This is a genomic window from Caulobacter sp. DMC95, from assembly GCF_056313785.1.
The window spans coordinates 1-56,005 of sequence record NZ_JBQUZP010000006.1 but is presented as its reverse complement, the minus strand read 5'-3'; the positions used below and the strand labels follow the sequence as shown (position 1 = coordinate 56,005).

Annotated in this window: 52 protein-coding genes, 1 tRNA gene and 2 pseudogenes (1 of these 55 cut by a window edge); 23 read left to right on the top strand and 32 right to left on the bottom strand. The window is 64.9% G+C overall.

Features of this window, described 5'->3' with window-relative positions:
- Positions 1–216, top strand: the 3' portion of a protein-coding gene (lepB, locus tag ACT53N_RS14640) for a signal peptidase I (RefSeq protein ID WP_476064579.1). The gene continues 552 nt to the left of window position 1, outside the view; 216 of the gene's 768 nt are visible here — the last part of the coding sequence; its start codon lies beyond the left edge, outside the window; the stop codon is at positions 214–216.
- 6 nt (positions 217–222) lie between these two features.
- Here the strand turns inward: lepB and ACT53N_RS14635 are convergent, their stop codons facing one another.
- Entirely contained in the window at positions 223–558 is a 336-nt protein-coding gene (locus ACT53N_RS14635; RefSeq protein ID WP_476064774.1) for an EF-hand domain-containing protein, read from the bottom strand.
- Positions 559–739: 181 nt separating this feature from the next.
- Here ACT53N_RS14635 and ACT53N_RS14630 point away from each other — a divergent pair.
- The 4 genes and pseudogenes from ACT53N_RS14630 (at position 740) to ACT53N_RS14615 (ending at position 5,648) form a co-directional block, all read left to right on the top strand.
- Positions 740–2,097 (top strand): annotated as a pseudogene (locus ACT53N_RS14630) (SGNH/GDSL hydrolase family protein).
- Positions 2,098–2,100: 3 nt separating this feature from the next.
- Complete coding sequence (locus tag ACT53N_RS14625; protein WP_476064578.1) at positions 2,101–3,006, top strand: polysaccharide deacetylase family protein; 906 nt, start codon at positions 2,101–2,103, stop codon at positions 3,004–3,006.
- A 74-nt stretch (positions 3,007–3,080) separates the two neighbouring features.
- Positions 3,081–5,297, top strand: a complete 2,217-nt coding sequence (locus ACT53N_RS14620) for a S9 family peptidase (RefSeq protein WP_476064577.1) — start codon at positions 3,081–3,083, stop codon at positions 5,295–5,297.
- 144 nt (positions 5,298–5,441) lie between these two features.
- Positions 5,442–5,648, top strand: coding sequence for a hypothetical protein (locus ACT53N_RS14615; protein ID WP_476064576.1), 207 nt, complete (start codon positions 5,442–5,444; stop codon positions 5,646–5,648).
- Positions 5,649–5,668: 20 nt separating this feature from the next.
- Here ACT53N_RS14615 and ACT53N_RS14610 read toward each other — a convergent pair whose 3' ends face one another.
- The 4 genes from ACT53N_RS14610 to ACT53N_RS14595 all read right to left on the bottom strand — a co-directional run bounded on the left by ACT53N_RS14610 (position 5,669) and on the right by ACT53N_RS14595 (position 8,686).
- Positions 5,669–6,841: a GNAT family N-acetyltransferase gene (locus ACT53N_RS14610; protein WP_476064575.1), complete on the bottom strand. Its 1,173-nt coding sequence runs from the start codon at positions 6,839–6,841 to the stop codon at positions 5,669–5,671.
- Positions 6,838–7,611, bottom strand: coding sequence for a glycerophosphodiester phosphodiesterase (locus ACT53N_RS14605; RefSeq protein ID WP_476064574.1), 774 nt, complete (start codon positions 7,609–7,611; stop codon positions 6,838–6,840). Before ACT53N_RS14605 ends, ACT53N_RS14610 begins: the two co-directional genes overlap by 4 nt.
- Positions 7,611–8,072 (bottom strand): RidA family protein, encoded by a 462-nt coding sequence (locus tag ACT53N_RS14600; protein WP_476064573.1) that lies wholly within the window; start codon positions 8,070–8,072, stop codon positions 7,611–7,613. The genes ACT53N_RS14605 and ACT53N_RS14600 overlap by 1 nt, the downstream gene beginning before the upstream one ends.
- Positions 8,073–8,251: 179 nt before the next feature.
- Entirely contained in the window at positions 8,252–8,686 is a 435-nt protein-coding gene (locus ACT53N_RS14595) for a phasin family protein (protein ID WP_062095172.1), read from the bottom strand.
- Between the two features lie 295 nt (positions 8,687–8,981).
- On the opposite strand from ACT53N_RS14595, the gene ACT53N_RS14590 reads away from it, so the two are divergent.
- Entirely contained in the window at positions 8,982–10,289 is a 1,308-nt protein-coding gene (locus ACT53N_RS14590; protein ID WP_476064572.1) for a D-alanyl-D-alanine carboxypeptidase, read from the top strand.
- Between the two features lie 85 nt (positions 10,290–10,374).
- Here ACT53N_RS14590 and ACT53N_RS14585 read toward each other — a convergent pair whose 3' ends face one another.
- The 4 genes from ACT53N_RS14585 to mipZ form a co-directional block, all read right to left on the bottom strand.
- The gene (locus tag ACT53N_RS14585) at positions 10,375–11,622 is read right to left on the bottom strand and encodes an aminotransferase-like domain-containing protein (RefSeq protein WP_476064571.1); all 1,248 of its coding nucleotides are present in this window, start codon (positions 11,620–11,622) and stop codon (positions 10,375–10,377) included.
- A 78-nt stretch (positions 11,623–11,700) separates the two neighbouring features.
- A complete protein-coding gene (locus ACT53N_RS14580) occupies positions 11,701–11,760 on the bottom strand; it encodes a hypothetical protein (protein WP_024265769.1) in 60 nt (19 codons plus the stop codon).
- A 14-nt stretch (positions 11,761–11,774) separates the two neighbouring features.
- A complete protein-coding gene (locus ACT53N_RS14575) occupies positions 11,775–12,209 on the bottom strand; it encodes a J domain-containing protein (RefSeq protein ID WP_476064570.1) in 435 nt (144 codons plus the stop codon).
- Positions 12,210–12,282: 73 nt separating this feature from the next.
- On the bottom strand, positions 12,283–13,119 hold the full coding sequence (gene mipZ, locus ACT53N_RS14570; RefSeq protein WP_476064569.1) for a division plane-positioning ATPase MipZ: 837 nt from the start codon (positions 13,117–13,119) through the stop codon (positions 12,283–12,285).
- A gap of 198 nt (positions 13,120–13,317) precedes the next feature.
- On the opposite strand from mipZ, the gene panC reads away from it, so the two are divergent.
- Positions 13,318–14,175, top strand: a complete 858-nt coding sequence (panC, locus tag ACT53N_RS14565; protein WP_476064568.1) for a pantoate--beta-alanine ligase — start codon at positions 13,318–13,320, stop codon at positions 14,173–14,175.
- A 1-nt stretch (position 14,176) separates the two neighbouring features.
- Here the strand turns inward: panC and ACT53N_RS14560 are convergent, their stop codons facing one another.
- The 3 genes from ACT53N_RS14560 to ACT53N_RS14550 all read right to left on the bottom strand — a co-directional run bounded on the left by ACT53N_RS14560 (position 14,177) and on the right by ACT53N_RS14550 (position 15,937).
- Positions 14,177–14,266 carry a hypothetical protein gene (locus ACT53N_RS14560; RefSeq protein WP_024265770.1) on the bottom strand — a complete coding sequence of 30 codons (90 nt, stop codon included), beginning with the start codon at positions 14,264–14,266 and terminating at the stop codon, positions 14,177–14,179.
- A 74-nt stretch (positions 14,267–14,340) separates the two neighbouring features.
- Entirely contained in the window at positions 14,341–14,739 is a 399-nt protein-coding gene (locus ACT53N_RS14555; protein WP_476064567.1) for a DUF1489 family protein, read from the bottom strand.
- Between the two features lie 220 nt (positions 14,740–14,959).
- The gene (locus tag ACT53N_RS14550) at positions 14,960–15,937 is read right to left on the bottom strand and encodes a hypothetical protein (protein ID WP_476064566.1); all 978 of its coding nucleotides are present in this window, start codon (positions 15,935–15,937) and stop codon (positions 14,960–14,962) included.
- A gap of 144 nt (positions 15,938–16,081) precedes the next feature.
- Here ACT53N_RS14550 and ACT53N_RS14545 point away from each other — a divergent pair, with 144 nt between their 5' ends.
- Complete coding sequence (locus ACT53N_RS14545; RefSeq protein WP_476064565.1) at positions 16,082–16,870, top strand: thioesterase family protein; 789 nt, start codon at positions 16,082–16,084, stop codon at positions 16,868–16,870.
- Positions 16,871–16,882: 12 nt separating this feature from the next.
- Complete coding sequence (locus ACT53N_RS14540) at positions 16,883–18,469, top strand: amidase (RefSeq protein WP_476064564.1); 1,587 nt, start codon at positions 16,883–16,885, stop codon at positions 18,467–18,469.
- A gap of 4 nt (positions 18,470–18,473) precedes the next feature.
- On the opposite strand, the gene ACT53N_RS14535 is transcribed toward ACT53N_RS14540, so the two are convergent.
- From ACT53N_RS14535 to ACT53N_RS14505, 7 genes are all read right to left on the bottom strand, one after another.
- The gene (locus ACT53N_RS14535) at positions 18,474–18,911 is read right to left on the bottom strand and encodes an SgcJ/EcaC family oxidoreductase (protein WP_476064563.1); all 438 of its coding nucleotides are present in this window, start codon (positions 18,909–18,911) and stop codon (positions 18,474–18,476) included.
- Between the two features lie 31 nt (positions 18,912–18,942).
- On the bottom strand, positions 18,943–19,098 hold the full coding sequence (locus tag ACT53N_RS14530) for a hypothetical protein (RefSeq protein ID WP_476064562.1): 156 nt from the start codon (positions 19,096–19,098) through the stop codon (positions 18,943–18,945).
- Positions 19,092–19,730, bottom strand: coding sequence for a hypothetical protein (locus tag ACT53N_RS14525; protein WP_476064561.1), 639 nt, complete (start codon positions 19,728–19,730; stop codon positions 19,092–19,094). The genes ACT53N_RS14530 and ACT53N_RS14525 overlap by 7 nt, the downstream gene beginning before the upstream one ends.
- A complete protein-coding gene (locus ACT53N_RS14520) occupies positions 19,727–21,154 on the bottom strand; it encodes a right-handed parallel beta-helix repeat-containing protein (protein WP_476064560.1) in 1,428 nt (475 codons plus the stop codon). Before ACT53N_RS14520 ends, ACT53N_RS14525 begins: the two co-directional genes overlap by 4 nt.
- The gene (locus ACT53N_RS14515; protein ID WP_476064559.1) at positions 21,155–22,756 is read right to left on the bottom strand and encodes a tetratricopeptide repeat protein; all 1,602 of its coding nucleotides are present in this window, start codon (positions 22,754–22,756) and stop codon (positions 21,155–21,157) included.
- 261 nt (positions 22,757–23,017) lie between these two features.
- Positions 23,018–24,241 (bottom strand): acyl-CoA dehydrogenase family protein, encoded by a 1,224-nt coding sequence (locus tag ACT53N_RS14510; RefSeq protein WP_310209918.1) that lies wholly within the window; start codon positions 24,239–24,241, stop codon positions 23,018–23,020.
- Positions 24,242–24,254: 13 nt separating this feature from the next.
- Complete coding sequence (locus ACT53N_RS14505) at positions 24,255–25,370, bottom strand: acyl-CoA dehydrogenase family protein (RefSeq protein WP_476064558.1); 1,116 nt, start codon at positions 25,368–25,370, stop codon at positions 24,255–24,257.
- Positions 25,371–25,511: 141 nt separating this feature from the next.
- On the opposite strand from ACT53N_RS14505, the gene ACT53N_RS14500 reads away from it, so the two are divergent.
- The 3 genes from ACT53N_RS14500 to pleC all read left to right on the top strand — a co-directional run bounded on the left by ACT53N_RS14500 (position 25,512) and on the right by pleC (position 31,437).
- Positions 25,512–26,063 carry a hypothetical protein gene (locus ACT53N_RS14500; protein ID WP_476064557.1) on the top strand — a complete coding sequence of 184 codons (552 nt, stop codon included), beginning with the start codon at positions 25,512–25,514 and terminating at the stop codon, positions 26,061–26,063.
- A gap of 86 nt (positions 26,064–26,149) precedes the next feature.
- Positions 26,150–28,741 (top strand): aminopeptidase N, encoded by a 2,592-nt coding sequence (gene pepN / locus ACT53N_RS14495; RefSeq protein ID WP_476064556.1) that lies wholly within the window; start codon positions 26,150–26,152, stop codon positions 28,739–28,741.
- A gap of 167 nt (positions 28,742–28,908) precedes the next feature.
- Positions 28,909–31,437 carry a cell cycle histidine kinase PleC gene (gene pleC, locus ACT53N_RS14490; protein WP_476064555.1) on the top strand — a complete coding sequence of 843 codons (2,529 nt, stop codon included), beginning with the start codon at positions 28,909–28,911 and terminating at the stop codon, positions 31,435–31,437.
- Between the two features lie 60 nt (positions 31,438–31,497).
- On the opposite strand, the gene ACT53N_RS14485 is transcribed toward pleC, so the two are convergent.
- Entirely contained in the window at positions 31,498–31,809 is a 312-nt protein-coding gene (locus ACT53N_RS14485; RefSeq protein ID WP_310209901.1) for a hypothetical protein, read from the bottom strand.
- Positions 31,810–32,082: 273 nt separating this feature from the next.
- On the opposite strand from ACT53N_RS14485, the gene ACT53N_RS14480 reads away from it, so the two are divergent.
- Positions 32,083–32,433: a UrcA family protein gene (locus ACT53N_RS14480; protein ID WP_476064554.1), complete on the top strand. Its 351-nt coding sequence runs from the start codon at positions 32,083–32,085 to the stop codon at positions 32,431–32,433.
- Here the strand turns inward: ACT53N_RS14480 and ACT53N_RS14475 are convergent.
- From ACT53N_RS14475 to ACT53N_RS14465, 3 genes are read right to left on the bottom strand one after another with little or no spacing between them, the layout of a single operon-like run.
- Positions 32,430–32,876: an NUDIX domain-containing protein gene (locus ACT53N_RS14475; protein WP_476064553.1), complete on the bottom strand. Its 447-nt coding sequence runs from the start codon at positions 32,874–32,876 to the stop codon at positions 32,430–32,432. The genes ACT53N_RS14480 and ACT53N_RS14475 overlap by 4 nt on opposite strands.
- Positions 32,877–32,883: 7 nt before the next feature.
- Complete coding sequence (locus tag ACT53N_RS14470) at positions 32,884–33,912, bottom strand: phospholipase C/P1 nuclease family protein (protein WP_476064552.1); 1,029 nt, start codon at positions 33,910–33,912, stop codon at positions 32,884–32,886.
- 18 nt (positions 33,913–33,930) lie between these two features.
- Positions 33,931–34,518, bottom strand: coding sequence for a glutathione S-transferase family protein (locus ACT53N_RS14465; protein WP_476064551.1), 588 nt, complete (start codon positions 34,516–34,518; stop codon positions 33,931–33,933).
- Positions 34,519–34,712: 194 nt separating this feature from the next.
- On the opposite strand from ACT53N_RS14465, the gene ACT53N_RS14460 reads away from it, so the two are divergent.
- Positions 34,713–35,237 (top strand): 3D domain-containing protein, encoded by a 525-nt coding sequence (locus tag ACT53N_RS14460; RefSeq protein WP_476064550.1) that lies wholly within the window; start codon positions 34,713–34,715, stop codon positions 35,235–35,237.
- A 93-nt stretch (positions 35,238–35,330) separates the two neighbouring features.
- The gene (locus ACT53N_RS14455; protein ID WP_476064549.1) at positions 35,331–37,508 is read left to right on the top strand and encodes an acylase; all 2,178 of its coding nucleotides are present in this window, start codon (positions 35,331–35,333) and stop codon (positions 37,506–37,508) included.
- Positions 37,509–37,636: 128 nt separating this feature from the next.
- Here ACT53N_RS14455 and ACT53N_RS14450 read toward each other — a convergent pair whose 3' ends face one another.
- From ACT53N_RS14450 to cobA, 5 genes are read right to left on the bottom strand one after another with little or no spacing between them, the layout of a single operon-like run.
- Positions 37,637–38,371, bottom strand: a complete 735-nt coding sequence (locus tag ACT53N_RS14450) for a phosphoadenylyl-sulfate reductase (RefSeq protein ID WP_476064548.1) — start codon at positions 38,369–38,371, stop codon at positions 37,637–37,639.
- Entirely contained in the window at positions 38,371–38,877 is a 507-nt protein-coding gene (locus ACT53N_RS14445) for a DUF934 domain-containing protein (protein ID WP_476064547.1), read from the bottom strand. Before ACT53N_RS14445 ends, ACT53N_RS14450 begins: the two co-directional genes overlap by 1 nt.
- Positions 38,861–40,519, bottom strand: coding sequence for a nitrite/sulfite reductase (locus ACT53N_RS14440; RefSeq protein WP_476064546.1), 1,659 nt, complete (start codon positions 40,517–40,519; stop codon positions 38,861–38,863). Before ACT53N_RS14440 ends, ACT53N_RS14445 begins: the two co-directional genes overlap by 17 nt.
- A gap of 6 nt (positions 40,520–40,525) precedes the next feature.
- Positions 40,526–40,885, bottom strand: coding sequence for a DUF2849 domain-containing protein (locus ACT53N_RS14435; RefSeq protein ID WP_476064545.1), 360 nt, complete (start codon positions 40,883–40,885; stop codon positions 40,526–40,528).
- Positions 40,882–41,805 carry a uroporphyrinogen-III C-methyltransferase gene (gene cobA, locus ACT53N_RS14430; protein ID WP_476064544.1) on the bottom strand — a complete coding sequence of 308 codons (924 nt, stop codon included), beginning with the start codon at positions 41,803–41,805 and terminating at the stop codon, positions 40,882–40,884. The genes ACT53N_RS14435 and cobA overlap by 4 nt, the downstream gene beginning before the upstream one ends.
- Before the next feature lie 185 nt (positions 41,806–41,990).
- On the opposite strand from cobA, the gene gcvA reads away from it, so the two are divergent.
- Both gcvA and ACT53N_RS14420 read left to right on the top strand, forming a co-directional pair.
- Entirely contained in the window at positions 41,991–42,947 is a 957-nt protein-coding gene (gene gcvA, locus ACT53N_RS14425) for a transcriptional regulator GcvA (protein ID WP_476064543.1), read from the top strand.
- A gap of 59 nt (positions 42,948–43,006) precedes the next feature.
- Positions 43,007–43,339, top strand: coding sequence for a chorismate mutase (locus ACT53N_RS14420; RefSeq protein WP_476064542.1), 333 nt, complete (start codon positions 43,007–43,009; stop codon positions 43,337–43,339).
- Positions 43,340–43,455: 116 nt separating this feature from the next.
- On the opposite strand, the gene ACT53N_RS14415 is transcribed toward ACT53N_RS14420, so the two are convergent.
- The gene (locus ACT53N_RS14415) at positions 43,456–44,283 is read right to left on the bottom strand and encodes an AIM24 family protein (protein WP_310209863.1); all 828 of its coding nucleotides are present in this window, start codon (positions 44,281–44,283) and stop codon (positions 43,456–43,458) included.
- 395 nt (positions 44,284–44,678) lie between these two features.
- On the opposite strand from ACT53N_RS14415, the gene ACT53N_RS14410 reads away from it, so the two are divergent.
- Positions 44,679–47,768 (top strand): TonB-dependent receptor, encoded by a 3,090-nt coding sequence (locus ACT53N_RS14410; protein WP_476064541.1) that lies wholly within the window; start codon positions 44,679–44,681, stop codon positions 47,766–47,768.
- A 59-nt stretch (positions 47,769–47,827) separates the two neighbouring features.
- Here the strand turns inward: ACT53N_RS14410 and ACT53N_RS14405 are convergent, their stop codons facing one another.
- The gene (locus tag ACT53N_RS14405) at positions 47,828–48,166 is read right to left on the bottom strand and encodes an Hpt domain-containing protein (protein ID WP_476064540.1); all 339 of its coding nucleotides are present in this window, start codon (positions 48,164–48,166) and stop codon (positions 47,828–47,830) included.
- 84 nt (positions 48,167–48,250) lie between these two features.
- Between ACT53N_RS14405 and ACT53N_RS14400 the strand changes: the two genes are divergently transcribed.
- Positions 48,251–48,326, top strand: a tRNA-Lys gene (locus ACT53N_RS14400).
- A 58-nt stretch (positions 48,327–48,384) separates the two neighbouring features.
- On the opposite strand, the gene ACT53N_RS14395 is transcribed toward ACT53N_RS14400, so the two are convergent.
- The gene (locus ACT53N_RS14395) at positions 48,385–49,443 is read right to left on the bottom strand and encodes a tyrosine-type recombinase/integrase (RefSeq protein WP_476064539.1); all 1,059 of its coding nucleotides are present in this window, start codon (positions 49,441–49,443) and stop codon (positions 48,385–48,387) included.
- A 670-nt stretch (positions 49,444–50,113) separates the two neighbouring features.
- Between ACT53N_RS14395 and ACT53N_RS14390 the strand changes: the two genes are divergently transcribed.
- Positions 50,114–50,605 (top strand): hypothetical protein, encoded by a 492-nt coding sequence (locus ACT53N_RS14390; RefSeq protein ID WP_476064538.1) that lies wholly within the window; start codon positions 50,114–50,116, stop codon positions 50,603–50,605.
- Between the two features lie 468 nt (positions 50,606–51,073).
- Here ACT53N_RS14390 and ACT53N_RS14385 read toward each other — a convergent pair whose 3' ends face one another.
- Complete coding sequence (locus ACT53N_RS14385) at positions 51,074–51,820, bottom strand: hypothetical protein (RefSeq protein WP_476064537.1); 747 nt, start codon at positions 51,818–51,820, stop codon at positions 51,074–51,076.
- A gap of 546 nt (positions 51,821–52,366) precedes the next feature.
- On the opposite strand from ACT53N_RS14385, the gene ACT53N_RS14380 reads away from it, so the two are divergent.
- From ACT53N_RS14380 to ACT53N_RS14370, 3 genes and pseudogenes are all read left to right on the top strand, one after another.
- On the top strand, positions 52,367–52,948 hold the full coding sequence (locus tag ACT53N_RS14380; RefSeq protein WP_476064536.1) for a recombinase family protein: 582 nt from the start codon (positions 52,367–52,369) through the stop codon (positions 52,946–52,948).
- 166 nt (positions 52,949–53,114) lie between these two features.
- Positions 53,115–54,512, top strand: a complete 1,398-nt coding sequence (locus ACT53N_RS14375; RefSeq protein WP_476064535.1) for a hypothetical protein — start codon at positions 53,115–53,117, stop codon at positions 54,510–54,512.
- A gap of 373 nt (positions 54,513–54,885) precedes the next feature.
- A pseudogene (locus tag ACT53N_RS14370) lies at positions 54,886–55,643 on the top strand (IS5 family transposase).
- Positions 55,644–56,005: the final 362 nt, after the last annotated feature.

Below are 56,005 nucleotides of genomic sequence, written 5' to 3'. Positions count from 1 at the left end.
GTGCCGGCGGGCCAGTACTTCATGATGGGCGACAATCGCGACAATTCGCTCGACAGCCGCTGGCCGGGCGAGGTGGGCGTGGGCTTCCTGCCGGCCGACAACATCATGGGAAAGGCCAGCTTTGTGCTGGCGTCATGGAAGCCCGGCGCGGCCCTCTACAAGCCCTGGACGTGGCTCAATCTTCAGTGGGACCGGTTCGCCCGGCCAATCCGCTGATACGCCTCAGCGAGCGCGGAACTCCCCGACGCTCAGAACGCCATCGTGATTGACGTCCAGGCGTTCGAAGGCCGCATCCGAGGTCGCCGTGCGCGCGAGCGACGGCGCAGCGACTGCGCCCACCGCGAGGCCCGCAACGGCCGCCGCCAAAGCATGCCAAGTCAAACTCCGACGGCGCGGCGCTGACCTCGGCGCGGCGAGGTCTTGCTCAATAAAACCGCGAAGCGTCTCACTGGCGGTCCGGCGCGAGACCTGGCAACGCGCCATGAACGCCGCCTTGGTCTCCGGCGGCAGGCGGATTTCCAGGGTTTCGGTCTTCTTGGACAGCTTGCCGGTAGGCATGGCGGGGCTCCAAACGTGCCAGTCCATTTTAAGCCTCGGATCGCCCGATACGCAAAAAGAAAGCCCGGTCATGAAGACCGGGCTGAAAAGTCATAGGGAGGAAACGCCCAGGAAGGGCAGAGGCGCTCGGCGCCTCACGCACATCTGATAGCGCTAACATTCAGCCAGTTGCAAGCGATTCTTGAGAAATGCGACCAGCGGTCGCAGTCGGCCGTCGCCTTGGGCCGTCGGATCGACGCTTTACGGGCCAGAACGGACACCTTACGAATGTTACCGCTACCGACGAGAGATGCGGCGGGGCGGGAGAAAGCGCATATGAAGATGTTCAAGCGTTCAGCCTGGGTCGCCGCAGGCCTGGCCTTTGCCCTGGCGCTGCCGGCGCAGGCCGAGGCCCAACGCTGGGTCGGGGCCTGGTCCAGCGCGCAACTGGCGCCCGACGCCAAGAACAGTCTCCCGTCCGAGGACTATCCCAACGCCACCCTGCGCCAGATCGTGCGCGTGTCGATCGGCGGCGATACGCTGCGGGTCAAGCTTTCCAACCTCTTCGGAACCCAGCCGCTGACCATCGACACGGCGCGCATAGCGGTCTCGGCGGCCCCAGCCACGGCCCGCATCGACCCCGCGACGGACCGGCCGCTCACTTTCTCGGCGAGCGCTCGGGTGACGATCCCCGCCGGCGGCGAGACTTGGTCGGATCCGGTCAAATTGACCGTCGAGCCCCTCGCCCATCTGGCCATCAGCCTGCACTATCCCGCCGCCCCCAGCGTCCAGACGGGCCATCCAGGCTCGCGGGCGACGTCCTATGTTCTGGCCGGCGATCACACCTCAGCCCCTGACTTGCCGGGCGCCAAGACCGCCGATCGATGGTTCCAGATCGCAGGCGTCGATGTTGGCTCAAAGAAGGCTTCCGCCATCGTCGCGTTCGGCGACAGCATCACCGATGGCTACGGCGTTCAGCCGAACACCAACCTCCGCTGGACCGACCGCCTGATCGAACGGCTCACGGGCAAGAATATCGCCGTCCTGAACCTCGGCATCGGCGGCAATCGGGTGCTTGCTGACGGTCTGGGGCCAAGCGGCGTATCGCGTTTTGATCGCGACGTCCTCTCGCAGTCGGGCGTCACGCACTTCATCATCCTGGAGGGCGTCAACGACTTGGGCGTACTGAACCGCGATCAGAGCCAGGATGCCGCCGCCAACGCCCGCATGGCGCAAGACCTGATCCAGGCTTACGCCAGCATGATCACCAAGGCTCGCGCCAAAGGCGTCAAGGCCATCGGCGCTACGATCCTTCCCTACGCCGGCTCGGCCTACTACCATCCTCCCGCCGAGGCCGAGGCGGCGCGTCAGACGGTCAACGCCTGGATCCGCGCGCCGGGCAATTTCGACGCGGTGATCGACTGGGACGCCGCGCTGCGTGACCCCGAGCGCCCGACCCATCTGCTCCCGGCCTATGACAATGACGGCCTGCACCCCAACATGGCGGGCTACAAGGCGATGGCCGACGCCATTCCGCTGAGCCTGTTCGAAAGCCGCTAGCCCATGCGCATCCTGCTTTCCACCGTCCTGGCCCTGACACTTGCGAGCGCGGCCCAGGCCGCTGACAAGCCCGTCATCGCCTTGACCTGGGACGACCTGCCCGCCCACAGCACCCTCCCGCCCGGCGTCACCCGCGTTCAAGTCGCCGCCGATCTGCTGAAGGCTTCCGCCGAGGCGAAGGCTCCGGCCTTTGGCTTCATCAACGCCGTGCAGAACGAGCGCGAACCTGACTCAGCGCCGGTCCTGGCGATGTGGCGCGATGCGGGGCAGCCGCTGGGCAACCACACCTGGTCGCACCAGAACCTCGCCAGCCTGACGCCCGAAGCGTTCATCGCTGAGATCGAACGCAACGAGCCGGCGCTGAAGGCCCTGATGGGCCAGGAAGACTGGCGCTGGCTGCGCTATCCCTTCCTCTCCGAAGGCGATACGGCGGAAAAGCGACTAGCAGTCCGGTCCTGGCTGGCCGCCAACCACTACAAGATCGCCAGCGTCACCCTGGGCTTTGGCGACTACGCCTATAACGAACCCTACGCCCGCTGCATGGCCAAGGGCGACCAAGCCGCCATCGCCGAGTTGGAGCAGCGCTTCCTTGCCGGCGCGGCCGCCGACGCAGACCGTGCGCGCGCCATGAGCCACGCGCTTTATGGCAAGGACATTCCCTATGTCCTGCTGATGCACGGCGGGGCTTTCGACGCCCGCATGGCCCCTCGCCTGTTCAAGCTCTACCAGGACAAGGGCTTTGGGTTCACGAGCTTGGCGGAGGCCCAGAAACATCCGTTCTACCGAACGGACACCAACCCTGGCCTGCCGCCTGAGCCCACCACGCTGGACGCCGCGCTGCGCGCCAAGGGCCTGCCGGTTCCGGCTAATCCTGTGGACCTGTCGCCGCTCGATGCGATGTGCCGCTGAGCGCGGACTGCGTTGCAAGCCGGAAACAACTTCACTGCTGACAAGCGCGGCGCGCCCGCATAGCGTCCCGCGCCATGAAAAAGCCCTCGCTCACGGCGCTCGCGGCCGTTCTCGCCCTTTCCACGCCGGCTCTGGCGGAGAAACTCACCCCGGAACGCATCTTCGCCGACCCCAGTCTGAGCGGCCCCACCGCGCGGGGCGTGGCCCTGTCGCCGGACGGCAAGCGCGTCACCTATTTGAAGGGCAAGCCCGAAGCGGCCAATATCCAGGACCTTTGGGCGGCCGACGTGAAGGGCGGCGAGCCCTATCGCCTGATCGACAGCGCCGCGCTGTCCTCGGGCGACAAGGAGCTGTCGGAAGCCGAGAAGGCCCGCCGCGAACGCGCCCGTGTCTCGGCCCGCGGCATTGTCGAGTACAGCTGGGACCGCCAGGGCCGTTTCATCCTGGTCCCGCTGGATGGCGACCTCTATCTGGATACCGTCGCTGACGGAAAGATCACGCGCCTGACAGAGACGCCTGGCGACGAGGTCGATGCCAAGGTTTCGCCCAAGGGCGGCTACGTCTCTTACGTCCGCGACCAGAACCTGTACATCAAGCCGGTCGCCGGCGGCGCAGAGACGGCGCTGACGACCGAAGGCAAGGACGCCCTGTCGTTCGGCGTGGCGGAATTCATCGTCCAGGAAGAACTCGATCGCTTCACCGGCTACTGGTGGAGCCCGGACGAGAGCCGCATCGTCTACACCCGCGTAGACGAGAGCGGCGTCGATATCGTGCCGCGCGCCGACATCGGTCCGGGTGGGGCCACCGTCGTCAACCAGCGCTATCCGCGCGCCGGCCGCCCCAACGCCGTGGTGGACCTGTTCGTCCGCGACCTGGCGTCGGGGAAGATCACAGCGCTGGATCTCGGCGCCAACAAGGACATCTATGTCGCGCGCGTCGCCTGGTCGGCCGACGGCAAGACGGTCTATGTTCAACGCCTGTCGCGCGACCAGAAGACGCTGGACCTGCTGGCCTTCGACGCCGCCACCGGCGCGGGCAAGACGATCCTCACCGACACCGATCCGCACTTCATCGAGGTCAGCAACGACTTCCGCCCCCTGCAGGACGGCACCTTCCTCTGGGGTTCGGAGAAGGACGGCAATCAGCACCTCTATCGCTACGCCGCCGACGGCAAGCTGATCGCCCAGGTCACCAAGGGCGAATGGCCGGTCATCGGCCTAGAAGGCGTGGACGAGGCGCGCAAGGTCGCGATCTTCTCGGCCTCTATCGATACGCCGATCGAGCGTCGTCTCTATGAGGTGAGCTACGCCAAGCCGGGCAAGCCCAAGGCCCTGACTTCGGCCGGCGGCTGGTGGGCCGCAAAAGTGGCCGACGCCGGCGGCGCGTTCGCAGGCACCTACAGCGACCCCAAGACCCCGCCGCAAACCGCGCTCTATTCGGCCGACGGCAAGCGCGTGCGCTGGATCGAAGAGAACAAGCTGGCCGAAGGACACCCCTACTGGCCCTACGCCGCTAACCTGCCGCAGCCAGAGTTCGGCTCGCTTAAGGCGTCGGACGGCGAAACGCTGCACTATGAAATTCTCAAGCCGATCGGCTTCGACCCAGCCAAGAAGTACCCGGCGATCGTCTCGGTCTACGGCGGCCCTCACGCCCAGCGCGTCATGAAGAGCTGGCACAGCCCCTCGGAGCGCACCTATCTTGAGGCCGGTTATGTGATCTTCAAGCTGGACAACCGCGGCAGCGGCAACCGTTCAGCCAAGTTCATGCGCGCCTTGGACCGCAAGCTCGGCACCGTCGAGGTCGATGACCAACTGCTGGGCGCCAAGTTCCTGGCCAGCCAGCCCTATGTCGACGCCGATAAGCTCGGCGTGATGGGCTGGTCGTACGGCGGCTTCATGACCCTGATGCTCCTGACCGCTGAGAACACCCCGTTCAAGGCCGGCGCGGCGGGCGCCCCTCCGACCGAGTGGAGCCTGTACGATACGGCCTACACCGAGCGCTACATGGGCAAGCCCGACGAGAATAAGGCCGGCTACGCCTATTCGGATATCAACAACCGGATCGACAAGCTGGCGCCGGGCAGCCTGCTGCTGCTGCATGGTATGGCCGACGACAACGTCATCTTCGAGAACAGCACGCGCCTGATGGCGGCGCTGCAGCGCAAGGCGATCCTGTTCGAGATGGCCATGTATCCCGGCGAGCGTCACAGCGCGCCTGGCAGCAAGGCCAAGGGCCTCAGCGTGCTGAAGACGCACCTGGACTTCTTCGATCGCAAGCTGAAGGGTCGGTAGAACACAAGCGGCCCGCGCCATGTGTGAGCGCGCGGGCCGCCCTCCCCCTGCGACATCACGCCCACTCGCCCCGACCTTATGTCGCAGGGTTTCCAGCGCGCGAGCAGCGTAGAGTTAACGGCGCTCGTTCAGGAAACACGCGTCATGACCAAGTCCAACCACGCCGCTGTCGACTGGCTGATCGACACCGTCAAGGAAGCGCTCGACGATGGCCGCGCCACGGTCGAGGAGCTCGAAGAGTGGCTGCTGGCGGCCATCCTGCTGGAGGAATTGCACCTCGAGGAAGAGCAGGACAGCGTGGAAGCCCGTGCGTTGGATACCTGGTTCAGCGCGTCAAAAACGCTTCACTAGCCCAGAAAGCGGGTCGCTCCCTACCGCTCTTCCCGAAAGGGCGAATACTCTTCGGCCAGCATTTCCATGTCGCTCTCCACCGCTGCGCGCTCGCGCTCCAGATAGCGCGCTACGGGCTCGCGCAGCATCCGGTCTGCGATCCAATGGGCAGAATAGACCGGGCTTGGCAGGTAGCCCCGCGCGATCTTGTGCTGCCCTTGCGCGCCGGCTTCGACGCGCGGCAGCCCCAGCCGGATCGCGTGCTCGATGGCCTGATAGTAGCAAAGCTCGAAATGCAGGAACGGCACGTCCTCGACGCAGCCCCAGTGGCGGCCGTATAGGCAGTCGCGCCCGAGCAGGTTGAGCGCCCCAGCGATCCAAGGACCGCCCGGCCGGCGCGCCAGGATCAGCAGCACCTTGTCGGCCATGCGCTGGCCCAGCAGCGAAAAGAACGGACGGTTAAGGTACGGCCGCCCCCATTTGCGCCCCCCGGTGTCCATGTAGAAGGCGAAGAACGCGTCCCAGTGGTCCTCGGTCAGGTCCGCGCCCGTCAGCGCGACGATCTCGAGCCCTTCCTGGGCGTCGCGCCGCTCCCGGCGGATGGTCTTGCGACGATTGGCCGATAGCGCGGCCAGGAAGTCGTCGAAGGTCGCGTAGCCCCGGTTCTCCCAGTGATACTGCTGGTCCTGGCGTAGCAGCATCCCCCGCTCGCCCATCCAGCGCCACTGGTCCTCGACCGGGAAGGTCACGTGCAGCGATGACGCGCCCATCCGATCGCACAGCGTCAGGGCGCCGCCCAGCAGCGCCGAGCGCCCCTCGTCACTGTCGATGTCCGGCCGCACGATCAGCCGCGAACCTGTCACCGGAGAGAACGGCGACGAGCACTGTAGCTTGGGATAGTAGCGCCCGCCCGCCCGCTCATAGGCGTCGGCCCAAGAGTGGTCGAAAACGTACTCGCCCTGGCTGTGGGACTTTAAGTACAGCGGCATGACGGCGGCGACCTGATCGGCCTCATCCAGCACCGACAGATGCTGCGGCGCCCAGCCTGTGCGGGCGGCGACGCAGCCGGCCTCCTCCAGGATCGACAGAAAATCGTAGGAGATAAACGGGTCACCGGTTGGTGCGGCGCAAGCGTCCCAGGCGTCCTGGCCGATCTCGCTGACCGCCCGATGGACACGGACCGACGCCTGAACCGCCACGGGACGCGATGTCACGCGTGGAAGCCCTCGAAAATCAGGTTGTCGCAGTGATCCCTCACCGCGTCCCACTGCGCGGGCGTTCGCACCGTCCAGGCGATCACGGGCATGCCCTTGGCGCGATAGAGGTCGGCCTTCGGACTGGGCAGCATGTCCAGACCCAAGGCGAGAAAATCGGGGCGCGCGATCTCGACATGCTCAAGGGCGGCCATCGCCCTGCGGATCTCGGGCGCGACGTGGCGCGCGCCTTCATCGTTCCAGCCATAGCTATCGAGACCACGCAGGATCTGCGGATGATGGTCGGCGAACCAGGCGTGCGAATAGGGATTGAAGCCGATGATGGCCGTTGGGCCGTTGTGGTCGAGCAGAACTTCGGAGACCCGCTTTTCCAGCGCGCCGACTTCGCCAAACGGTGTCTTGAGCTCAATGTGGACCATGGCGCGGTGCCCAATCATGGTCAGGGCTTCCGCCAGGGTCGGAATAGTCTCGTCCGTGCCCTTCAGCGCCAGAGCGCCCAGCTCGGTAGCGGTGTGATCCCGCACGCGCCCCTCAACGCCCGTCATGCGTTCAAGTCGGTCGTCATGAAACACCACTGCGTCGCCGTCAGCGGTCAACTGGACGTCCAGCTCGATGCCGTAGTCATGGGCGCAGGCGGCCTGGAAGGCGCCCAGAGAGTTCTCCGGCGCGCCATCTCGAGTCCAAAGGCCGCGATGCGCGATCGGCCGATCAAAGAGCGCGTCCCACGCCGCTCCGAAGGTCTCGATCGGAGGACGTCCGCGCCGGGGCATCAGGCGATCTCCACCACCGCGTCGACTTCAACCGCGAAGCCGAGAGGCAGCTTGTAGACGCCCACCGCCGAGCGGGCGTGACGGCCCTTGTCACCCAGAGCCTCGACCATCAGGTCCGAGCAGCCGTTGATGACCTTGGGAATATCGATGAAGTCAGGTCCCGCCTGGACAAAGCCGCCCAGCTTGACCACTCGGACGACGCGCTCAAGGTCGCCGTCGCAGGCGGCCTTCATCTGGGCCAGCAGGTTGATCCCGCACAGACGCGCCGCCTTCTGGGCCGTTTCCAGGTCAACGTCCATGCCGACCGTGCCCTTGATCCCGCCATCGGCGGCGATCGAGATCTGGCCCGAGATATGAACGAGGCTCCCGGCGCGCACGAACGGCACATAGTTGGCCACCGGGGCCACTGGCTGCGGCAGCTCCACGCCCATGGCCTTCAGGCGGTCCTCGACGGTCGACATGCACGCGCTCCACTCAGGTTTCGGGAGGCATGCTTAACGCGGCGATCGTCGACGCAAAAGAGCTAAGGCGCGAAGGGCCCCGCAGCATGGGCGCGCCCAAGAAAAAAGGCCCGGATCTCGCGATCCGAGCCTTCGTCTTCAACGCGGGAAGGTGCCGAGGGACACCTTCAAAACAGGCCTTAACGGGCGGCCTGGAACTTCTCGACGGCGGCGCTGACGCGTTCGTTGAGCGGCTTCACCGAGTCCTTGATCGAAGCCGAGACGATCTCCGAAGCCTTGCTGACTTGGGCGATGTAGGCTTCCAGGGCCGACTTGGCCCAAGCGGTTTGCAGTTCGACGGCTTCCTGCACGCTCTTGGCGGCGGCCAGCGACTTGGCGGCGGCGACTTGGTCTTCCGCAGCCTTCTTTGAGTAAGCGAAGGTCTGGGCGCCCAGGGCTTCCGCGCCCTTGGTGGCGGCGGTCACCGAGGCGACGACAGCTTCCAGGTTCTTCTTCGAATGGGTGTTGGCTTCGGCCAGCGCGGCCAGCGACTTCTCGACGCCGTCCTTGAACGCTTGGTTCGACGCGGTGGTGAACTGCTCGACGGTGGTCTTCATGGTTTCGGCGGCGGCCATGGGAGTCTCCTGGGGAGGAAAGGAGGCGGGGCGGAAGGTCGAGCTGCAACTCGCCCCTCTGCGCTTGGAACAACGCTGGTTTGCCATGCTGCAGTGCAGCAGTCAAGAATTTTGTGCAGCGCACCATAACCTTAGGGTAAGCCGCGCCATTGGCGCCGCCCGCCTCATTTTTCCGCGTCTGCGGCAAGATCGCTCACCAGTTGTTTACTTTGGCGAAACACCGCATCCATCATGGTAGGCTCTACGCGTGTGGCGGTGCGGAACCGCTTCCAGTTCAAATGACGGACGTCGCTCCATGTTCGCCAGGCTTACCTCCGCCCGCTCCTTGCTCACCGTCGCTGGTTTGGCCCTGACGTGCCTGGCTAGCGTGGTCGCGCCGTCGACCGCTTCGGCCGCGGTCCCCTATCTGCAATTGAACGCCTCGGAACCGAAGTACGCAGCCATCGTCATCGACGCTAATTCGGGCGAGGTGCTCTATGACAAGCGCGGCGACAGCCCGCGCTATCCGGCGTCGGTCACTAAGGTCATGACGCTGTACCTCACCTTTGAGGCCCTGAGTGAAGGCCGCCTGAAGCTGACCGACCGGATCACCATGTCGCCCCGAGCGGCGGCCCAGGCGCCGACCAAGATCGGCCTGCCCGCCGGCGACAGCATGACCGTGGACGAAGCCATCAAGGCCATGACGGTCAAGTCGGCGAACGACGTCGCCACTGCGGTCGCCGAACGCCTGGCGGGCAGCGAGTCGCGCTTCGCAGCGCTGATGACCCTGCGCGGCCAAGAGCTGGGGATGCGCAACACGCGTTTCGTCAACGCATCCGGCCTGCCCGACAGCCGCCAGATCTCAACCGCTCGCGACCTGGCTATCCTGTCGCGCGCCACGATGCGCGACTTCCCGCAGTACTACAGCTACTTCTCGGTGAAGGGCTTCTATTTCCGGGGCAACTATATCAAGGGGCACAACCGCCTGCTGGACAGCATGGAGGGGTTCGACGGCCTGAAGACCGGCTACACCAACGCCTCGGGCTTCAATCTCGCCGGCTCGGCGGTGCGCGACGGCCGCCGCCTGATCGCGGTGGTGCTGGGCGGTCCCTCCACCGCCTGGCGCGACAACAACATGGAAGACCTGCTGCTCACTGGCTTTGACGTCATCAAGCGCCGGTCGCGCGGCGAGCGAACCACCATCGCCGCCAACATCTATGAGGACGAGCCGTCGGGCCCGATCGAGCGCCCGTCGGCAGAGCAGGGCGACGGCGACCAGGCAGGCCTCCGCATCGTCCTGACCGAGACCCCGCGTTCCGCGCCTGTAAAAGTCTCCCCCACCCTGCGCGGCGCCCAGGCGGCGGCTCCGGCCAAGGTCGCCAAGAAGTCCAAGGGCGAATGGGCTGTGCAGGTCGGCGCCTTCCGCTCCAAGTCGCTCGCAAACGAACAGCTCAAGCTCGTCCGCGGGCGGATCACCAAGCTCGTCAGCGACGCCGAGGGCGCCGTAGACGGCGCGGGCGGCATGTTCCGGGCGCAGTTCCAGGGCATGACCAGCGAGGCCGCCCGCGAGGCCTGCTCGGCCCTGAAGGCAAAGCGCATGCCTTGCATGGTTTTGAAGCCTTAGGCCGAGCCAGACTAGGCTTTCGAAAACAAAAGGGGCGCTGAGTGGTCAAACTCAACGCCCTTTTTTCAGGCCCGTGGAGCCAGCCTCAATCGCCCGCGATCGCCTTGCCGATCAGCCGCGCCAAGCGCTGGACGCCCTCCTCGATCTGCTCATCGGTCGGCAACGAGTAGCTGAGGCGGATGGCGTTCGGGGTCTGCTTCTCGGCGAAGAACGGCGCGCCGGGCACGAAGGCCACGCGCTCATCCTCGATGGCCCGTTCCAGCAGCGCAGCGCCGTCGATCCCTTCGGGCAAGTCTATCCAGACGAACATGCCGCCTTCCGGGTGCGACCAGGTCACACCCTTGGGCATGGTGCGCTCCAGCGCCGCCAGCATCACCCGGGCCTTGGCGCCATACGCGCCGCGTAGGCGATGCAGGTGCTGATCGTAGCCCTCGGTCACCGCGCGATGGGCGACCATCTGGTTGATGGTCGAGACATGCAGGTCCGCGCCCTGCTTGAGCAGCACCAGCTTCTCGATCACAGGCTTGGGCCCGCAGACCCAGCCGATCCGCAGCGCCGGCGAGAGAGTTTTGGACAAGGTGCCCAGGAACAGCGTCCGCGCGTTATCGATCCCGCCCGAGCGGGCGATGTCCAGGCCCAACACCGTCGGCGTAGCCTCGCCGGCGAAGCGCAGCTCGCGATAGGCCGCGTCTTCGACCAGGGTCATGTCCAGGTTGTCGGCCAGGACCAGCAGCGCCTCGCGCTCGGCCAGGGTCAGGCTGACGCCGGTGGGATTGGCGAAGTCGGGCACGAAGTAACCGAGAGGCTGCGGCGCACGGCCCGCCATCAGGGCCGCCTCGTCAACGCCCTGGCTCAGCGCCGTTTCCGGCAGGTCCAGATAGGCCGGCTCATAGCCGTTAAAGGCCTGTAGCGCCCCCAGATAGGTGGGACGCGCGACCATCACCGTGTCGCCCTTGGTCAGGAACAGCTTGCCGATCAGGTCCAGCGCCTGCTGCGACCCGGCTGTGAGCATGATGTTATCGGGATCGCAGGGCATGCCGTCGCGGGTCATGCGCTCGGCGATCCATTGGCGCAGCGGCAAGTAGCCCTCGCTCACCGAGTACTGCAGCGCCTGCCGTGACAGCACAGGATCGGCCAGAACGGCGTCGTAGCTCTTCTGGATCTCCTCCGCCGGAAACAGGCCCGGGTCAGGGATGCCGCCGGCGAAGGAAAGAATATCGGGCTGGTCGAGCAGTTTGAGCAGCTCGCGAATCTCGCTGGCGCGAACGCGGCTCATGCGCTCGCTGAAGCGGCCGGCCCAGTCTTGGGCGCGCTCTGGGGTCTGGGTCGTCATGGGAGTGATCAAAGTCCGAACTGAAGAATGACATCGGGAGCCAGGCGTGATGGCTCGTCCTGAACCGGGTTCAGGGCGTCATACCGAGCAGGTTTGGCCCGACGAGCGGCGGCGCCAGAAGCGTTCGCGATTGATCATGTTTCTACCCTAGCTTAGCCGCGCGGCTTGATCAAACGATCCCGCGCCGCGTTCAGCTGGGCCGCGAGCCCCTCGGTGCCGCCCTTGTCCGGATGCGCCATCTGGATCAGGCGGGTGTAGGCCGCCTTGACCTCCGCCAGACTGGCCTCCGGCCCGACACCAAGGATCGCGCGCGCCTCGGCGAGGCTGAGTTCGGGCTTGGGCGGGTGGACCACCTCGCGACGCACGATTGGCCGCCGCCGCGCCTCGGTGACGCTCCACAGGCCGATCACGCCAAGGACTATGCCCGTGCCCCACGCGCCGCGGATCGTGGCGTAGGCGGCGACCGCGAAGGCGGCGATGGCCGCCGCCCCGGCCCCCACGCGCCAGCCATCGCCCTTCAGCAGCGTCCGGCCGCGTGGCCAGAGCAGGAAGGTGATAATCACCGCGCCCAGCAGCAGATAGATCATCGACGCTCCAGAAACGAAAACGGGCGGCGAGGTCGCCCCGGCCGCCCGCTCACTCGGATTTGTAGCTGGGCGCTTACTGCGCCGCCAGCATCGTCTCGCCGGAATAGGCCGACAGACCCAGGCTGTGCATCAGGGCGCGCAGCTCCTGGCGTGCCGCCAGATGTTGCAGCGACACCGGCACCGGACGCACCTGCGGCGACAGATCGGCGATGGTCAGGCCGAACGGAAACAGTTCGCGATAGATCACCCGGTCGCGCAGGCCTGGTCCGATCCGGAAGCCGACGCGCTTGGCCAGGGCGTTAAGGCGGTCCTCAAGACGTTTGCGGTTCCGGGCTTCGGTGGTGGCCAGACGGTTGCGCAGCACCACCCAGTCCATCGCCTGACGCTGGCCAGAAAGGGCGCGCTGTTTGCGGCCCTCCCAGACGGTCAGCGAGTAGAGGCTGGGCTTGGTCAGCTCCAGGCTCACCGGGTCCACCGTGCCCAGCATGTCGAAGTCGACGAAGCTGTCGTTCATCGGCGTCACCACCAGGTCCGCGCGCCCATGGGCCATGCGGGTGATGGCGCTGTCGCCGCCGGGAGTGTCGATCAGGATGAAGTCGCATTCAGCCTTGGCCTTGGCGAAAGCGGCCTCGAAACCGGCCACCTGCTCTTCTTCCGGCCTTTCGGCCAGGGCGACGTCGTTGTCGCTGAGATTCAGGGCCAGCGGCTCGGGCAGCTCGATCTTCTTGTTGTCCAGCCAGGCGCGGCGGTTCTCGAAGAACCGCGCAGAGGTGCGCTGGCGCAGGTCCAGGTCGATGACAGCGACCTTGGCGCCGCCGTAGAGCAACGCGGTGACGAGGTGCACGGCGATGGTCGACTTGCCAGCGCCGCCCTTCTCGTTGCCGACGACGATAACGCGCGTTTCGGCCATGGCTTGGGTCCTTCTGCGTCGCGACTCAGCGACTCTTAATCGAAGGTTAACACGATGTTTCCCGCCCCAGAGGGGGCTAAGGGCCTCAATCCACAGCCCTTATTGTCGCAGGCCTGTGGACGCGCTCCCGTTGGGGGATGGTGGACCTTCCCCCTCTCTAAGGCCATAAGCGCTCGCCAGTTCGCGTGGAGGCCCCTCATGACCAGCCCGATCATCGTTCGCACCGTCGCCGAAATGCGGCAGCATGTGCGCGCCTGGAAGGCCGCCGGCCAGCGCGTGGCGGTCGTTCCGACCATGGGCGCCCTGCACGAGGGTCACCTGTCTTTGGTGCGTCTGGCCCAGCAGCACGCAGAGCGCGTGATCGCCACGGTCTTCGTCAATCCCAAGCAATTCGCCCCGCATGAGGACTTTGACGCCTATCCGCGCGGCGAGGCCGCGGACGCCGAGAAACTGGCTTCGGTCGGTTGCGACCTGCTGTTCGCGCCGAACGCAGCTGAGATGTACGCGCCCGGCTTCTCGACCCTCGTCAGCGTGTCGGGCGTCTCCGAGCCGCTGGAAGGCGCGGCCCGCCCGCAGTTCTTCGGCGGCGTGGCCACCGTGGTCGCCAAGCTGTTCATCCAGTCCCAAGCCGACGTCGCGGTGTTCGGCGAGAAGGACTACCAGCAACTGCAGGTCGTGCGGCGGATGGCTCGTGATCTGGACATCCCCATCGAGATCATCGGCGCGCCGACCGCCCGAGCCGAGGACGGCCTCGCCCTCTCCTCACGCAACGCCTATCTGTCGGCGGAAGAACGCGCCGCCGCGGTGGCTCTGCCGACGGCGATGAAGGCCGCCGCTGCAGCGGTGGCGGACGGCGCCAGGATCGACGCCGCCGAAGAAGCCGCGGTCGCAGCCTTGCAGGCTGCGGGCTTTGGCCAGGTCGACTATGTGGAAGTACGCGAGGCGAGCGATCTATCGCGGCTGGGCCCCGGGCCCATCGGCGAGGCTTCCGGCCGGATCCTAGTCGCCGCGTGGCTGGGCAAGACTCGGCTGATCGACAACATGGCGGTCGGTTGACCTATCCGATCGGACGCAGCGCCAGTAGCAGACCGCCGACTAGTCCAACGAACAACATCCCCACGCCCAAGGCGGCATAGCCCGCTTTCATGGTGACCCCTCCTGTCCATCGCCGGAGAGGAAACACTCGCACCGGTTGCCATTCCCCTAACGCGCCCGCGCAGGTTACCAGGCGCCCAGTTCTCGCAACTGACGCGCCAGATCCGCCGGGAGATCCGCAGACTCGGCTTCTGTCAGATCGGGCGGCGCGTCTTCAGGTTTCAGATAGCGCCAGCCCTGAAACGCTCGCCGAGGCTGCGGCGCCACACGAATGATCGGCGGATGCACCGTCACCTCACAACGCGAGGCGGCGCCCGAGCCTATGGTGTCGATGGCCAGGATCTTCTGTCGGCACAGCACCTGTCCCTTGAACACGCGATACAGCGAGCCGCCGTCCAGCACCTCATCGATGCGCTTGGGCGTCATGCGCGTATGCATGACCCAAGGTTCGCCGGTCTTGTGCCAGGCCAAAAGGTCTTCGATCGTGTCGCACCCGACGACCAGTTTGATGATGTGCAGCGCCATGGGGCGTAGATAGCGCGCGATCGGGGCAAGGCAACATTTCGGTTCGCCCGACGGGAGAAACGTGTCGACGCCCGCATGACAGCGTTATCCCTTAGCCTCAATCGCGTTCATGTGGGGGCGCGGGAGGGTCCAGGAGACCCCATGCCGCCGTTACGGACGTCTTGTGGGAGACGTCCGCAGCGGCGGTCTCGTTTTTGGGCCCGCGCGCGGCGCTAGAGCCTCAATCCCGAACCTTGGCCTGTCGAGACAGGACGATCAGGTCTCCAACGGTTGCGCCTTGATCACTGAAAGCCAGGCTGGGCCAAGTCGGCATGAGACCATCCAGGGCCAACATCGCGCCAAGTCCAGCATCCTGGCTCCACCAGCGCCGTGCGCCGCGAATGAACGTCGTTGCATCCTCGCGAGCCATGGCTCCGCCGGCGGGGTCGGTGAGCCAGCTCCACGCCGCCCAATTCCCCGTTCCTTCGAAGGTCAGGAACACATCGTCGGCCTCGCGCCAGAGCGGCTTGTCCGCGAGATAGGTCGCGCGTCGGCCTTCCATGGCGACGGCGGCCTCATCCAGCTTCGCCCGCCGGCCCTCGTAGGTTTCAGCCCCGGCCGACGCGTACAAAAGATCACGCTCATGCTCGTACGCCTTCACGTACTCCGGAACAGCACTCCAGGTCTTCTGTAGGCTGTCATCGTCAGCGTTTTCAGGCAGGCCTCGACGGATCAGGTCGTCGATCCGACGCCCAAGACCCGCGCCCTGCTGGGTGTGCGCGAACTCGTGCATGAACACGACCATGGCCAGTCGCTCAGGATCGCGCGCCTCGGCCTTGTCCGCCCTCCACACGGCCGGCAGGCTCATGACGAAGAACATCCCTCCGCCATCCATAGGCGCGGCGAAGGAGAGCTTGCGGGCGGGAACCTGACCGCCTCCCGGCAGGGCGACCGCGCCAGAATGACTTTCCGCCTGCACCGAATAGGTTCGCTGACCAACCCGAAACGAGCCGGCCGTCGCGGGCGTGAACCTGTAGACGCAGGCCTCGTCGAACAGGATCAACGTCGGCGTTGCCGGCGCCCGCATGCGGATGCGGTCGTGATCAAGCCGGTCCCATGCCTGCAGCGCCTGTTGCGTCCAACGCAGAGGCTCGCCTTCGAAGGCGCAGTTGGACGGAACCGATGCTGTGAGCAGCATTGCTGAAAGCAGGGCGATCATGACTGCGATTCATGATCCGCCCGCCCTCGCGATGCAAATGAACTCGCGGTCAGCAAACCACGCACTCTGACCCTCACCCATCAGGGGAGGTTTTCCCCATCCCTCCCTTGACTTCCGTAGCGAAAGAAAACGAACACTGTTTTCATGACGCTCTACACCGACCTCGTCGCCGCCATCGCCCCGACCGACACCGGCTTTTCCGCCCACGTCTCCGACGACTGGAAACAAGGCCGAACCACCTACGGCGGCCTCAGCGGCGCGCTGTGCGTCGAAGCCGCCTTGCGGACCTTTCCTGAGGCCCCGCCCCTGCGCTCGGCGCAGTTCGCCTTTGTCGGTCCCGCTTCAGGCGAGCTGGCGATCTCGGTGCGGCCCCTGCGGCAAGGCAAGTCGACCCTGTTCGTCGCGGTCGACCTCATCGGCGAGCAGGGCGTGGCCACGCATGGCGTGCTGACCTTCGGCGCGGCCCGGACCTCAGCCATCGCGTACGAGGAAGTGCTGTGCCCGCCCGTGGCGCCGGCCACGGCCTGCGAGCTGTTCTTCCCGGAAAGCCGTCAGGGCGCACCGCACTTCTCGGCGCAGTTCGAGGTTCGCAAGGCTGGCGGCACGCGGCCCCTGGCCGGGGGCGAGCCGGAATATCTGCTGTGGATTCGACACCGCGATCCGGCTGCGACTTCGATCTCGGCCCTGGTGGCCCTGGCCGACATGCCGCCGCCGCCGGCCATGGCGTTGTTCCCGCAGTTTGGGCCGATCTCAACCATGACCTGGTCGCTGGACATCGTGGGTCTGCCACAGACCGACGACGACGGCTGGCGCCTGCTGCGCACCCGCGCCGAGACGATCGGCGACGGCTATTCCACCCAGGAGATGCAGCTGTGGGACGCCAAGGGTCGCCCGCTGGTCCTGGCGCGACAGAACGTGGCGATCTTCGTCTGATCGCGCACGACTGTGGCGGTTGGCGCTTGGCGAGCGGAGATTTTTAACCCCATGCTCGCCGCCGTTCGGCCGCCGGAGTCGCGGCCGCGTTCGGGGAAACGCTTCATGACCAAGATCGCCATTCTGGCCGGCGCGGCCGCCATCGCCTTGCTCGCCGGAAACGCCACGGCCCAGACCGCCGAGGACGCCACCAAGGCGGCCCTGGCCACGATCCAGCAGCGCAACCCGACTTTGCGCGCCGTGATCGCCACCAACCCGAACGCCCTGAGCGACGCCCGCGCGCTCGACGCCGAACGCAAGGCCGGCAAGGTCCGCTCGGCCCTGCACGGCGTTCCGATCCTCTTGAAGGACAATATCGAGAGCGCCGATCCCCTCCCCACCACCGCCGGCTCGCTGGCGCTGAAAGACAACATCACCGGCCGCGACGCGCCGGTGGCTAAGCGGCTGCGCGACGCAGGCCTCGTCATCCTGGGCAAGGCGAATCTGTCGGAATGGGCCAATATCCGCTCGAACCACTCGATCAGCGGTTGGAGCGCCGTCGGGGGTACGGTGCGCAATCCCTACGCCCTGGACCGCAGCGCCTGTGGCTCGTCCAGCGGGTCGGGCGCGGCGGTGGCGGCGGGCCTGGCGCCGTTGGCCATCGGCACCGAGACCGACGGCTCGATCACCTGCCCCTCGGCGATCAACGGCCTGGTGGGTCTGAAGCCGACGGTGGGTCTGGTTTCGCGAACCCACATCGTGCCGATCAGCCACAGCCAGGACACCGCTGGGCCCATGACCCTGACGGTCGAGGACGCGGCCAAGGTGCTGACCATCATCGCCGGCTCCGACCCCGCCGATCCGGCCACGAAAGAAGCCGACGCCCGCAAGACCGACTATGCGGCAGGCCTGTCCAAGACCGCGCTGAAGGGCGTCACGCTGGCCGTGGCCCGCTTCTACACCGGCTACTCGCCCAAGACCGACGCGGTGTTCGAACGCGCGCTGAAGGACCTTGAGGCCCAGGGCGCGACCCTGGTCGACGTAAAAGAATTCGATGAAGGCCCGATCGGTCGCGCAGAGGGCGTGGTGCTCTACACCGAGCTGAAGGCCGACCTCGCCGCCTATCTCGCCTCGACCGACCCGAAGAAGGTGCCGACCCGCACCCTGGCCGACGTGATCGCCTTCAACAAGGCGACCCCGAAGGAGTTCGAATGGTTCGGCCAGGAGAGCTTCGAGCGCGCCGAGAAGACCAAGGGCCTGGATGATCCCGACTATCTGAAGGCGCTGGCGGACTCCAAGCGCATGGCCGGTCCCGAGGGGATCGACAAGATCCTGAAGGACACCGGCGCGGTGGCGATCATCGCCCCGACCACCGGTCCGGCCTGGACCATCGATCCGCTGAACGGCGACAACTATGGCGGCTCCTCGACCACCCTGCCCGCCGTGGCCGGCTATCCGCACCTGACCGTGCCAATGGGCGACGTATCAGGCCTGCCGGTCGGGCTGTCGTTCATCGGTCCGGCCTGGAGCGAAAAGCTGCTGCTGAACCTCGGCTACGCCTACGAGCAGGCGACCAAGCACCGCAAGGCGCCGACCTTCAAGACGACAATCGCGCCGTGAGCCTTCAGCTGCTGTGATCGGCGATGATGCGCCAGCCGCCGGGCTCCAGGGCCATGATCAGGCTGGTGTATCCCTTGGCTGAGGTCCCATTGGGATAGGCCAGCGCCCACCGGCCCACGTACAGCGCGTGGGTCGGGTCCAGCAGGCGGAAATCGACCGACTCGAAGGTCAGCACGCCGCGCTTGGCCGGATCGCCGAAGTCATACTTCGCCTTGTAGCGCGCCAGCATCGCGGCCTTGCCGCGCACCAGGCCTTCCTCGGTGACGAAGCTGGTCTCGGGGGCGTCGGAATAGCTGCCCATGAACCGGGCGGCATCGCCGGCGTTCCAGCCCGCGGCGCTGTCGGCGATCACCGCCTCGACCGCCCGCTGCTGTGGCGAGACCTCGGCGAAGGCCAAGGACGGCGCGAGCAACAGCGCCAGGACCGACAGGAACTTCAGCATCAAGGCCTCTCCAGAGGTCAAGCCGCCAAACTCAGTAGCGCGGACGGATCGCCTCGATCGGCGGCGGCGGCGGCGTCACCTTGGCGCGGTTCGGGGTCGAGGGCGGCGGCGGGCCATGCGGTCGCGGCGACGCGCAGGCCGTCAGGCCCATCGCCAGAACCCCCACGACCAGGACCGTCCTCAGCATCCGACGAGGCCCGCGCCGACGAAGTTGCGGTTCGCGCCCACACCGACGCCGCCGAAGTGCTGACCGGCCGCGATACCAACGCCGATGGCGCCCGGCGGGGTGGCCAGGGCCACACCATAGCCGCCAGCCGGCGTGAAGATGCCCAGGCCCGACTTGAAGCAGCGGTTGTCGCCGCGCGGATCCCAGACCTCGACCTTGCCGTCGGCGCGGGTGAAGGCCCAGCGCTCGCCGCGTTCGTCACGGCCCGAGACCACCAGTTGGCCAGGGCGCGTGGCGTCGACGCCATAGGCCTGGCGGCTGAAACCGTCGACCGAGCAAGAAGAGACCAAGCCCGGACGGCTCAGGTCCCCAGCGAACTGAGCGGCCGAACTCGTCTGGGCGTTGTAGGCCGAGACATCGGTCCCGGTTCCCCGCCCGCTGTTGACGAAGACCTGAGTGCCCGTGGCGCTGTCATAGCTCATGATGTCGGGCGCAGCGCCGGTCATCGGCGAGCCGCAGACCTCGCGGCCACGGCCCGGGCCGCCCGGACCGCCAGGCCCGCTCTGAGCCCAGGCTTGGGTCGCCACGAGGCTGGACAGGGTCGCCAGGGCGCAGAGAGAGACGGCCAGCCGGCCACGAACAGACTTGCTCATCGCGGAGCTCCCCCTTGCTGAGGCGCGGAAACAGGCGCGGCGGCCGGCGGCGGGCCGGCGAGTTCCGCAGGCGGCTGGGTGGTCACGCCGGCGACGACGGCGGGCGCAGGCCAATAGCTGTCGAAATCCAGACGGGCCCGGTCACGGGGCGTACGGTAAAGCTCCGGCGCCTCGAACCAGGGGCGGCAGGTCAGTTCGCCGTTGAAGAAGCCCGTCACCAGAGCGCGGCAGCCTTCTGGACGCGCATAGACGCGGTTGTCGACGGCGCGAACCTGGCCGCCGGCGTCGGCGTAGATGCCCGAGCGCATGACGCCCATGATCTTGTTGTTCGACGCGAACACCACGCCCGACGCAGCGTAGATGCCGACATCCACGGCCTCGAGCTCGCCCTCGACCACGCGCAGGTTGGCGTTCTCCAGCGTCACGGCCCAGTCGCTGTCGCGAACCACAGGACGCAGAAGCGTCGTCTCGTCGCCGCCGCCGACATAGATGCCGCGCGAGAAGCCATCGACATAGAGGCCGTCGATCTGGACCAGTTGCTGGCGGTTCATGCCAGCGATGATAAAGCCGGCCGAGTTGCGAGTGCGCGAGGAGCCCGTCCAGTCGCCCAGGCGCGAGACGCGGACGTCGCGCAGACGGCTGTCGCCCGAGGTCTCCAGCGCTGCGCCGATGGCGGTAGCGGCGATCTCGACGTCGGCGGCCATGATCGTACCGGTGGCCTTGACCACCGGCTGACGGGTGCGTCCGATGAAGGTGGTCTGGGCCAGCTCGATGCGGCTGTCGCCGACGTCAAAGGCCGAGCCCTCGCCATCATAGCGGACCGTCACGCCGCGCATCGCGATCTCGGTGGCGCGGCCGACAATGCACGAGGCGGCGCCGGCGCGGGTGGCCTCAATGCCCAGACCATCCAGCACCACGTACTGCACGCCCGCCTGGATCTTGATGCAGGGCTGGCCGCTGCCGGCGATCAGGATCGGACGCGTGCGGCTGGGAGAATAGTCGCGCACCACAATGCTGATCGCCTTCGTGATGTTCAGCGAGTCAACGCAGGCGCCGCCATTGGTCGAGGTCAGGGTCAGGACGTCGCCTTCGTAGAGGCGATAGAGCGTGTCGGAAATCTGGCCCGGATACGCGTAGTCGCAGTTGATCTCGCGCGACACGTAGGCGTAGCCACCGCCATTATTGTAGGGCACGACGCAGCGCCCCCTCGAGCGGATCGTACCCCGGGGACAGGGCTTGGGCCGCACGTCACGCACCTTGCACCCGTGGGCCAGGTTAGGCTGCAGCAACAGGCCGAAGCAGGGACGGATCTGCTGATCGATCTTGGCGTCCGGCGAGGCGACGGCCAGCTCGGGCGCGGAGGCGACGGCGGCGCCCAGGGTCAAGGCGGCCCAAAGCGCCAGCAGGCGGCTGAGGCGGCGCATCTAGTAATTCCCTTCGTTATAAGGACGCCCGCCCCTGTCGGGTCCAGGCGGCTCCTGGCGCGGATCACGGTCTTCGGCGCGCGGCGCGGCGCGATAGTCATCAGCGCCATAGATCGGTCGGGGCTGCGGGCGCTCGCCAGCGCCGCGCGGCGGACGCGAGACCTGCGCCAGCAGCTGCTGCAGCCGCCAGGCCGACGGCTTGAAGCCGGCCAGAGCGCCGTCGATCTGGTAGACCACCGCCTTGGCGCGATCTTGGTCAGCCACGCCCTGCAGGCCCAGCGAGAAGAAGGTCGACATCGCATACTTGGCTTCCGCCGATCCCTGACGCTCGGCCTCCTCGTACCAGTGGTAAGCGCGGGCGTAGTCGCGCGGCACGCCCACGCCTTCCGAGTACATCACCGCCAGCACCAGCTGGGCCTTGGAGGAGCCGTTGACTGCGGCGTACTGGACGGCGCGCACCTTTTCGATGGGCGATAGTCGACCGGTGTTGGGACGCCCGATCATGCTCTGCAGGGTCTGGACCTCGGTGACGCTGAGCATCTTCTCGTCAAGGACCGCCGTGGGGATCACGCGCAGATAGGACAGCGCCTCGCCGACGTGAACGAAGGGCAGTTCGGAGATGCGATACAGCGCCGCCTCGCGCGCCTCGCCCGACAGGTCGGCCTCGTCGGAGTGGGGCACGCCGGAGTCCGGCGATTCGGGGGGATAGAACTCGTAGGGGGGAATCCAGCGCTTGGCCTTGGTCTCGACGAACGAGCCGTAAGACGCCCGCTGCGGCGAGGACCGCTCGAAGTCTTTCAGCATCACGTAGGCCGACACATCGCCCGTCTGCACGGCGAGATAATTGTAGAGATAGGCGTCGACGTCGTTGCGGCGGAACAGGTCCAGCGCCGCCGGGGCGCCGGGCTGGCTGGGCTTACCGTAAGCTTCGATGGCCTGGAGGTTATCCGAAGGCTCGCCGAACGGACCGAAATAGCCGTCATGCATGCGAGCCAGTGTCCGGAATCCATCCGCGCTCTGGGTCGACAAAATATAGATCACGCGATTGCGGACCTTCTCGCGCTCTTCGGTCGACATGCGCGAGAGCAAGCGGTCCAGAGCGCTATAGGCGCTGCGGCGTTCGAAGGCGCGGCAGTCGTCGAAGCGGGACACCGCCCGCGATTCCTTGCCGCGACGCTCATAAGCCGCGATCGGCGCGTAGCCGCCGGAGTTGGCCAGCGCCATGGCGTACCACACCGCCGCTTCCACCGGATCTTCCAGGTTTTTGTCGGCGGCGCGCTGCCCCTCATAGCGCCGCGCAAGCTCGAGCTGCGCGAAGAAGTCACCCCGGAAACCGCCCTGACGCAGCGAGCGAATTTCCTGCTGCTGCTGGTTGAACTGTCCCGAAACGCCCTGAGCGACCTGCGGTCGCGGGCAGGCGCTGGCGCGCTTGTGGAACCAGAAGCTGGGGCCGGTGTCACAGCCAACGAGCGGAATAACCACCGCTGCGACGACGATCCCCACAGGCGCGCGGCGCAGCAGGGAGGCGCGGTCAGCGAACAGGCGCCCCGCCGCGTCGCGGAGCGTGCGAAGGCGCGCCATTGCGTCCCCGGCCTCGCGCATGAATCCCCCTCAGCCGTCGCCGTTAACCATAAAACAACGATCTCTCATGTGCCCGGGATTGGCCACTGTCAAGGTCAGCTCAACCGGCCCGGCAATGAAGTCTTTGTCATGGCGGGTCAGGTTCGCTTGGCAGGCGAATTTGAGGGATTTTCGCACGTTTCCGCACGGCGGAAACAACTAGGCGAAGTGTCTGCGAGTCGCCCGCTAACCTCGTCAGCAGGCGACTCGCTTCATTTCAAGTCGTGTGAAGATTCGACGAAATCAGCGTCCCGTCGGCATGTCCTTAAAAGCAACGTCCTTGTCCACGCGAACATCGCCCGGCAGGCCAAGGACCCGTTCGGCGATGATGTTCTTGAGGATTTCATCGGTGCCGCCAGCGATCCGCAGGCCCGGGGCCCACATCAAGCTTTGCTGGAAAGCCGCCTCGGCGGGCGCAACCTCGGGATCGGACAGGATGCCGTACTGGTCCTCCATCTCGACCGCGGTATTGGCCAGTTCCTGCAGCTGGTTGGCCGAGATGATCTTGCCGATCGAGCTTTCCGGTCCTGGCGTCTGGCCGCGCGACAGAGCGGTCATGGTGCGGAAGCGCGTGAACTTCAGCCCTTCTGACTGGACGTACCAGTCGGCCAGTTTTTCGCGGAACGACTGATCCTTGAGCGAAGGACCGGTGGGCCCCGCCAGTTCGCGGGCGAGCTTCATGATCTCGCGATAATTCGGGCCGGCCGAACCACCGACAGCCAGACGCTCGTTCATCAGGGTGACGAGGGCGACCTTCCAGCCGTCACCGACCTCGCCCAGACGCTGGCTGTCCTTGACGCGCAGGTCGGTGAAATAGACCTCGTTGAACTCGCGGCCGCCCGACATCTGGTGGATCGGGCGACACTCGACCGCCGGATCCTTCATGTCGATCCAGAACATGGTCAGACCCTTGTGCTTGGGCACGTCGGGATCGGTGCGGGTCAACAGGATGCCGTAGTCGCAATAGTGGGCGCCGGTGGTCCAGACCTTCTGGCCGTTGATCACCCACTCGTCCCCGTCCTTGACGGCGCGGGTGCGCAGAGCGGCGACGTCAGAGCCGCCGGCCGGCTCCGAGAACAGCTGGCACCAGATCTCCTCGCCGCGAACGGCGGGGCCGACAAAGCGCTTCTTGGTCTCACCGTCGGAGAAGGCCATTACCGTGGGCACGCACATGCCGAGGCCGATCGTGAAGTAGCCATAGCCGAGGCCGGCCTTGGTTTCTTCCTGGCCAAAGATCACCGACTGGATCGGCGTGCCGCCGCCGCCGCCGATCGCGGCGGGCCAGGTGATGCAGGCATAGCCGGCGCTGGCCTTGGTGGCCTGCCAGTCCTTGGCGGCCGCCATGTGCTCTGGCGTGTTCGGCTTCAGCTCGCCCCACTTGGCGCGGTGCGCGGCGGCGTTCTCGGCCAGCCAGGCGCGAGCCTTTTCGCGATAGGCGGCTTCTTCGGTGGAATCGTTGAAATCCATGTTCTTCCGCTCCTTACGCCGCGTTCTTCTTTTCGAGTTCCGCCACCAGTCGCTCTTTCCAGACCTTCGGCGCTCCGGCCACAAGGCTCAGTTGGCGCGAGCGGCGATAGTAGAGATGGCAGTCGACGTCCCAGGTGAAGCCCATGCCGCCGTGCACCTGGATGTTCTCCTTGCTGGCGAACCAGAAGGCTTCCGAGGCGGCGATCCGCGCCGCGGCGGCGGCCACCGGCAGCTCGGGCGCACCGTCGTTCAGCGCCCAGGCGCCGTAGTAGGCGTTCGAGCGCGCGACCTCGTTCTTGACGTACATGTCGGCCAGCTTGTGCTTGATCGCCTGGTAGCCGGCGATCACACGACCAAAGGCGTAGCGGCCCAGGGCGTACTCTTTGGCCATCTCCAGGCAGCGGTCGGAGCCGCCCAGTTGCTCAAAGGCTAGCAGAACGGCCGCGCGGTCCAGGATACCCTGTACGACCTCGAAGCCGGCGCCAGCGTCGCCGATCCGTTCAGCCGGCGCGCCGTCGAAGACGATCTTTGCGACGCCGCGGGTGGGATCCAGGCTCTTGAGGGTCTCACGCGACACGCCCGCCCCGTTCAGGTCAACCAGGAACAAGCCCGGCCGGCCGTTCTCGGAGGCCAAGACCAAGGCGAGATCGGCGACGTCGCCGTCGGTGACGGGGATCTTCGTTCCGCTGAGCTTGCCGCCGTCAACGCGGCACTGCAGCGTCGCCGGCCCAACCACGCCCGGACCTTCCGAGGTCGCGAGGCAACCGATCACCTCGCCAGCCGCGATACGGGGCAGGATGGAGGCCTTCTGGGCGTCGGACCCATAGGCCATCACGCCTTCAGCCAGGACATAGACGGTCGAGGCGAACGGGATCGGCGCGACGGCGCGGCCCAGCTCCTCGGCGATGGCGCAAAGTTCGACGCGACCCAGGCCCAGGCCGCCATGCTCTTCAGGGATGCAGGCCCCGAGCCAGCCCTGTTCAGCGACGCCCTTCCAAAGCTTTTCGTCGAACGAGCGATCGGCGTTATCGAGCACGCCGCGCACCACGCTCACGTCGCAATTCCCGGCGAGGAACTTGCGCGCCTCCTCCTTCAGGAACTTCTGGTCGTCCGAATAGTCGAAATCCACTGCAACCTCCCTGGCCGCGCTCTCGGGCGCGTCACGACAGGCACACTGAACGACGTTCACGCGAAGGGAAAGATTGACCCGGCGTCAAGAATTTCAGGTTCTTATGGCGAAAGTTTCGCAAGCTCGGACCCGTCGCGCGCCATGGCCAAGACCGTCTTTCAGAAGAACCAGCGGGTCTGGGTCGACAGCGTTGGCTGCTGGGCGATCGTCGAACGGATCGTGCCCATATGGGCCAAGGGCTTCGATGAGCCGGTGCGCGTGACCTACGACGTGGGCCTGGGTCGCGAGTTCCAAGCCCAGGAACTGAAACCCGAGGACAAGGTCGACCCGCAGGAAGGCGGTCTGGCGTCGAATTGGCGTGTGCTGCGAGCGCGTAACAAGTGGCAGCAGGAGGGCGACTGCGCCCATCACCCCTACCCAGGGACCTATCCGGTTGTTGTCACCGATCCGAACGATTGGGGCGGCTGGCGGACCCCCGGCGCGGAGTACGATCGTGATCCGCACAAGATGGAGTATCAGGCGAGGCTGATCGCCAGCGCGCCGCGGCTCCATGCCATTGCTCGCGAAATCCTGACGCTGGTCGCCGACAACCCCGAGGACGCACCGCCCGCCTTGAGCGCGCTCGCGCAGAAAATCGTGGCGGTGGAGCGCTATTTGCAAGAGTCGCCTTCGGCGCCGCCCTCCGGCGACTAGACCGTGTCAGGGCAAGCCGGCCACCAATTCGAAACGGCTCGTCAAGGTCCCTCGCAGAGCGCGGCGAGCAGGACTAGATAAGACGTATGCGCACCGACACGCCCCAAGCCGTAAACCTCGCGGACTACCGCCCGTTCCCATTCGCCATCGAGACCACTCGTCTGGTCTTCGACCTGCATCCGACGCGGACCCGCGTCTCCGCCGAGCTTTCGGTGCGCCGAACCGGCCAAAAGGGCGAGCCGCTGGTCCTGAATGGCGAACGCCTGACGCTCGTGTCGATCGCCATCAACGGCCAGCCGCTGGCGGCGAGTCAGTACGTCGTGGACGCCGAACATCTCACCATCGCCGAAGCGCCGGACCAGTTCGTGCTGACGACCGAGGTCGAGATCGATCCCTCGTCAAACAAGGCCCTGATGGGCCTCTATATGTCGGGCGGCCGGTTCTGCACCCAGTGCGAAGCCGAAGGCTTCCGCACGATCACCTACTTCCCCGATCGCCCCGACGTCCTGTCGCGGTACAGCGTCCGGATCGAGGCCGACGGCAAGTTTCCGCACCTGCTGAGCAACGGCAATCCCGTGGCCTCGGGTTCTTTGGACGACGGGCGGCACTTCGCCGAATGGTCGGACCCCTTCCCCAAGCCCAGCTATCTCTTCGCCCTGGTCGCCGGCGATCTCGACGTCCTGGCCGACAAGTTCGTGACGATGAGCGGGCGTGAGGTCGCCCTGAGCGTGTTCGTCGACCCCGGTCAGGCCTCGCGCGCCGCTTATGCGCTGGACAGCCTCAAGCGCGCTATGAAGTGGGACGAGGAGACGTACGGCCGCGAGTACGACCTGGATCTCTTCATGATCGTCGCCGTGCGCGACTTCAATTTCGGGGCCATGGAGAACAAGGGGCTGAACATCTTCAACAGCTCGCTGCTCCTGGCCGATCCGCTGACAGCGACCGACCTCGACTACGAGCGGATCGAAGCCGTCGTCGCCCACGAGTACTTCCACAACTGGACCGGCAACCGCATCACCTGCCGCGACTGGTTTCAGCTGTGCCTGAAGGAAGGCTTCACGGTCTTCCGCGACCAGGGCTTCAGCGCGGACATGCGCGGCGCGGCCGTGCAGCGGATCAAGGATGTCCGCGCGCTGCGGGCCCGCCAGTTTGCTGAGGACGCAGGTCCCCTCGCCCACCCGGTTCGTCCGTCCAGCTATCTGAAGATCGACAACTTCTACACCGCGACGATCTACGAGAAGGGCGCAGAGATCATCCGGATGCTCAAGGCGATCCTGGGCGCGGCCGCCTTCCGGAAGGGCTGTGACCTCTACTTCCAGCGCCATGATGGCCAAGCCACGACGGTGGAAGCGTTCATCGCCTGCTTCGCCGAAGCTTCCGGTCGCGATCTGTCGGGCTTCTTCGGCTGGTACGAGCAGGCCGGAACGCCGGCGGTGACCATCGAGACGGACTACGACGCCGCCGCCGGCGCCCTGACCTTGACCCTCGCCCAGACCACGCCTCCGACGCCGGGTCAGCCGGTGAAAAAGCCTCTGCCGATTCCGATCGCCATCGGCTTGCTCTCGGCGGACGGCGCGGTGCTTCGCGACACCGAAATCGTTCTTCTGGATCAAGCCCGGGTGACGGTTCGCTGGGACAAGATTCCCGAACCGCCGGTGCTCTCGGCGCTTCGCGGCTTCTCCGCGCCGGTGAACCTTTCGACCGACGCGCGCCCCTCGGACCGCTACGTGTTGTTCGCGTCGGACACCGACCTGTTCAACCGCTGGGAGGCCGGCCAGACCCTGGCGCGGGACCTGATCCTGACGCGCGCGGCCGGTACGCCCGACGAAGTCGGCGAGGAGCGCTATGCCGACGCGCTGGGTCGCGCGCTTGTCGACGACGCCGCCGAGCCGGCGTTCAAGGCGCTGTTGCTGGCGCTGCCCTCCGAGCCGGACCTGGCCCTGATGTTCGAGGCCGCCGACCCGGCGGCCCTCCATGAAGCCCGCAACCATCTTCGCACTCGCATCGCCGTCCATCTCGGCGACTTGCTGCGACGTCTGCACGGCGAGATGCAGATCGACGGCGAGTTCTCGCCGGACGCAGACGCCGCAGGTCGCCGAGCGCTGCGCAACGCCTGCGCCGAAGCCCTTTCTGCAGAGCCGCACGCGGAGAACCTCACGCGCCTGCTTGGCCACTTCGGCGCGGCCCGAAACATGACCGATATGATCGGCGGCCTCTATCCGATGGTCGCCATGGGCGGTGTTCCCCGGGAAAAGGCGCTTGAAAGCTTCCACCATGCCTGGCGCACCGAGCCGCTGGTGCTGGACAAATGGTTCGCGGTGCAAGGTCGCGACCCGAACCCGGATGTTCTGGAGCGCGTGATCGCCTTGACGCAGCATGCCGATTTCGAGCCGACCAACCCCAATCGGCTGCGAGCCCTCATCTCGACCTTCGCCAACTTCAATCCAGCGCGTTTCCACGATCCCAGCGGCGCCGGCTACGCTTTCCTGGCGGACGAAATTCTCAAGATCGACGCCTTCAATCCGATGACTGCCGCGCGACTTGTCGAGCCGCTGGGCGGTTGGCGGCGGTACAAACCGGAACTCGGACAGCTGATGCGAGCCCAGTTAGAGCGGATCGTCGCGCAGCCCAACCTGTCCAAGAACGTTCTGGAACTGGCGAGCAAGGCGCTCGGCTGACGAGTCTTTCGCAGCCGCCCGCCACTCGGGATTGCGACCAATAGGCTCAGCCGTTCGAAATCCGCTGCTTCTGCGGTGACGCGCACGGCGGCGGTACGTTAGATTCAGGCTCTGGCGAAGTGACTCGCCATGGGGATCCACGGGAGTCGGGCGCGTTGAACAAGGGCATGGCCAGACACGGAGGGCCGGCGACAGCCGGGCCGACCGCGCCGGCGGCCGTGCGCGCCAAGCCTGTAGGCGCGCCCTCCCAGACGCTCGTCCGTGTTGCGATCCTCGCCGCGCTCCTGCTTCTGGCCGTCTACACCGCGTTCGGCGTCCATCGCTTGCAGCGCGAGGCTCTGACGCAGCCTGGCGGCGCCCCGTTGGCGGCGAAGGCGCAACTGATCGCCGGCCGCGTGGACGCCAACCTGGCCGCCCAGCGCGCAGGCCTCTCCGCCGCCGCCGATCTTCTGAAACGTGACCCTGGCGCCACCATGGACGCCGCAGAAACTACTCTGCGCGCGGCCGGCGGCGAGGCCGCCGCCGTGGCTGTCGTCAGCCAGGCGGGCGTCGTCGCCGTCGCAGGCCGTGACGAGGGCGCCGACTGGAAGGCGGCCGCCATCGCGGCAGGGGCTTCGGGCCGGACCAACTGGATCGGGTCAGTCGGCCAAACGGACCGCCTCTATGTCGCCACCACAACGACCTTGGATCGCGCACGCGCCTTCGTGATTTCAAGCGGCGACGCCTCGCGCCTTGTCGCCGATCCCGAGAAGGGCGAGAGCGGCGCCCTTGCCTTGCCCGACGGCAAACTGATCGCGGCCCAGGGGCGCGGCGTCCAGGGCGCGAGCGCCCTCCGCGAGGCCTTCGCGGTCTCGGTTGAAGACCTCGGCGACGGCCCCGCCGCCGTACGCGGTCAGGGCGCCGATGGCGCTGTCCTGGATGTCGCGGTGCGTCCGATCGCCGAGGGCGCCCTGCTCGCCGTTGCGGCGGCGCCGACACGGTCGGTCGCGAACTTGGATCGGCAGGTCATGGAAGGCGCCTTCAGCCTCCTGGTTCCGCTCGGCGTGGGCATCGCGCTGGCGCTGCTGTTGATGATCCAGAGCCGCAAGGCCGAGGTGGCCCATCGCGAATTCATCGACAGCGAACGCCGCTTTCGGCTCGCCGTCGAGGCTGCGCGATGCGGGATTTGGGAATGGGACCTGAACGGCGACCAAGTCTATCTGTCCGACGTAACCGGCGCGATGTTTGGCTGGGGCGGCGGCGGTGTCGTCTCGGGTCAGGATCTTTTGGAACGGATCTCCATCGACCACCGCGAACGCGTCCGTCAGGCGCTGGCCAATGCGGCGATGTACGGCGCCTTCGATGTGTCGTTTCGTGTCCCGGCGACGGAACAGGGCGCCCGGTCGCTCTGGATCGACGCTCGGGGTCAAGGGTTTGGCAAACCCGGAAGCGAAGGCCACGCCCGGATCATCGGCGTGGCGCTGGACGTTACGGAAGAGCGCATCGCCCAGGCGCGCGCGCAAGCCGCTGAAAATCGCCTTCGCGACGCGATCGAGAGCGTGTCCGAAGCCTTCGTGCTGTGGGATCGGCAGGGTCGCCTGCTGATGTGCAACCGCAACTATCGCAGCGTGTTTTCGCTGGAGCCCAAGATCCTCAAGCCGGGTGCTGCGCGCGCCGAGGTCAATCGCTTCGCCGCCTTGGCCATCAAGCAGGAGCACCCTGCTCCTGACGGCGCCAAGGGCGTTCGCGAAGCCGAACTGATGGACGGTCGCTGGATTCAGATCAGCGAGCGTCGCACCGCCGAGGGCGGTCTGGTGATGACCGCCGCCGACATCACGGCGATCAAGACACAGGAAGAAGCGCGCCGGCGCAATGAGGAGCAGCTTCAGAACGCCGTTGCGGGCCTGGAGCGCAGCCAGGAGCAGCTGGCCGAACTGGCGCGCAAGTACGAGACCGAGAAGGTCAAGGCAGAGAGCGCCAACAAGGCCAAGAGCGAATTCCTGGCCAACATGTCTCACGAACTGCGGACTCCCCTGAACGCCATCAACGGCTTCTCGGAGATCATGATGAACGAGATGTTCGGACCGCTCGGCGACCAGCGCTACAAGGGCTACAGCCAGGACATCCACTCGTCGGGCCAGCATCTGCTGGCGCTGATCAACGACATCCTCGACATGTCCAAGATCGAGGCCGGCAAGATGAACCTGAAGTTCGAGCCGATGCACCTGGAGGATGTCGCCGAGGACGCCGTTCGGCTTGTGCGCAACCGCGCCGAGGCCGCGGGCCTCAAGCTGAACATCGACTTCCCGCAACTGCCCGAGATCGAGGCCGACTATCGCGCCGTGAAGCAGGTTTTGCTGAACCTGCTGTCCAACGCCATCAAGTTCACGCCGCGCGCCGGCAGCGTCACCGTGCGCGCGGAAGTCCGTCGCGATCCGTTTGGTGACCTGATCAAGGTCTCGGTGACGGACACTGGCATCGGGATCGCCAAGGAAGACCTGGCGCGACTGGCCAAGCCTTTCGAACAGGTCGAGAGCCAGTTCTCGAAAACGACCCAAGGAACGGGCCTAGGCTTGGCGCTCACCAAGTCGCTCATCACCATGCACGACGGCGTGCTGGAAATGCACTCGACACCTGGCGAAGGGACGACGGTCAGTTTCACCCTGCCCGTGCGACACAGCGAACAGAAGCTCACGCGCGACTTCGTGGCGGCCTGAAACGAAAACCCCCGCCGGTGAACCGGCGGGGGTGTGCTTCGTCGGTTGACGTGTCGGAGCTTACGCGCCGCCCGGGAAGCGGAACGGAACCTTCACGGTGCCCGTCTTGGCGCCCATCGGCAGCTTTTCCGCGATGCACATGGCGGCCTTGTCGAAGCCCTTGCCGGCGGCGCTGTTGTCGACGACCTTGCAGTCCGACAGCTTGCCGCCGTCAGCGTTACACTCGAGCATCACCTGCGCGGCGTCGCGCGTGTTGGCGTGCTGTTGCAGGCAGCGGGCCATCTGGTCTTCGAAACCGCCACCGGCCGAAGCGGCCTGAGCGACAAAGAAGCTGCCAGCGACACCCGCGGCAATCACGATCGAGAGTTTCATAGCCGCCCATCCCTTCTGGCGAACAAAGTTGATGGGAGCGTTGTCTCAGAAACGGGCTAACGAAGACCCAAGGTTTGCGGTTAATCATTTACCAAAGCCGAAGGGCCGCCCGTTTCCGGAAAGCCACCTGGCCGGAGCAGGCAGAAATATTACAGCTAATTCATAGACTTAATTCAACGTCATGAAGCACTCGTAACGGGTGTTCCTGCGCTCGCCGTTCTACATCCTGACCCAACGGATCGCCAAGCGACCACCAAGACCAAGGATCAGGACATGAGCAAGCTCATCAACCGCATCGCCGTCGCCGCCGCGCTGGCCCTGGCCGCCACGCCGATCATTGGCCTCACCGCCGCCCACGCTGGCGACAAGGCTGAAACGCCGGTTGTGCGGATCAAGGTCGGCGATCTGGACCTTTCAAGCCCCGCCGGCGCGCGCGAGTTCGACAAACGCGCCCAGGTCGCGATGTTCCAGACCTGCCAAGCCAAGGGCTTCCGCGGCCTGTCCGCGAAAGCCTGCCTGCTGGAGTTTCAGGAGGATCTGCAAGCCGCGCTGTCCGATAGCCAGCGGGCGGACCTGAAGCTGGCGCGTCGGCAGGGCGCGGACGTCTCGCTAGCCTCGAACTAGCCGCGACGCATCCACGCCGCGACCGCCCAGGCGTGGGCGTCGTGGCGAAGGGCGACGACCGCATCACGAGGATCCAGCCAGACCAGAGCGTGGTCATCCTCGACCTTGAGGCCCTCAACCAACCGGATGACGCTCACGGCGTAGATCCCGCCGAAGTTTCGGACGGGCTGACCGTCCGATTTCAGGAAGACCTGCGAGACGCGCTCGATGATCGCGCCCGCCTCCACAACGAGCCCGGTCTCTTCGCCAAACTCTCGCACGACTGCTTGCGGCTCGGTCTCATCGCCGTCGACCGCGCCGCCGGGAAGATCAAAGTATGGCGCCTTGCCGGGCTTGGTGACCTGGGCCAGAGCGATCTGGCCCAGGCTGTTCTCGGCGACTCCGAACGCTGCAGGACGATCCTTGTAGTTCAGCCCCGCGACGGGCGCGCCGAAGGCCAGCATCGCTGGATCAGTCCTTACCGTAGAGATCAAGCCACGGATCGGCCTTGCCGCTCTCGACATCGGCGACGCTGATTTCCGGACGGTAGCCGATCTTGCCGCTGGCGCTCTCAGTCCAGGCGTCGACGACCAGATCGCGCAGGGCCGTCGCGCCGGCGGCGATCCGGGCTTGGACAAAGGTCTTGGCGCGCGGGTCGGAGGGGACCAAAGCGCCTGCCTTCTCAAGCTGATACAGGGGCTCGGTCTGCTTCCAGGTCTCGGTCAGGTACCCGACGACGCGAGTCTCGATCGAGCATGCGCATGACTTGTAGGCTGGCACCAGGGCCTGGATAGACGCCTGGTCGCCCAACGCCTTGGCCAGGGGCCCCTCGAATTGCGAGTGAATCTGGCGCGAGTTCGTGTAGCCGTTCGGATTGGGGTAATCGCCCCAGCCATTGTAGTGCACCGACAGGTGCAGCGGCTGGCTGGCGTCGCCCACATAGTGCGCCCAGACGCCCAGGTCGCGCAGCAACAGCTCTTCCCGGCGCTTCAGGTCGGCCTTGTAGTAGGCGAGCCTGGTGGCGTCCTTTTCGATCTTCACCACCGCCGTCAGGATCCGCCAATAGGTGAAGTCTTTCACCAGCTGCTGATAGCCGTCGATAATCGCGTAAGGCAGGTACCCGGCTTTCCAGCTATCCTGGCCAACAGCCCGCAGAGCGGTTTCATAGTCCGCGCGCGTCGGCGGCAGGGTCGCCACGGTGAACATAGGGCCGCCATACATGCGCCCCTCATCGTCGAGGTCCAGGAAGTGGGCGGAGTCGCGATCCGTACCGTGGATCTTGCCCGAGCCCTTCCAGCGGTCCGGTTCGCGTGCGTACTCGCCGATAGCGGCGATCGCCGTCGGGGTGCGCAGGAACGCCGGCACATCCGCCGGAAGGTTTCCGGCCGCGACCACGCCGACGACACGGTGGCCTGAAGCGCCCCAGGCAAGCGCCGAGGTGGCGGGCGTCGCCAGAGCGGCGGCGAAAGCGAGGATTTTCAGGCTGGACGACAGGCGCAAGGACTTAACTCCAGAAGACTATTTTATGCCGAGACCGGCTTCGACACGGCCCACCCAGGCTTTGACGGCGGGATAGAGCGACAGATCGAACCCGCCCTCGTGCGCGACGCGGGTGTAAGCCACCAGAGCGACATCCGCCAGAGTGACCCTCTCCCCGACCAGAAACGGCGATTGTTTCAGCTGTGTTTCGAGGCGCGCCAGAGCAGCCGCCCCGCGCTCCACCAAGCGAGGCTCCAGGCTTTCGGCCGGCTTGCCGAGATAGAGCATCTGGAAACGCGCAACGGCGATATAGGGCTCGTGGCTGTACTGCTCCCAGAACATCCATTCGAGCATCTTCGCGCGATCAAAAGCGTCGGTCGGGATCAGATCCGAGCCTTCCGCCAAGTGAACGAGGATCGCGTTGGATTGCGCCAGCGGCCGCCCGTCGGCGAGCACGACCAGGGGCACCTGACCGGCGGGGTTCAAGGCCAGGAACTCGGCCGTCCGCGTCTCGGCGGTAAGCACATTCGTCTCGATCCAATCATAGGCGAGACCCAGGCGGTCGGCCGTCCACTTCACCTTCAGGCAGTTGCCGGAAATCGAGTCGCCATAGATCCGCAACGCCATGTTCGTCCCCTCCAGAGGCTCGAGAGGAAAAATCGACTCCCCCAAGGCCAAGTTTCAACGCCCTGAATCGATGCCGGTTTTTCCCGCGCGGCGCGAGGCCGCGCCGCGCCATATCGACTCACAGGGTTGTCACAGAGCCGTGATCGGACTATCCAGACCCCGCCCGACAGACCGCCGATAAGAGGACACCCTCGATGCGACGCAAGCTCGCCGGAATTTTGGCCACTGCGGTCATCTCCGCATTCGCCGCTCCCGCCATCGCCGCAGCCGCCCCGGAGGCGGACTCCGCGCCGGCCCCAGCCGCCCATGCCGATCCGCTGGGCGACTTCATCACTTCGGCCTTGAGCGGCGGCGCCCTGCCCGGTTCGGTCGAGTGGAAGATGAAGGCGACGATGTATCATGCCGGCGCCAAGGGCATCCGCGCGTTCGACTCTTTGGGCTGCAGGGTCGCGGCCATGCGCACGGTCGCTGTCGACCCGAAGGTCATCCCCCGCCGCACCGTGATCTTCATCAAGGAGACCGTGGGCCTGCCCATGCCGAACGGTGAAAAGCACGACGGCTACTGGTACGCTTCCGACATCGGCGGGGCGATCAAGGGCCTGAAGCTGGACCTGTTCAGCGGCGTCGGTACTAGCTCGATGAAGGCGCTGCGCGGTCTGGATCTCACCAACCTTTCGGTTTCCAAGGTTGGCGAGTTCAAGGGTTGTCCGCCCCAATAGGCGCTTCAGCCATCTGAGATGGACTGGCGTTGACGCCCGAACTCGGCTTGGATCCCCGCTGGTTCGAGAAGCGCTTGGTTTTCGGGGGTCGTCATGCGTCGCTATTCAGTCAGCATCCTGGCGCTATGCGCCGTGCTTTGCGCAGGCTCGGTTCAGGCCGGTGAAGACCTGTCGCGACTTAAGGCGCGCGCGGCCAAGGTCGAGATCACCCGCGACACCTGGGGCATCGCCCACATCCACGGCAAGACCGACGCCGACGCGGTATTCGGCATGGCCTACGCCCAGGCCGAGGACGACTTCAACCGCGTCGAGGCCAACTTCATGACCTCACTCGGCCGCACCGCCGAGGCCGAGGGCGAGAAGGCGATCTGGGCCGACCTGCGCCAGAAGCTGTTCATCGATCCGGCCGTGCTGAAAGCTGACTACGCCAAGAGCCCGGCCTGGCTGAAGGCGCTGATGAACGCATGGGCCGACGGCCTGAACTACTATCTGGACACCCATCCGACCGTGAAGCCCAGGGTCATCCAGCGCTTCGAGCCCTGGATGGCGCTCAGCTTTTCCGAAGGCAGCATCGGCGGCGACATCGAGCGCGTGGCGCTGACGCAGCTGGAAGCCTTCTACGGCAAGCGCCAACTGGCGATGACCGCCGACGAGAAAGGCCTTCTCTTCAAGGAACCCACTGGCTCCAACGGCATCGCCATAGCGCCGAGGCTGACCCTCGACGGCGAGGCGATGCTGCTGATCAACCCGCACACCAGCTTCTTCTTCCGCTCGGAGATGCAGGTCTCTAGCAGCGAGGGCCTGAACGCCTACGGGGCCACGACCTGGGGTCAGTTCTTTATCTATCAGGGCTTCAACGCCAAGGCGGGCTGGATGCACACCTCCAGCGGCGTGGATGTCGTCGACGAATTCATCGAGACGATCGTCGAGAAGGACGGCCAGCGGTTCTACCAGTATGGCGATCAGCTTCGACCGTTGAAGACTGAAGTGATCACGGTCCCCTATCGCGCCGCTGACGGCGTGATGGCCGAACGCAAGTTCACGGTCTTCAAGACCCATCGGGGTCCCATCGTGCGCGAGGAGAACGGCAAGTGGATCAGCATCGCGCTGATGAACAAGCCGGTCGCCGCGCTCCAGCAATCGTTCCTGCGCACCAAGGCGACCGACTACGCCTCGTTCATGAAGGTGGCGGAGCTCAAAGCCAATTCCTCGAACAACACCCTATTCGCCAGCGCCAAGGGCGAGATCGCCTATCTGCACCCGCAGTTCATCCCGATCCGCGACGATCGCTTCGACTACACCAAGCCCGTCGACGGCTCGACCCCAGCGACCGACTGGAAAGGCCTGCACGCCCTGAAGGACGCGCCTCAGGTGCTGAACCCGCCGAACGGCTGGGCCTTCAACACCAACAACTGGCCCTATACGGCGGCCGGCCCCCACAGCCCCAAGCAGGCGGACTTCCCGAAGTACATGGACACGTTCGGGGAAAACCCGCGCGGGCTGCACGCCGAGCTGGTCTTGAAAGACACCAAGAACCTGACGCTCGGCGGCCTGATCGAGAAGGCCTACGATCCTTACCTGACCGCCTTCGCGCGTCTGATCCCGACGCTTGAGACCGCCTATGCGGCGACGCCCGACAGCGACCCGATCAAGGCCAAGGTCTCCGCGCAGGTCTCCGCCCTGGCCGACTGGGACCGCAAGTGGTCGACGCGGTCGACGGAGACGTCCCTGGCCGTGTTCTGGGGCGAAGCGATGTGGGCCAAGGCCGCGCCGGCGGCCAAGGCCGAGGGTCTCAACACCTATGACTACATGGCCGACAAGCTGTCGCCCGCCGACAAACTGGCGGCGCTGGCCGAGGCGTCCGACCGCCTGACCGCTGACTTCGGCTCGTGGAAGACGCCGTGGGGCGAGATCAACCGCTTCCAGCGCAACGACGGCGCGATCGTCCAGACGTTCGACGACAACAAGCCCAGCATCCCGGTGGGCTTCACGTCAGCCCAGTGGGGGTCTCTGGCCTCGTTCGGGGCCAAACGCTGGCCGGGCACGAAAAAGTACTACGGCACGCTGGGCAACAGCTTCGTGGCGGTCGTGCAGTTCGGCGAAAAGGTCCGGGCCCGCGCCATTTCGGCCGGCGGCGAAAGCGGCGATCCAGCCTCGCCGCACTTCAACGACCAGGCGCAGCGCTATGCGATCGGGAACCTGCGGGACGTCTACTTCTATCCTGAGGATGTGAAGAAGCACGCGGTGCGGACGTACAGGCCTGGGGAGTAGCTCCCAATCCTCTCCCTAAAGGGGGAGGTGTCGGCTCGAAGAGACGGCGGAGGGGGAAGAGGCAAGATCCGCAGACCTCCCCCTACGGCGCTACGCGCCACCTCCCCCGCGAGGGGGAGGATCTAGACTCAGATATCTCCGCCCACGTTAGGCGCGACACCGGGCGCCCGCGCGACGTGGATGCCGCACTCGGTCTTCTCCTGCCCGGCCCAGCGACCCGAGCGGCCATCATCGGACGGCTGGGTGCAGGGCCAGCAGCCGATCGAGGCATAGCCCTGTTCGACCAGCGGGTGGGCCGGCAACTGGTGCTCGGCGACATAGACGTCGAGATCGGCCTTTGACCAATTGGCCAGCGGGTTGAACTTGATCTTGCCGTCGGCCTCCTCGACCACCGGCAGGCTCAGGCGGTCGCCGCCGTGGAAGCGCTTGCGACCGGTGATCCAGGCGTCAAAACCGCCCAGCGCGCGATCCAGCGGCAGCACCTTGCGGATATGGCAGCAGCCATCGACGCTGGTCCGCCAGAGGTCGGAGTTGGGATCCTGGGTCGCCAGATCGGCGAAGGCCGGCCGCAGGTCGCGGACGTCGGTCAAGCCGAACCGGGCCGCGAGATTCTTGCGATAGTCCAGCGTCTGGCCAAACAGCATGCCGGTGTCCAGGAACAGGACCGGCAGGCGGGGTGAGATCCGCGAGGCCAGGTGCAGCAGCACCGCCGACTCCGCGCCGAACGATGAGACCAACGCCAGCTTGTCGCCGAAGTACTCATGAGCCGTGCGGAGGATCTCGCTCGGATGGGCGTCGCGCAGCTCGGCGTCCAGCCGGGCGGCAAGGCCTGGAGCCGTCGCGCTCGTCTGGTCGTAGGCCACTAGAGCGCCCTCTCGTCGAGCGCGATCGAACGTGCGTCGGCCGCGCGCTGATAGACATGGCGGAAGCGTCCAGCGGCCTTGGTCAGCGCCTCCGGCGTTGCGCCATCGGCGGGCTCGAAGGCGTCAAAACCGCAGCGGACCATGAAGCCCACTTGCTCCTGCAGCACGTCGCCGACGGCGCGGATCTGGCCCTGATAGCCGAACCGCTCGCGCAGCAGCCGCGCCGAGGTATAGGCGCGGCCGTCGCGGAACTTCGGGAACGCCAGCGCCACCACCGCGATCCGAGGCAGGTCATAGGCCAGGACCTCGACCTCCTGGTCGGGCTCGATGCGCACGCCGACGCGGCGGCTGTTGGAGGCCAGCAGCGCATCGCCCTCGGCCTCGAAGCGGGCCAGCGACAAGATCACATCGCCGCTGGCGGGGATCGCGTCCTCGTCGGTCAGGTGGGTGAAGCTGTCCTCGGTCCAGTGGGCCTGACCGTCAACGAGCTCAATCAGCTTGGGCATAGACAGCCTCCTTGAAGGGCTCGAGGCCAACGCGACGATAGGTGTCGAGGAACCGCTCGCCCTCGACGCGGGTGTTCAGATAGGCCTCGACCAGTTGATCCACGGCCGTGGCGACCTTGTCGGCCGGCAGGGCCGGGCCGAGGATCTTGCCGATCGAGGCGTCTTCCGCGCCCGAGCCGCCCAGCGACAGCTGGTAGAATTCCTCGCCTTTCTTATCCACGCCCAGGACGCCGATGTGGGCCACGTGGTGGTGACCACAGGCGTTGATGCAGCCGCTGATCTTGATCTTCAGCTCACCCACCTTTTCGGCGCGATCGAGGTCGGCGAACTGGCGGGCGATGTCTTGGGCGATCGGGATCGCCCGCGCATTGGCCAGCGCGCAGTAGTCGAGACCCGGGCAAGCGATGATGTCGCTGACCAGGTCGATGTTCGGCGTCGCCAGACCGGCGGCCTGCAAGGTCGCGAACACGGTCGGCAGATCGTCCAGCTTGATGTGGGGCAGGACTAGGTTCTGCACGTGGGTGACGCGCAGGTCGTTCTGGCCATAACGCTCGGCCAGATCGGCGACCACGTCCAGCTGGTGGGCCGAGGCGTCGCCCGGGGTCTGGTCGGCGGCCTTCAGCGAGACCTCGACGATCGCATAGCCCGGCTGCTTGTGCGCGCGGACATTGTTGCGCACGAAGCGGGCGAAGGCGCTGTCCTGGGCCTTGGCCAGTTCGAAGGCCTCCGAACGGGCCGGCAGGGCCTCGAAGGTGGTGGTGGCGAAGGCGGCGCGGATCCGCGTCAGTTCGGCGGCCGGCAGGTCAGCGCGGGCGGCGTCGATCTTGGCCCACTCTTCCTCGACTTGGCGGCCAAATTCCTCGGGGCCCAGGGCGGCGACAAGGATCTTGATCCGCGCCTTGTAGATGTTGTCGCGTCGGCCATGGCGGTTGTAGACGCGCAGGACCGCTTCCAGATAGCTCAGCAGGCGGTCGGTCGGCAGGAACTGCTTGATGGTCGGGCCGACATAGGGCGTGCGCCCCTGCCCGCCGCCGACGATCACCTCGAAGCCCAGCGACCCATCGCGGCCCTTGCGCAGCATCAGCCCGATGTCATGCACCTTGGCCGCCGTGCGGTCCTTGGCCGACGCTGTGATGGCGATCTTGAACTTGCGCGGCAGGTACGAGAATTCCGGGTGCAGGGTCGACCACTGGCGGATCACCTCGGCCCAAACGCGCGGATCATCGACCTCCTCGGCCGTGGCGCCGGCATAGGGGTCGGAGGTGGTGTTGCGGATGCAGTTGCCGCTGGTCTGAATGGCGTGCAGATCGACCTCGGCCAGCTTGTCGAGGATCTCCGGCGCATCCCTCAGCTTGATCCAGTTGAACTGGATGTTCTGGCGCGTGGTGAAGTGGCCGTAGCCCTTGTCATAGTCCCGCGCGATCTCAGCGAGGCGTCGGGCCTGGGTCGGGTTGAGCGAGCCGTATGGGATCGCAACGCGCAGCATATAGGCGTGGAGTTGCAGATAGAGGCCGTTCATCAGCCGCAGTGGCTTGAACTGGTCCTCGGTCAACTCGCCGGACAGACGGCGAGCGACCTGGCCTCGGAACTCGGCCGAGCGGTCGGCCAGGAATTCCTTGTCGATGAGATCGTACTGGTACATGCCGCCCTACTTCCTGCGGATCAGGTCAACGCGACCGGTCGAGCGCGCCGCGCCCGAGGCGTGCCGCAAGGCTTCGATCACATCGCCGCCCTCGGCCTGCTTGCCGTGCGTCGGTTCGTTGGTGGGCCCAAGCGCCCGTATGCGTTCGCGATAGCTGAGCGGCGCCCAGCGGCCCTCGGACTCGACGAGGTCGATCGGGTAGACATCGACCACGACATTGGGCTCAGCCTTGCCCGCTGCTACGGCCTGCTCGACCGGCGCCTCGGCGTCAAACAGCTCGGCCTCGCCGAAGCGCTCCACCCACTGGCCGGACTTCCAGAACACGACCTCGCCGTCGATCAGGCGATTGGCGACAACGGCTTTCATTTAAACTCTCCTCCCCAGCGAAGCGGGGGAGGTGTCAGCTCGCCCCTGGGCGAGATGACGGAGGGGGCGCGCTTTGCGGCGAGCGCCCCCTCCACCGCTTCGCGGTCCCCCTCCCCCGTAAACGGGGGAGGAGATTGAACATCCGCCATCGCCATGGCTTCGCCCACCATCAGCAGAGCGGGTCCGCGCACGGCGGCGGCGGCCTCGGCCAGGCCGGACAGGGTTGTCAGGATCCGCCGCTCGTCCGCGCGGCTGGCGTTCTCGACGATCAATGCCGGCGTCGAAGGCTGGCGACCGGCCGCGACCAGGCGCTCTGAAATCAGCGGCGCGGTCGACACGCCCATGTAGATGACCACCGTCTGGTTGGGGCGCGCCAGCGCGGCCCAGTCGAGGTCAGGCTCTCCGTGGGCCGCGTGACCTGTGACGAAGGTCACGGCCTGGGCGGAACCGCGATGCGTCAGCGGCGCCCCGGCGCCGGCGCTGGCCGCCAAGGCGGCGGTGACGCCCGGCACCACATGGCACTCGACGCCAGCGGCGCGACAGGCCGCCAGCTCCTCCCCGCCGCGACCGAACAGGAACGGATCGCCGCCCTTCAGTCGGACGACGGTCAGCCCTTCCAAAGCCAGGGCGACCAGAAGTTGGTTGATGTCATCCTGCGGCAGAATGTGGCGCGACTTGCGCTTGGCGACGTTGATCCGGCGTGCGCGGCTCGGCGCGAGGTCCAGGATCTCTTCGGAGACGAGACCGTCGTGGACCACCACGTCGGCGGCCCGCAGGGCGTTGAACGCCCGGAATGTCAACAGGTCCGGGTCACCGGGTCCGGCTCCGACAAGCCAGACCTCGCCGAGCGGACGGCCCGCGTGTTTGCCGCCAACGACGACAAGTCCGGGCGGGCGATTTCGGGCTGGCGGGCGGGCCATAGGTTTAGAACCTCTATCAGGCCGCTTGGAATAAAGCGTTGGAACGCAAGGCGGGGTCGCCCCTAAGGACAACCCCGCTCGCACTCGCCGACGAAAAGGGCCAATCCGCCAGCGAACGCTTGCAAACTCGGCTCGAAGGGGCCAATTCGCAAACAAGGACTTCTGCCGGGGCGTTCAGTAAAACTATGGAAAGACCGAACGAGCGCCGTCGCCTGCCGCCGCTGAACGCCCTGCGCGCGTTCGAGGCCGCCGCGCGCCATTTGAACTTCAGCCGGGCGGCGGACGAGCTGTCGGTGACCCCTGGCGCGGTCAGCCAGCAGATCCAGAACCTGGAAGACTATGTCGGCGCGGCCCTGTTCAAGCGTACGCCCAAGGGCCTGCTGCTGACCGACGCGGCGCAGACCGCCCTGCCCGCCCTGCGCGAGGCGTTTGACCGCTTGGCCGAGGCCGCCAGCCTGCTGACCGCTGCCGTCGACGGCCGCCGCCTGACCCTGACGGCCGCGCCCTCGTTCGCCGCCAAGTGGCTGGTGCCGCGGCTGGGCAAGTTCGAACAGGCCCACCCCCAGGTCGACGTCTGGCTCTCGGCGGGCATGGAGGTCGTGGACTTCGCCACGGGCGAGGTCGACATGGCCATCCGCTATGGCTCGGGCCGATATCCGGGGCTGGAAGTCATCCGCCTGCTGCACGAGACCGTCGTGCCGGTCGCCAGCCCGGAGCTGCTGGAGCAGAACGCCTTGGAACGCCCCGAGGACCTGCAGCATCACATCCTGCTGCACGACGGCTCGCCCGACGCTGATGACAGCTGCCCCGACTGGGCGATGTGGCTGGCCGCACGTGGGATCAAGGGCGTCGACGGCGCGCGTGGGCCGCGCTTTAACCAGTCGAGCCTGGTGATCGAGGCCGCCGCCAACGGCCGCGGGATCGCCCTGGCCAAGCGCACCCTGGCCCAGGCCGATCTCGACTCCGGGCGCCTGGTTATCCCGTTCGAGGCGTCCACCGCCGTCGACTTCGCCTACTACGTGGTTCACCCCAAGGCGAAGGGGCGCTTGCCCCAGGTGAAGGCCTTCGTGAACTGGCTGAAGGCGGAAGCCGAGGCGCATGAGGCGGCTCTGCGCACGCTGGACAACGGCGCGGGCATCTGACGGCGCGATCGGCAGGTTTTGGGATGGTCCGAGCGCCCTAAAACCGCTTAAAGGGGCCCATGAAAACGACGACTCTCACGGTCGATGAGCGCCTCGCGCCCGCCGACTGCCAGACCATGGTCGATGTGCGCCGGGGCGTGGACGCCCTGGACCGGGCCCTGGTCCAGCTCCTGACCGAGCGTCAGGGCTATATGGACGCGGCGGCGCGCATCAAGGCCGACCGTAACAAGGTCTTCGACCGCGCGCGGATCGAGGATGTGGTGACCAAGGTCAAGGCCGCCGCCCGTGAAGCGGGCCTCTCTGAGGCGATCGCCGAACCGGTCTGGCGCACGCTGATCGACCGCTGCATCGCCTACGAATACGACAGCTGGGACCGGACGAAGGGTCCTTAAAGGCTGTCATCCCGGACAAGCGCGAAGCGCGCAGATCCGGGACCTTCGGAAGCGCTGAGCTTTCCGCGGTCCCGGCTCTCCGCTTCACTGCGGCCAGGATGACAGCTTCTAAGGCCTCAGTTCCCGTCGATCATCCGGCCAAGACCGCCGAGGATCGAGCCTTCACCCTGGTTGCCGCCCTGGTGGTTAGCGGCCTGCAACATCCGGCCAGCTAGGCGGGCGAATGGCAAGGACTGGATCCAGACCTTGCCCGGACCGCGCACGCGGGCGAAGAACAGACCCTCGCCGCCAAACAGCACGCTCTTCACGCCGCCGGCCATAACCAGGTCGAAGTCAACGTCCGGCGTGTAGGCGGCCAGACAGCCGGTATCGATGTGCAGTTCCTCGCCCGGAGCCAGGGTGCGCTCGACGAGCGTGCCGCCCATCTGCACGAACACCCAGCCATCGCCTTCAAGGCGTTGCATGATGAAGCCCTCGCCGCCGAACAGGCCGGTCATCATCCGCTTCTGGAAGTGGAGCCCGATCGACACGCCACGCGCGGCCGCCAGGAAGCTGTCCTTCTGGCAGATCAGCGTCCCGCCCAATTGCCCAAGGTTCAGCGGCAGGATGGTGCCAGGGGTCGGCGAGGCGAACGCCACGCGGGCCTTGCCGGTCCCGTGATGCGTGAAAACGGTCGTGAAGAGGCTCTCGCCCGTGATCAAACGCTTGCCGGCCCCGAGCAGCTTGCCCATGAAACCACCGCCCTGGTCGGCCGCGCCGTCGCCGAACACCGTGGTCATCTGGACGGTGGCGTCCTTCCAGACAAAGGCGCCGGCTTCGGCCACGGCGCTTTCGCCCGGATCAAGCTCGATCTCGACGAACTGCAGATCCTCGCCCTTGATCTCGAAGTCGATGTCGTCAGCGACATTGGCGTTCCGCTGGTGGCTCCAGGGGCTGGTAGGCATGAAAGACTCCTGATGTCAGAGCCTCCCTTCTAGCCGCGAGTGGTCCGTCTCGCCAATTACGCTTCCTTTATTCGAAGGGCTGCCGGCGTCCGGGTGCGGTCAAGTCACAGCTCACTATCTGGTCATACCATTGGTCGCACAAATGCGGACGAGGCGGGCCATTGGGCTTGCAGCGCCCCTTCACTGTTTAATCGCCCGCGAACAGGACAAGCCGCTAAAGGCGCTATCAGGCCACTCGGCAACGCAAACCTAGCCGTTCCAGCGCATGGAAGACCTGGCCTGACCAGGTTGGCGACATCAATGACAAATTGGCATTACCAATTATTGACAACCGCACGAACTGGTCGGATAAGTCATCTCAGGGCGCCAGTCAGTGCGCCGGGGGAGGCATTCTCATGATCCATGCACGCAACACCTTCACACTGCGCGCCGCTCTGCTGGCGTCCTGCGCCGCCCTAACTGTGGGCGCTGGCGCGCAAGCCCAGACGACCGACGCCCAAAAGGCGGAGACCGAGACCGTCGAGGCCGTCGTTGTGACCGGCTTCCGGCAAGCCTACGCCAACGCGATCGCGACCAAGCGCGAGACGCTGGAAATCTCGGATGGGATCTCGTCCGACGGCCTTGGCCGCTTCCCGGACCTCAATGTCGGCGAGGCGATCCAGCGAATCCCCGGCGTCCAGATCAACCGCGAAGCCGGCAGCCGTAACGCCACGATCAGCCTACGCGGCCTGCCAGGCAGCTTCGCCCGCACAACGCTGAACGGCGGCGCCTTCGCCGATCCGATCCTGAACGGCTCGACCCCGCTGGGCGCCTTCAACTCGGACATCTTCACGGCGATCAATGTCATCAAGACGCCCTCCGCCTCCAACCTGGCCGGCGGCCTGTCCGGGAACGTCGATCTGCGGATCAACCCCGCCCTGGCGCGCAAGGACGGCGGCTTCGCCAAGTTGTCCTACGAGTACAATGACCTCGGCAACCTCGGCAGCCCGCTCGCGTCGCTGGGCTACAACAAGCACCTGACCGACGACTTCGCGGTGTTCGGCGTCGTGGCATGGAAGGACGAGAAGTTCCGCCGGGACTCGATCACCGTGAACTCCTGGGGCAACCGCCTGGGCGCGATCCAGTTAGGCAATCAGGCCGCTGCGGGCTCAAACCCGGTCTATGACGCCCTGCTCGCCCAGTACCCGGGCGGCGTCTACTATCCCAGCCAGACGCGCCAACTGGTGAAGTACAACCGCGGCTCGACCCTGTCGGCTTCGACGGGCTTTGAGTACCGGATCAACGAGTCCTGGAAGTTCGGGACCAACGCCTTCATCACCAAGCGCAAGCTCGATGAGGCCACGAACCACCTGCTCTACATCGACGCCGGCGCAGGCAACGGCACCAACACGGGCCTGACCGCCACTTCGGCTGTCGCCAAGATCAGCGACATCGGCACGCCATTCATCGTCAAGACACCGAATGGGGACCGCGCTTACATCAACAGCTTCAAGGCGGAGAACATCAACACGTTCGACTCGGTCCGCTCCGAGCCGGCCGAGAACTCGACCTGGGCCATCAATCCGAGTGTGGAGTTCAAGAACGACGACTGGAAGGCCACCGCCACCCTAACGGTCTCGCGCGCCAAGGCGTACGCTAACCAGATCGAATTCGACGTCGTCCAGAACCCGTACCGCAACCTCGGCTCCGCCGGTTTGAACGGCATCGTCGCTCTGGTGAACCTCGGCGGCTCGGACCTTTCGAACTACTCCGCCAACCTGACCACACCGAAGGCGACCCACCTGCCCAACGGCGGCTTCCCGATCCCGGCGACGGCGACGGCCACCACCCAGGCCGGCGCGCCGATGCCAGGCCAGAGCGCCACCACCGCCGCCGATCGGTTCGGCGTCACCGGCACGAACGGAAAGGCCGAGAACGAGCTGGACGCCTTCCAGATCGATTTCGAACGCACCCTGGACGGGTTCTTCACGGTTCTGCAGTTCGGCGGCCGCGCAGAGCACGCCAAGTTCACGTCGAGCGGTTCGCGCAATACCGCTCTTGGCGCCCAGACGCAGAACATCACGCCGGATATGGCGTTCCAGTTCTCGTATGCGAATGACTTCTTCGGCGGCAAGGCGCCCGGCGCGACAAGCAACTGGATGACGGTGGACATTCAGCGGGTGCTGAAGGCGATCACGCCGCTCAACACCAATCTGCGCACCGCCCTCAACCCGAACGGCCTGCCCGATCAGTTCCAGCTCGGCGCCCCTGGCGTGTTTCTCACGCCCTACGGCTTCGTGAACAACTACACAGACGGCAACTACTGGAACAACAACTTCAGCAACCAGAACGACGTCTACTCGGCGTATGCGGCGGCGAAGTTCAAGGGAGAGCTTCTGAGCATCCCGTTCCGCGGCACGGTCGGCACGCGCTACGAGCGCACCGAGCAGAAGATCGTCGCGCTGAACTGCAAGAACTGCACCACCGCGCTCTCGAACCAGGCCGGCCCGATCAATCACTCGCTCAGCACCTCGGTGCGCAAGAACGAGTATGACTACTGGCTGCCGTCGGCCATCTTCATGGCGGACCTCCGCGACGATCTCGTGTTCCGCGCCGCCGCCTATCGCACCTATGTGCGCCCGCAACCGCGCGACAATGTCCCAACGACCTTTGTCCAGGTCCCGGTGGACGTGAATCCGCCGACCGACCCGGTCTACACGGTCACGCTGGGCGCTACGGACATCAAGCCCTACACCGCCGACTCGTTTGACGCGTCGCTGGAGTGGTACAACCGTCCAGGCGGGATGATCTCGCTGGCGGCCTACCGCAAGGAGATCAAGGGCTATATCGGCCCGATCACCGACCCGTCCGTGCTCTGCCCCGCCAGCGGCAAGATCGACGGCATCGATGTCGATCTCGGCACGCTGACGATCGACACCTCGGCCGGTTCGCCCAAGTGCGTCAGTTCGAACCGCTTCGTGGGTTCTGGCGGCGTCCTGAAGAACGCCGAGGTGCGCGTCAGCGGTCGGACCAACCAGTCGCCGATGACGGTTACGGGCCTGGAGTTCAACATCCAGCAGAACCTCGATTTCCTGCCTGGCTTCTGGAAGAACTTTGGGGGCGCGTTCAACTACTCGTACACGAAGATCGACGGCGTCGACACGGCTGGCAAGAAGATCACCCTGCCCAGCGTGTCGAAGAATAACCTCAACCTCATTGGCTACTACGAAGCGGGTTGGGGTGGACTGCGCCTGGTCTACAACTGGCGCGACAAGTACGATCTGGCGGCGGGTAACTCGTTCGTCGGCGACGCCCGGACCGTAAAGGCGCGCAGCCAGCTGGACGCCTCAGCCTCTTATAAACTCACCGACAGCATGACGGTGTCAGTCGACGCCTTCAACCTGACCAACGCCCAGCGCGCGGAGTACGAGAACGACCCGATGCTGCCGCGCTTCATCGATTATGACGGTCGCACCTATCAGCTGACCCTGCGCGCCACTTTCTAGCGCGCCAATCCTCTCCACCCTCCTGCGGCCGAAGCACAAGCTTCGGCCCTTTTCTTGGGCTAGCCCCTGAGTGAGCGCAGGGCCTGTTCGTGCGCGTAGGCGGCGATATCGAGCAGCGCCACATCGAGAGCCGTCTTGACCGCCTCGAGGCTCTCCTGGCCCGCTTCGCAGCGCTCGCAGACCTCACCAAGGGCGAAAGCGCCAACGCCCCTCGCCGCGCCCTTCACGGTATGCACCGCGTCCTTCCAGCCCGGATGCGTTGGATCCAGCATCGGAGCCCAAAGCGCGGCCTGTTCGCGGAACAGCGCCAGCACCTCGTCGACCACCGAGAAATCCCCAGCCGCGAACCCCTCCAGGTACGCAAAATCCACCGCGCCGCTAATATCTCGTCTGGCCATGAAAAAAGCGCTTGCGCTCCCAAAATCATTGCGTATGTTCCGCGCCTCGCCGCCGGGGCTCGCAAGTGCTTCGGACCGTCGAATGGGTGTATAGCTCAGTTGGTAGAGCAGCTGACTCTTAATCAGCGGGTCGTAGGTTCGAATCCTACTACACCCACCATTGTCCTATAAGGGATTTCCGCTAAATCGAAGTAGACACGGACCTCCCAGTTGGGAGGTCAGTTGGGAGTTTTTGTTCTCCTTTCGAGCTTGCGGATTGCTGACTTTGCCATCTCCACATCCCGATTGAGATAGTGGGCGTCGAGGATCGCGCCCACGTCCTTTAGAGAGTGGCCTGTGATCGTCGCGATCTCAGCCACAGAACATCCAGCCACAGCGAGCCGAGTTACCGCCGTACCCCGGATATCGTGGAACGTGAGCCCAACGACTCCCGCCTTCGCGCTCGCCTTGCCCCACGACGACCGAAAGCCATCCTCGGTCCACGCTGTGTTTCTCGTGGTAGTAAGGATCGTCAACGCCGACAGCTTGCCACCGCTGCCCAAAGCGACTTCTTTAGTTGCGTCCAAGAGCGCCTTGAGGGGAGCGCCTGCCGGGATAACCACTCGGGCACCCGACTTCTGCTGCCTCAGACGGATACTCTCGCCGTCATAAGCGCCCCAGGTGAGACGCAGCAAGTCTCCCTCCCTCTGCCCCGTCCACATGGCTAACGTTAGGGCCAATTGAAGGTGCTTTGGAGCCTTGGAGAGGAACGCAGCCTCATCAGCGTCAGTCCAAACCGCTTCGGCCCTCTGCGACTTGTAGACCCGACCTGGAGCCTTGCAGGGATTCAGGGGCGCCAGTCCGCGATCAACCGCCCACGCCATCATGCGGGCGAGCACAGAGAAACGATAATCTGCTGTGCGGGCAGACCTCGTGGCGATGTCATCACGCCAAGCCAAAAACGTCCCGCGCGCTCGGCGATCAGCAAGGCCGCTGATCGGAAACCCTCCGAACTCCCCTTCGATCGCCAGGATATGCTTTTTGTAATCGCGCTTGGTTTTCTCTGCCAAACTTGTGAAGTCAGACGACCTCTGAAAAGCTTCAAAGATCTCTTGAAGCGTCCCGGACTGAGGCGCGACGCGCTTTCCAACCGCAGCGTTGTAGCTCGCAACGAACTCCGGTGACCCCGGCTTGCCTTCGAGCTTGGGGCCACCCTTCCATGCATACCAATAGGTTCGGGTCGTGCCGTCTGCGAGCTTCTTTTTGACGGAATTGATACCCTTAAGACGAACGTGCACGGCGGCGGCTCTCCCATGCGTCGAAAGCATTTTTTTCAGTTGGGGCGGAGTGGTCGGCGTGAATGAGGATAATTCTGCCGTCAGGGCCGATCTCGGTTCTGACCACCTTCAAACCGCACGCGAGCGCCGCTTTGACCGCGCGCGTAAGATCGGCATGTTTGAAGGTAGCGGCGGTACGAGCCACCCTACCGAGGCACCGCGCCGCTATACTGCATGCCGACAACTAGGCCGACACTCTCAAACCCGAGAGAATTGGTTGTGGAGATTGCGGCATCTAACTCGTCCCTGAGGGAGATACGACACGCAGGGGAATTTTGCTTGGGACAGTTTCGGCAAACATTACCACCGAGATCGCCAGAGAAGGGATCAATGAAATTGCCGCCCGTCGCACGTGACAGTGCGATTTTTACGACTGAAGAAAGATGGTAACGCACGAGCCCTTGAGACTCGAAAAACGCAGGGCCAACACCTCGCGAACGCCAGTTCTCTAGCGCTATGATCGAAACGCCGAGCAGGGCTGCGGCTTCTTTGGCTTCCAGAAGATATGGCATCGAGCCACACAGGTTTGATTTCATTAGCACTCCAATTGCAGCGCGAAAATCGCGGGGGATGTCGCATCGCGACGAGCGGATAATTAAATTATCTGTCCGGTTTGGCAAGAAGGATTTTTATGACGCCTAACGATCTGCTGACAGATGAGGAATTTCTGGACGCAACTGGCATCCCGTCGGTCCCGAGCCTGAAAAAGGTGCTGGTGACGAAACTCGTCTACCCAGTCTACGAACCCTTACCAGGAGGGGGCCGCGAACGCCGCTGGTCGAAGGGCCAAATCGGGATTGTACGGCTGGTAGCTCGCCTTGCCGACGCGACAGGCGTGTCATTACAGGCCGCTGCTGAAATGTTGAGGGGCCTCGATCCAACATGGTGTGACGTTATTGGTGATGGAGAGATCAGGCGTTTGCTGGTTGGAGACCGCGTTCACGTTTGGATAGAACGCTCCGCAGGCGCTTTTCAACGACTGCGGGCCGAGTTTGAGGAGTCAAACATCGACCGGCTGACCAGAGGCTATCGAGAGGTATGCGTTTTGAAAGTGGGCGGTGGGCGCACCCCCGAAGGACAGGCAGCGCACGACGAGGATGAGGGCGAGAAAACGCCACACTGAAGACCAAGCTAGAGGAGCAGGAAAAGGCTCACGGCCTGGGCATCGCTGAGAAGGACGCAAGGATCTCAGACCTACGCGCCGCACTGGACAAACGCCATGGGCTGCGCGGCATGTTCTCAAAAAGAAAGAAGTCCTAGAGGTATTTATCCGCACGCCACCCCGTTCATTTTACTGAACGGCAAAACGAACACTTAGTTCTTATACTGTAAACCTGATACCAGCTTGCTAAATTCTTGATACCAAAACTTCCGATTTGATTCTTATCGGCTTCGCATTGGAAGATCGTTTACTGCTCTATACGCCGACCAACACCCATATGACATGACCATTGCTTGACCTTGGGGTGTCTAGGGATTGGATTTCAGCGAAGGAGATGAAGCCTCTTTCTTGAGAGCCAAGAAAAATCGCCACACACTACGCCTGTAAGCCGGAAGAGGCACAAATGAAGAACACCGGAGCAGCTCTAGGCTAATGGCCTGCGCAAAACTGCTGCACTCGGCCTTCTTGAACTTGATCGCCTTTGCTACGAACGGCACCGAGTGCCTGTTCGCAATCAATGCGCCCCTCCTTTATCGCCACGATTAGAGTTTTATCGAAAGGCAGCTCAACGAATTCAGTCTTAATTGGCGATGGCTGTCTAGCAGCCGCTTTTTTGGGAACACTCTGGGGCGCAGCTACTGATTTTGTGGCCTTAACAGCTGCTTGTACCGGTTTAGGCGTGCATATACGCAGCGCCTGTTCCGCCATGTCGATACGGCTCGCTTGTAGAGCAATAATTTTAGCGTCTTCACAGCGCCCCTCAAGGATTGCTGTAGATACCTGGGTTCTCAAAATTTGGTCTGCGCGCCGCTCTGCATCTTGGATATTTTGGACATTATTCTGTTGCCGGATCGCAGCTGCTAAACGCGCTTGTTCGGCCTCTTCTGCTTTATTTTGCAGCCGGATTAACTCCTGCTGCTGGGCCAGTTGCTGCTCTCGATAAGCATTTTCTTCGTCCTGCCTTTGTTGTTCGCGCTTCCGCGCATTCATATCTTTCAAAATGTCATTCAAATCCTTGAAAGGATCGGTAGGTGGCCGGGGCGCAGATGTGCTGCAAGTCATAGAGCCGCCCGCCCAAGTTTGGCAGTGTGTCGTGGTTTGACCGGCTGCCTTCGCAAAGAACCCGCTCGCCGAAACGATGAACAGGCCTGTGGCGATGTACCTTAGCGAACGCATGGGGCATCTCTGGTTGGCGTGATTGCGGGCGGAGCTGACCGACGCGTCGAGACTGAGATGAATCGGCGCATCACCGGCGCGTCAGGCACATTCATAGCTGTTGCAACCCCCGCGCTAAACGAGCCTACCGAGCCTGACAGTACGTGCGCAACTTAGTCGCGCTTTCCAATCGTCCGCAATGGGTCGGAAGTAGGAGATGGAGCCCGCTCTGTAAGCAGCTCCTCGGCGTAACCAGTTGCCCGGCGCGAATTGACCAACCGACGCAGTGCGGACCACCATAGTGACGGACCTCCGGCACAATACGCGAGATCGCGTCTCGTTTGGGTAAGCCTCTGCGATACGCGTCTTATCGTTAGCGCGTTGAACGGGCGGCCCTCAGGTAGCAACGTTCGTGGTGTGCAGCTGCGGGAGCGCCAGGCTCGATCTGACCGGTCCACAAACGAACGGTTTCGGACCGGTCAGCCAGGTCGGTCAAAAATATAGCTTGAAGGACTTTTTGACCGGTCGTACATTCGGACCACGGTTGTTGACCGATTGGAGCCCGCCATGACACGCACGTTTATTTACGCACGCTGTTCCCAGCAGGACCAAACCCCCGAGAACCAAGTTCGCGAGATCGAGGCGGCGGGCTTCGCTGTCGCCCCGAACCGCATCGTCACGGAAATCACCTCGGGATCGACCGCAGCGGAGCAACGCCCGCAGTTCCGGCGCCTAGAAGACCGCATGGAAGAGGGTGACGTTCTTGTGGTGACCAAGCTGGACCGCCTTGGCCGGAACGCGATGGATGTCCGCGCCACAATCGAGCGACTGGCGAGCAAGGGCGTTCGTGTCCATTGCCTCGCCCTCGGGGGAATGGACCTCACCAGCCCCGCCGGAAAGATGACCATGGGCGTCATCGCCGCCGTCGCCGAGTTCGAACGGGATCTACTGATCGAACGCACCCAGGCCGGGCTGGCGCGCGCCAAGGCCGAGGGGACTAAAATGGGGCGCCCAGAGCGCCTGACCCCCGCCATGGTCGAGGATGTCCGCGCGCAACGTCAGCAAGGGGTATCGCTGAACCAGCTGGCGAAGACCTTCAATGTCGGTAAGGGGACTATTGTCCGAGCGCTGGAAGGCGTCGGCAGCTGAAATTGAATGAGCGGGTCTCGATCGGATATCGAGGGAGAATGAATCGAGATCTACATTTGGCGGAATAGAGGTCGGAAATCTTATCAGATGCTCTGACGATCGCCTCTTTAATTCCGGCCTCCAAGTCACCATATATACAACGCCAGCCTATTATTCGAAGTCCCTAGTGCCAGTCCCCAAAAACCCCAGCACGGCCCAAAGCCGTCCCCCTCACTCGCTTGCCCGCCTCACTGCCGACCGCCTGAGTGAATGGGCCAAAAATGTCACCGAGAACCGTGCCGGTCCCGCTCGCAAGAGCCTGATCGCCGATACCGGTTTCGCTCAGCTATTGCTGGGCGCTGGCAGCTATGGCGTGCCCGTCAAGATCATCGCCGCACCGTCCCAGGCCGATACCAATCTAGTCTATAGCAAACATATCCATTTCTACCTGTACAAGCTTCCCAAGACCCGTCTGCTGACAGGAGCCCAGCTAAGAACCACTAGCATAGGCCCAACCGTCCGCGACCAGACCATGAATTCCCTTCGGTCAGTAGGTCGGTCACTTGCTGGAGTAGTTGGAAAAAGTTCCAGGAGAGCGTCGGTGGAGGGGCAACGCCCCGAGCCGGTAGCGATCGCTGGAACTAGCGGACAAGCGGCAGACTCGACCCCAGCACAATCCCTTCCCGATCTCCTCAAGGCAATCGGCCTCACCGTTCCCAAGCTTCTTGCCCCAGATGGCGACAAGCCTGTGATCCTCGTCCAAGTTCCTGATTGGGACCGTGCTGGGGACGCCATGAAGATGGCGGCGATGTGCGCTGTAGCCGCCCGCCCCGAGATGAATAGCCAAGCCTTATCGATCAACTTGTCCGACGACCTCATCAAGGAGGCGGAGGCGTCGAGCGAGGGCTTCACCGTCTTCCTTCAACGGCGCTTGAAGCGCGCTGTGGAAGGCGTCCTTCCCAAGGCGGATTTCGCCTTCGCGGTCGACGTCACCGACGAGACCTATCGTCTGCACCTGCACGGCGTGATCATCCCAAACGAGCCCTTCTACTGGACCCGCTCGCGGGCTCGTAACCGGCTTTTCCAGGCGTTACGAGATTTCGCAGACAACCAATCCAAGCGAGCGGTTGAGGCTTCCAAGTTGGGCACCGTCCCCGAGGGATGGGGAGCCTATTCTTCGAAGTGCGCGAGCCTTGTCAGCGCCTTGATCTCAGACGCCTCCGGATCGGAGCGCCACAGATCAACGCTCCTGACCACCCGGCCCCTAACTCAACTCGCCCGTGATCATTGGACAAACGAACGGCGTGATAACCTCGCCATGGTGATGGATCTTGCCCGGCAAGACGTTCTCAATCGTGGGGATGATCCGGATCGTGCGGTTATCAGGAACCCTGAGGCCCGGAAGCGCCGGAAAGCGCTGGCTGACCACCAAGCGACTGTGAAGGCCAGCACCAAGAAGGTTCGGAAGGCGAACAAGGCGCTCTTCAACCAGGCTATCAAAGGGGAAGTGGTGGGCGGGGTTCAAGGGGACCCGGCGCATCTGATTGTCTGGAAGGAACCCGACATCCTGCTTGTCGAGGATTAGGGCGAGCGGGGCTGCGGCCCGAAGGCGCGAGTAGCTGATCTGGTTGGTCTAGCGATGCGCCGAAAGCAATCGGCCCTCGATCAGGATCCGATATTCCTGAAGTCGAGGGCCTAGCCAGCGGGTCTCGTTGTCCGAATTCCCGCAAATATTATAACGCGATAGCTTGTGAATATCAAATTGACATAGTCTATCTGGAGCTTACTATACAAAAAGAAGTTAGCTGAAAATCGAAGTCACAGAGATTTTAGTGGACTGGCGATGCCGGTCATTTAATTAACAGCGAATTTCAATGCTTACTTCTTATACCCTCTAGGCTCAGGACCCATTGATCCGAAGGGCAGGATCTGATTCAGGCTCCTGAGGAGTTTGAATGATGAGTGACCTGTATTGGCTGACGGACGAGCAGATGGCTCGGCTGGAGCCCTATTTTCCCAAGAGCCACGGCAAGCCCCGGGTGGATGATCGCCGGGTGCTGAGCGGGATCATCTTCGTCAACCGCAACAGCCTGCGCTGGCGGGTGCGCCGACGGCCTATGGGCCACACTTGACCCTCTACAATCGCTGGAAACGATGGAGCCAGGCAGGCGTCTTTGTCCGGATGATGGAGGGTCTTGTCTGGAGCCCAGACTGAACGCCGCACGATCATGATCGACGCGACCTAACTGAAGGCGCACCGCACGGCTTCGAGCCTGCGGGAAAAAGAGGGGGCCTCGGGCGGCTGATCGGACGCGCAAAGGGCGGCATGAACACCAAGCTGCACGCCGTGACCGATGCGAACGGAAGGCCCATCAGCCTATTCATAACGGCGGGTCAGGTCAGCGACTACATCGGCGCCGCAGCCTTGCTGGACAGCCTGCCCAAGGCGCAATGGCTGCTGGGCGACCGGGGTTATGACGCGGACTGGTTCAGGGACGCCTTGGAGGCCAAAGGGATCACGCCCTGCATCCCAGGTCGAAAAACCCGAACCGAACCCATCTGCTATGACAAGCGCCGGTACAAGCGGCGCAATCGCATCGAGATCATGTTCGGCAGACTGAAGGACTGGCGATGCGTCGCCACACGCTGCGACCGCTGCCCGACCGCCTTCCTCTCCGCCATAGCCCTCGCCGCTACCGTGCTCTTCTGGCTATGAGTCCTGAGTCTAGTGCATAAGGCGGCCCATCAGCTACGCCTTGTCACTGAACGCGACTTGGCGCTCCAACGGGACCCCAACTAGATCTTATCAACTAGATCTTATAGGCCGGTAACTACCGTCCTTGCCCCGGTCTCGGCCCGCCGCCTCTCGCTTGAAAGTCTCCGGAAAAATCCGACGCTTCGCGCTCATAAGGCGCTCTCGCCCTACTCTGAACGGCTAGCATAAGCGCCTACTCAAGTGAGGGAGGATTGCTGGAGGCGCGCCCTTAGGTTGCCGGACAATTGACGTGACCCCCTGAAACTCCTCCAGGAATAATTAGAGTCCGCCCCCAGGAAAGGGACGGACGAATGAAGCGATCA

Bases quoted from the DNA above. Each gene is read 5' to 3' on its own strand.
- ACT53N_RS14460 (WP_476064550.1), top strand. From the start codon at position 34,713: ATGCGACGCAAGCTCGCCGGAATTTTGGCCACTGCGGTCATCTCCGCA.
- ACT53N_RS14545 (WP_476064565.1), top strand. From the start codon at position 16,082: ATGACGCTCTACACCGACCTCGTCGCCGCCATCGCCCCGACCGACACC.
- ACT53N_RS14585 (WP_476064571.1), bottom strand. From the start codon at position 11,622: ATGACGACCCAGACCCCAGAGCGCGCCCAAGACTGGGCCGGCCGCTTC.
- ACT53N_RS14500 (WP_476064557.1), top strand. From the start codon at position 25,512: ATGGCCAAGACCGTCTTTCAGAAGAACCAGCGGGTCTGGGTCGACAGC.
- gcvA (WP_476064543.1), top strand. From the start codon at position 41,991: ATGGAAAGACCGAACGAGCGCCGTCGCCTGCCGCCGCTGAACGCCCTG.
- ACT53N_RS14390 (WP_476064538.1), top strand. From the start codon at position 50,114: ATGACGCCTAACGATCTGCTGACAGATGAGGAATTTCTGGACGCAACT.
- ACT53N_RS14485 (WP_310209901.1), bottom strand. From the start codon at position 31,809: ATGAAACTCTCGATCGTGATTGCCGCGGGTGTCGCTGGCAGCTTCTTT.
- mipZ (WP_476064569.1), bottom strand. From the start codon at position 13,119: ATGGCCGAAACGCGCGTTATCGTCGTCGGCAACGAGAAGGGCGGCGCT.
- ACT53N_RS14625 (WP_476064578.1), top strand. From the start codon at position 2,101: ATGCGCATCCTGCTTTCCACCGTCCTGGCCCTGACACTTGCGAGCGCG.
- ACT53N_RS14455 (WP_476064549.1), top strand. From the start codon at position 35,331: ATGCGTCGCTATTCAGTCAGCATCCTGGCGCTATGCGCCGTGCTTTGC.
- ACT53N_RS14605 (WP_476064574.1), bottom strand. From the start codon at position 7,611: ATGCCCCGGCGCGGACGTCCTCCGATCGAGACCTTCGGAGCGGCGTGG.
- ACT53N_RS14420 (WP_476064542.1), top strand. From the start codon at position 43,007: ATGAAAACGACGACTCTCACGGTCGATGAGCGCCTCGCGCCCGCCGAC.
- ACT53N_RS14415 (WP_310209863.1), bottom strand. From the start codon at position 44,283: ATGCCTACCAGCCCCTGGAGCCACCAGCGGAACGCCAATGTCGCTGAC.
- ACT53N_RS14380 (WP_476064536.1), top strand. From the start codon at position 52,367: ATGACACGCACGTTTATTTACGCACGCTGTTCCCAGCAGGACCAAACC.
- ACT53N_RS14525 (WP_476064561.1), bottom strand. From the start codon at position 19,730: ATGAGCAAGTCTGTTCGTGGCCGGCTGGCCGTCTCTCTCTGCGCCCTG.
- ACT53N_RS14535 (WP_476064563.1), bottom strand. From the start codon at position 18,911: ATGCTGAAGTTCCTGTCGGTCCTGGCGCTGTTGCTCGCGCCGTCCTTG.
- pleC (WP_476064555.1), top strand. From the start codon at position 28,909: ATGGCCAGACACGGAGGGCCGGCGACAGCCGGGCCGACCGCGCCGGCG.
- ACT53N_RS14600 (WP_476064573.1), bottom strand. From the start codon at position 8,072: ATGTCGACCGTCGAGGACCGCCTGAAGGCCATGGGCGTGGAGCTGCCG.
- ACT53N_RS14555 (WP_476064567.1), bottom strand. From the start codon at position 14,739: ATGGCGCTGCACATCATCAAACTGGTCGTCGGGTGCGACACGATCGAA.
- ACT53N_RS14635 (WP_476064774.1), bottom strand. From the start codon at position 558: ATGCCTACCGGCAAGCTGTCCAAGAAGACCGAAACCCTGGAAATCCGC.
- ACT53N_RS14405 (WP_476064540.1), bottom strand. From the start codon at position 48,166: ATGGCCAGACGAGATATTAGCGGCGCGGTGGATTTTGCGTACCTGGAG.
- ACT53N_RS14510 (WP_310209918.1), bottom strand. From the start codon at position 24,241: ATGGATTTCAACGATTCCACCGAAGAAGCCGCCTATCGCGAAAAGGCT.
- ACT53N_RS14530 (WP_476064562.1), bottom strand. From the start codon at position 19,098: ATGCTGAGGACGGTCCTGGTCGTGGGGGTTCTGGCGATGGGCCTGACG.
- ACT53N_RS14575 (WP_476064570.1), bottom strand. From the start codon at position 12,209: ATGATCTATCTGCTGCTGGGCGCGGTGATTATCACCTTCCTGCTCTGG.
- ACT53N_RS14445 (WP_476064547.1), bottom strand. From the start codon at position 38,877: ATGCCCAAGCTGATTGAGCTCGTTGACGGTCAGGCCCACTGGACCGAG.
- ACT53N_RS14560 (WP_024265770.1), bottom strand. From the start codon at position 14,266: ATGAAAGCGGGCTATGCCGCCTTGGGCGTGGGGATGTTGTTCGTTGGA.
- ACT53N_RS14550 (WP_476064566.1), bottom strand. From the start codon at position 15,937: ATGATCGCCCTGCTTTCAGCAATGCTGCTCACAGCATCGGTTCCGTCC.
- ACT53N_RS14515 (WP_476064559.1), bottom strand. From the start codon at position 22,756: ATGCGCGAGGCCGGGGACGCAATGGCGCGCCTTCGCACGCTCCGCGAC.
- pepN (WP_476064556.1), top strand. From the start codon at position 26,150: ATGCGCACCGACACGCCCCAAGCCGTAAACCTCGCGGACTACCGCCCG.
- ACT53N_RS14590 (WP_476064572.1), top strand. From the start codon at position 8,982: ATGTTCGCCAGGCTTACCTCCGCCCGCTCCTTGCTCACCGTCGCTGGT.
- ACT53N_RS14475 (WP_476064553.1), bottom strand. From the start codon at position 32,876: ATGCTGGCCTTCGGCGCGCCCGTCGCGGGGCTGAACTACAAGGATCGT.
- panC (WP_476064568.1), top strand. From the start codon at position 13,318: ATGACCAGCCCGATCATCGTTCGCACCGTCGCCGAAATGCGGCAGCAT.
- ACT53N_RS14440 (WP_476064546.1), bottom strand. From the start codon at position 40,519: ATGTACCAGTACGATCTCATCGACAAGGAATTCCTGGCCGACCGCTCG.
- ACT53N_RS14595 (WP_062095172.1), bottom strand. From the start codon at position 8,686: ATGGCCGCCGCCGAAACCATGAAGACCACCGTCGAGCAGTTCACCACC.
- ACT53N_RS14385 (WP_476064537.1), bottom strand. From the start codon at position 51,820: ATGCGTTCGCTAAGGTACATCGCCACAGGCCTGTTCATCGTTTCGGCG.
- ACT53N_RS14465 (WP_476064551.1), bottom strand. From the start codon at position 34,518: ATGGCGTTGCGGATCTATGGCGACTCGATTTCCGGCAACTGCCTGAAG.
- ACT53N_RS14520 (WP_476064560.1), bottom strand. From the start codon at position 21,154: ATGCGCCGCCTCAGCCGCCTGCTGGCGCTTTGGGCCGCCTTGACCCTG.
- cobA (WP_476064544.1), bottom strand. From the start codon at position 41,805: ATGGCCCGCCCGCCAGCCCGAAATCGCCCGCCCGGACTTGTCGTCGTT.
- ACT53N_RS14480 (WP_476064554.1), top strand. From the start codon at position 32,083: ATGAGCAAGCTCATCAACCGCATCGCCGTCGCCGCCGCGCTGGCCCTG.
- ACT53N_RS14410 (WP_476064541.1), top strand. From the start codon at position 44,679: ATGATCCATGCACGCAACACCTTCACACTGCGCGCCGCTCTGCTGGCG.
- ACT53N_RS14435 (WP_476064545.1), bottom strand. From the start codon at position 40,885: ATGAAAGCCGTTGTCGCCAATCGCCTGATCGACGGCGAGGTCGTGTTC.
- ACT53N_RS14615 (WP_476064576.1), top strand. From the start codon at position 5,442: ATGACCAAGTCCAACCACGCCGCTGTCGACTGGCTGATCGACACCGTC.
- ACT53N_RS14620 (WP_476064577.1), top strand. From the start codon at position 3,081: ATGAAAAAGCCCTCGCTCACGGCGCTCGCGGCCGTTCTCGCCCTTTCC.